Here is a 41382-nt window from a genome sequence, read left to right on the forward strand (position 1 = left end):
CCCCGATCTTCGACCTGGTCGACTACGGCGTCGTCGGCGACCTCTTCGACGTCGTCCCCGCCCTCACCGAAGAGGTCAACACCCGCAAGGGCTGAACCTGATCGGACCGTACGAGGCCTTCGCCACCGCACACAGCGGAGGCGAAGGCCTCGCCGCGTCACAGGGTCAGCGAGGCCTGCACCGGCAGATGGTCGCTCGGGAACTGCCCGCCGAGCGCGAAGGTGTTGATGGCCGCCGAGTGGACCCGCACCTCCGGTGTCGCCAGGATCCAGTCGATCCGGTCGCCGTCCGGCACCAGCGGCTTGTAGCCGTGAAAGGTGGCGTACGCCTTGCTGCGCTCGGCCGCCGCGTCCCACGTGTCGACGAGACCGGCGCCCAGCATCGTGTCGTAGACCTGGTTCTTGTGGGCCGCGACGTTGAAGTCACCCGTGACCAGGAGCGGCAGGGACGGGTCGAGGGCGGCGATCCGTTCGGAGATCAGACTCGCGGCGCGCGTGCGGGCGTACTGGCTCGCGTTGTCGAGGTGGGTGTTGAGGACGTACAGCTCGGTGTCCGTGCGCAGGTCGTGGAAGCGGACCCGGGTGACCATGCGGATGGAGCCGCCGCCCCAGGTGTTCGATCCGATGACGTCCGGGGTGTCGGAGAGCCAGAAGTGGTCGTACTCGATCGGCGCGAGTCTGCGGGTGTCGTAGAAGACGGTCATGAACTCGTCGCGGCTGCCGCCCGCCCGGCCGGTGCCGATCCAGTCGTAGTGCGGGCCCAGGTCCTCGGCGATGTCCCGGACCTGCTGGTAGAGGCCTTCCTGGGTGCCGATGACATGGGGGCGCGCGCGGCGAAGCAGTTCCCGGGTCACCGGGCGGCGGTCGGCCCAGGTGTTGGGCGGCGTGGTGCCCGCGTAACGGAGATTGAACGACATGACCTCCAGGCGGCGCCCCGCGCGCTCCACCGCGCGTGCGGGCGATGCGGCAAGGGCGGTGGTGACCATGGGCACTGCCACCGCGGCCAGCGCGGTCTGCAGACCGAAGCGGCGCGTTACTCGGGTGTCGTTCGGCACGCGATCTCCTTCAATGGGTGACGTCAGGATGAGGTGCGGGTACGCGAGTGCGGAAGCAGGATCTGAGACACGGGTGAACGGACGTGGTCCGGCAGACGAGAGGGTGTTGACCAGCGGGAAGGTCGACGGATAACTTCGCCATGCGGATTGTTGATTCCGTGAAGCGGAAATTCTTCGTGATTCTGAGTGGTCCTGAGTGTGTGGGTCCCGAGCGTGTGGAGGGTGCAGGAATGGGTCAGCAAGAGAAGGTGGCAACGAGTCTCGCGGGCGCGGTCAGCGAGGGCATCAGCGCTTCCCTCGCCCCGGTGGACGCGGAGCTCGAGCGCCGCTACCCCGGCGACCCGGGCACCCGCCAGCCGGTCCACACCGTGTACGTCCCCGGTGAGCTCTTCGGCGCCGACACCATCCGTACGTGGGGCGACCAGGCCCTGAAGGCCCTCGACGAGCACGCCCCGGACGCCGCCACCTTCGCGTCCGTCCTCGGTCTGGCCGACGACCTCGCCGCGCCGGTCTACGACCGCGTGCGCGCCAAGCTGGAGCGCGAGCCCGTCGAGGACCTGCGCATCGACTTCGAGGACGGCTACAAGGGCGCGGACGAGGACCAGGACGCCGCCCGCGCGGCCCGCCTGGTCGCCGAGGCCTACAAGAACGGCACGGCAGCCCCGTACATGGGCATCCGCATGAAGTGCTTCGAGGAGAACGTGCGTGACCGCGCCATCCGCACCCTCGACATTTTCCTGTCCGGCCTCATGGAGGCGGGCGGCCTGCCGGACGGCCTCGTCCTGACGCTGCCCAAGGTGACGTATCCCGAGCAGGTCACCGCGATGGTGCGCCTCCTGGAGGAGTTCGAGAAGGTGCGCGGTCTGGAGGCGGGCCGGATCGGCTTCGAGATCCAGATCGAGACCAGCCAGTCCATCCTCGCTGCCGACGGCACCGCCACCGTGGCCCGCATGATCGGCGCCGCCGAGGGCCGCGCCACAGGCCTGCACTACGGCACCTTCGACTACAGCGCCTGCCTTCACGTGAGCGCCGCCTACCAGACCAGCGACCACCCGGCCGCCGACCACGCCAAGGCGATCATGCAGGTCGCGGCGGCGGGCACCGGCGTACGCGTATCGGACGGCTCCACCAACGTCCTGCCCATCGGCACCACCGAGAAGGTGCACGACGCCTGGCGGCTGCACTACGGCCTCACGCGCCGCGCCCTGGCCCGCGCCTACTACCAGGGCTGGGACATGCACCCCGGCCACATCCCCACGCGCTACGCCGCCGTGTTCGCGTTCTACCGCGAGGGCTTCGAGCAGGCCGCCGCGCGCCTGTCCGCGTACGCCGCCCACCGCGAGGGCGGCGACGTGGCGGACGAGCCCGCGTCGGCCAAGGCGCTTGCCGGCTACCTGCTGCGCGGCCTGGACTGCGGCGCCCTCGACGCCGGCGAGGTCACCCGCCTCACCGGCCTGACGCTGGCCCGGCTGCAGAGCTTCTCGGGCCCGCGCCGCGGCGACCTCACGCCCTCCGCCAAGTAAGGCGAGTAAGGCGAGTAACTCCCCTTGCGCCGCCAACCGTCAGACCGCTGGCGGCAGTTCGCCCGACCCGCGCTTGATGAGCCGGGTCGGGAGTTCGATGCGCTCCGGTGCGTCGGACGCGCCGTCGAGCTGACGGAACAGGCGCTCCGCGGCGGTCCTGCCCAACTGTGCGGCGTCCTGGGCCACGACGGTCACGCCCGGCTGCAGCAGGTCCGCGAGCTCGATGTCGTCGAAGCCGACGAGGGCCACGGGGCGGTCGAGTCCGGCCAGGACACGGACGACCGTCACCGTCACACGGTTGTTGCCCGCGAAGATCGCCGTGACGGGGTCCTGGCCGCTCAGCATCGTCTTGGTGGCCTGCTCGACGCGGTCCGGGTTGGTGAGGCCCAGGGACATCCACTCGTCCTCGACGGGGATGCCCGCGTCCTCCATGGCCGCGCGGTAGCCGCGCAGGCGCTCTATGGCGGTGTGGATGCGCGGCTGGTCGCCGATGAAGCCGATGCGGCGGTGTCCGTGGGCGATGAGATGGGCGACGCCGTCGCGCGCGCCGCCGAAGCTGTCGGAGAGCACGACATCGGCGTCGATCTTCCCGGCGGGACGGTCGACGAAGACGGTGGCGACACCGGCGGCGATCTCCGGCTCCAGATAGCGGTGGTCGTCACCGGCCGGGATGACGACAAGACCGTCCACCCTGCGTGCGCACAGGGCGAGGACCAACTCCTGCTCGCGGTCCGGGTCTTCGGCACTCGAACCGTTGATGAGGAGTGCGCCGTGGGCGCGGGCCACTTCCTCCACGGCGCGGCTGAGCGGGCCGTAGAAGGGGTCGGCGAGGTCTTCGAGCACGAGGCCGATGCTGGCCGTGCGGCCCTTGCGCAGGACGCGCGCGCTGTCGTTGCGGCGGAACCCCAGGGCGTCGATGGCTTCCTGGACGCGGCGTTCGGTGTCCGGGGTGACGCCCGGCTCGCCGTTCACCACGCGGGAGACCGTCTTGAGGCCGACTCCGGCGCGGGCGGCGACGTCCTTCATGGTCGGACGGTTGCCGTAGCGGGGTTCGGGTCGTCGGCTGGCTGTCTCGGCCACGGTGCGCTGTCCTGTCGTCGACGGGGGTGAGCTGAAAGTGGTGCGTAAGTGATGTGGCGTCGAGCATAGAACCTGGACAACGTTGTCAGATGCAAGAGAGACTGTCCATCGCATTCTCCGGTCTGCCCTTTCACCAGAAGGGCGGCCTGCCCTTTCACCAGGAGATCTGACACTGATGCACACGGACCTCGTCGCCGCACTCGACATCGGCGGCACCAAGATCGCCGGCGCCCTGGTGGACGGCCGCGGCCGGATCCTGCTGCGCGCCCAGCGGCCCACGCCCGCGCGCGAGGACGGCGACACCGTGATGCGGGCGGTCGAAGAGGTCATCGGCGAGCTCACGCACTCCCCGCTGTGGAACAGGGCGCGCGCGGTCGGCATCGGCAGCGCGGGCCCCGTCGACGCGTCGGCGGGGACGGTCAGCCCCGTCAACGTGCCTGGTTGGCGCGGCTACCCGCTGGTCGAGCGGGTGCGCGCGGCCACCGGCGGCCTGCCGGTCGATCTTGTCGGGGACGGCGTCGCGATGACGGCGGCCGAGCACTGGCAGGGCGCGGCCCGCGGGCACGACAACGCGCTGTGCATGGTGGTGTCCACGGGAGTCGGGGGCGGGCTGATCCTCGGGGGCAAGCTGCACCCGGGCCCCTCGGGGAACGCGGGGCACATCGGGCACATCAGCGTCGATCTGGACGGCGACCCCTGCCCGTGCGGCGCGCGTGGCTGCGTGGAGCGCATAGCGAGCGGGCCGAACATCGCGCGGCGTGCGGTGGAGGGCGGATGGCGTCCGGGGCCCGACGGCGACACGTCCGCCGCGGCGGTGGCCCTCGCCGCACGCGCCGGGGACCCGGTCGCCGTCGCCTCCTTCGAGCGGGCGGCCAAGGCGCTCGCCGCGGGGATCGCCGCCACGGCGACGCTCGTCGAGATCGACATCGCCGTCATCGGGGGCGGGGTGGCGAAAGCGGGGAACGTACTCTTCGATCCGCTGCGCCGCTCCCTGCGGGACTACGCCACGCTCTCGTTCGTACGTCATCTGACCGTGGGCCCGGCCTTGATGGGGACGGACGCGGGGTTGGTGGGGGCCGCGGCGGCCGCGCTCAGCCAGGAGGCCAGTGCGGCGGACTTGCGTCCTGCTGTGGGGAGTTGACGGATTCCGGACCTTCCCCCTTCCGGGGAGGCGGCTGTCAACTGCGGCCCGGGCCGAACTGCCCTAGCCCGGACCGCAGTTGACGTTCCCCGCAGCTCAGGTCAGCAGCTGAGGACCGGCTCCGCCCAGTCCGCGTGGTCGGAGTCCCCGCCGTCGCCGCCGTCCGTGACGACGAGGCGTACGACCTGGGCGCCGGTCACATCGGCCGAAAGGCTCCGCGCGGCATCGGCGTTGGTGAGGACACCGGTCGACGCGGCCTTCTTGCCGTCCGCCCAGATCTCGAAGGTGACCGTTCCCTTGGGATCCTTCTCGTCGTCGACGCCCACCCGCGCGGCGACCTTCTCGCAGGCCCCTCCGGTGTAGTACTCGACGGCGCTGTCGGAGTGCACCCCGAGCCCCTTGGCGTGGACGACCCCGCCGATGGTGATCGGGTTTCCGTCGCCCGCCGCGCTCTCGCCGTTGCTGGTGTCCTTCTCGACGGGGCCCCAGCCGTTGACCGTCGACATCCACGGCAGGTCACTCACCGCCGAGTTGCCCGCGGGCGGGGCCACCACGACATGAGCCGTCAGCGGCAGCACGTTCTCGGCGCGGGTGCCGCCGGGGGAGCGGTAGGTGGTCTTGAGCGTCAGGTCGTACGCTCCCGGGGCCGCGCCCCGAGGTGCGGTCACCGCCCACGATGTGCCCAGCGACTTCCCCGTACGCAGGGAGTTCGCGGTCGAGGGCGAGGTCGCCTCGATCCGCCAGCCGGAAGGCCCCGTGAAGGTGGCGGACACCTTCTGTGCGGAGGTGCGGCCGAGGTTGGTGACCTTCGACGTCAGCTTCTCGGACTTGCCCGGCTCCACCAACGGGTCGCCGTCCAGGCCGAGTTCCACGGCGGGCGGGTTCTTGGCCCATTTGCCGTCCGCCGCGACGCGCAGCAGTACGGTGCCGTGCGCCGGGACGGTCGCCGAGATCTTGCCCGCCGTGTTGTAGCTCTTGTGCTGCCACAGGTCCCGCAGGGTGTAGCCGTCGGCGTCCGGGAGCCCGACGTCCTTCGCCGACGTGGCAATCGACCGGGCGGTGCCCGTCTCGTTGAAGAGCGCGACCGTCCGGCTGCCGTCCTTCATCTCCTTGGCGACGACCCAGCGGCCGCCGTCCGACGAAAGGACCTTGCCCTGCTTGCCCAGGGGGTCCTGGTCGACGGCGATGACTTCCTTGTTGCCGATGATCTCGAAGGTCTCGGGTGTGGCCTTGCGCAGGTCGGAGCCGATGAGCAGCGGGGATGCCATGATCGACCACATCGAGAAGTGCGTGCGGTACTCGGTGTCCGTCATGCCGCCGTTGCCGACCTCCAGCATGTCCGGGTCGTTCCAGCGGCCCGGGCCCGCGTGCTCGGCGAGCGGCAGGTTCTGCTTCATGATCGACAGCATCGAGCTCCAGTTGTCGCTGATGTCGCCGGTGGTGCGCCACAGATGCCCTACGTCGGCCGCCCACTCCCAGGGCTTGTTCTCGCCCCACTCGCAGAGGCTGTAGACGATGGGGCGGCCGGTGGCCTTCAGCGCGTCGCGCATCGCGATGTACCGCTTCTTGGCGTCGACGCCTTGGTTGTTGCAGTTGTCGTACTTGAGGTAGTCGACGCCCCAGTCGGCGAACTGCCGTGCGTCGCTTACCTCATGGCCCAGTGCGCCGGGGAAACCGATGTCGCTGCAGGTCTTGGTCCCGGCGCTGGTGTAGATGCCGAGCTTCAGCCCCTTGCCGTGCACATAGTCGGCAACTCCCTTGATCCCATTGGGGAATCGCTTGGGGTCGGGCACCAGCTTGCCGTTCGCGTCCCGCTCGGGCAGCGCCCAGCAGTCGTCGAGATTGACGTACTGATATCCGGCGTCCTTGAGGCCCTTCTCGACGAAGAGGTCCGCGATCCCCTTGACCATCGCCTCGTCGAACTCGGCCCTGCAATGGGTGGAGTTCCAGTTGTTGAAGCCCATGGGCGGGGTGAGGGCGAGATCGCCGGGGAGCTTCGCATCGAGGGCTGACAGTCTCTCGACCGCGCTCTGGACTCCTGTGCCGCTCGCCTCGCTCGTCTCGCTCGCGCCGCCCGCGTCACGTGCCGCCGCCGGTGCGGCGAGCCCTGCGGCGCACAGCAGTGCGGCGGCCAGCGACCCGACGACTCTTCGACGTGTTGCGAGGGGTGAGATATGACGCATCGTTACATTCCTCCGTACTCGCAGAAGTTGTGGGGCTGCATGTACGCGTCAGAGGTGCGCGCTTACGGTAGGCCGTGTTGGACTCTGTTGGAAGAGGGCCGTAACGGTTCGAGCATCTGGCGCCAAAACCCTTGACGGCATGGGCAGTTGAGAGTGGTATCCAACCCTTGCGTTCGGTTGTGTTCGGTTGCACCCCGAGGAGGGGGACATGGCACAGTCATCGTTCATGGGTCCTGCCACGCCTCAAAGCATGTCAGGACATCGGATGTCCCGGCGGAATGTCCTGCGTGGTGCGGCCGCCGGAGCCGGAGCGGTCACCCTTCCGGCCCTGCTCACGGCCTGTGGTGAAGGACCCGGTGGCGACAAGGACGAAGTCACGATGGGGTCCAACTCATCGGACGCGGTGCCCAAGAAGGCGTTCGCCACCGCCTTCGACGCCTACGAGAAGAAGTCGGGGAAGACCGTCAAGGTCAACACGACGGAGCACAACGAGTTCCAGCAGAACATCACGCGCTATCTGCAGGGCACGCCCGACGACGTCTTCATGTGGTTCGCGGGATACCGCATGCAGTACTTCGCCGAGAAGGGTCTGCTGATCGACATCAGCGACGTGTGGAAGGGCTTCAAGGGGTTCTCGGACGCGCTGCGGGAACAGTCCACACACGAGGGCAAACAGTACTTCGTGCCGTATTACTACTACCCATGGGCCGTCTTCCACCGCAGGAGCCTCTTCGAGAAGCGGGGCTACGAACAGGCCAAGACGTGGGACCAGTTCATCGCGCTCGCCAAGAAGACGAGCAAGGACGGCATTCCGGTCGCCTTCTGCGACAAGGACGGCTGGCCCGCCATGGGCACCTTCGACTACATCAACATGCGCTTGAACGGATACGAGTTCCACAAGAGCCTGATGGCCGGCGAGGAAGCCTGGACCGACAAGAAGGTCAAGAAGGTCTTCGACCTGTGGCGTGAGCTCATGCCGTACTACCAGAAGGGCGCGCTCGGCCGGACCTGGGAAGAGGCGGGCCAAGGGCTGCAGAAGCGCAAGACCAGCATGGCCGTCCTCGGGATGCCGCACCCCGGCCAGCAGTTCCCGGCGGACGAACGCGACGACATCGACTTCTTCGCCTTTCCCGAGATCGATCCGGCGCACGGCCAGGACGCCGTGGAGGCGCCGATCGACGGATTTCTGGTGGCGAAGAAGTCGAAGAACCTCGACGGCGCCAAGGAACTCCTGAAGTGGCTCGGGACCCCGAGGGCCGAGGACATCTATCTGGCCGGTGACCCCAACAACGTCGCGGTCAATGACGGCGCCGACACCAGCAAGTACAGCCCGCTGCAGAAGAAGTCGGCCGAACTCGTCGCCGGGGCCAAACAGATCTCGCAGTTCCTCGACCGGGACACCCGGCCCGACTTCGCGCAGACCGTCATGATCAAGGCGCTGCAGGACTTCATCGACAATCCCAAGGACGTCGACGGCCTGGTCAACAGCATCGAGCGCCAGAAGAAGGACATCTTCTCGTCGGACGTCAGCTGAGTAGCGAGGGATCGCGCCTCGTGCCGCAGAAAACCGTGCCGCAGCAATCCCTGTCGCAGAAGACCGCGCGGCGCGCCGGACGGCGGGGACCACGGCGCTTCACGCGCCGTGACATCGCCGTGCTCGGCGTGCTTCTGGGAATTCCCGTCCTCCTCGACATCTTCATCATCTGGGGCCCGACCCTGGCCTCCATCGGCCTGTCCTTCACGTCCTGGGACGGCATAGGCGACATCCGGTGGGTGGGCGGAAAGAACTACGAGAACCTGGTCGACAACTACCCGGCGTTCTGGCCCGCCGTCCGCCACAACCTGCTGTGGATCGCGTTTCTCGGCCTGGTCGCCACGCCGTTCGGCCTTCTCCTCGCGGTGGTCATCGACCGAGGAGTCCGGTTCAGCCGCTTCTACCAGTCGGTGCTCTATATGCCGGTGGTGCTCTCGCTCGCCGTGGTCGGCTTCATGGCCCAGCTGATCCTCGGCACCGACCAGGGCGTCATCAACACCATCCTCAACAACGAGAACGACCCGATCGACTGGCTCGGGAACTCCGACATCAACCTCTGGATGATGATGCTGGCCGCGAGCTGGCGGCACACGGGCTACGTCATGATCCTGTACCTGGCCGGACTGAAATCCGTGGACCCCTCCCTGAAAGAGGCCGCGCAGATAGACGGCGCGAACGCCCGCCAGACATTCTTCCGCGTCGTCTTCCCGACACTCCGCCCCGTGAATGTCATCGTCGGCGTCATCACGGTCATCGAGGCTCTGCGCGCCTTCGACATCGTCTACGCGGTCAACAAGGGCCGAAATGGCCTGGAACTGCTCTCCGTGCTCATCACCGACAACATCATCGGCGAGGCGAGCCGGATCGGATTCGGCTCCGCCATCGCGGTCGTACTCCTGACCGTCTCGCTCGGATTCATCGTGACGTTCCTGGTCCAAGAGCTGCGAGGTGCGCGCGACCGATGACCGCCGACATCCACACCACGCCGCGCCCCGCCACCCCCGCACCGTCCGCCGACGCACCCACCGGACGCAGCCGCCGCCCCGGCCGTTTCGGGGTGCACATCTTCCTCATGGCGGTGACCCTCGCCTTCCTCGCACCGCTCCTCCTTGCGGTCTACGCCTCCTTGCGTCCGTACGAAGAGACGGCGCGGGACGGCTATTTCTCGTTCCCCAAGAGCCTGTCGTTCGACTACTACCGTCAGGCCTACAGCGATTCCGGCATGGGCAAGTACTTCACCAATACGTTGCTCATCGCGGTACCGGCGGTCCTCGTCACGCTCTTCCTGGCTTCGTTCGTGGCGTTCGCCGTATCCCGCCTGAGGATCCGCGGGGGAATGGTCCTGCTGATGTTCTTCACGGCGGGAAACCTGCTGCCACCGCAGGTGCTCGTCACCCCTCTCTACGTCCTCTTCCTGAAGATCCCCCTGCCTTGGTGGATGTCCGACTCACTGACCCTGTACGACTCGTACTGGGCGATCATCATCGTCAACATCGGCTTCCAGGTCGGCTTCTGCGTTTTCGTGCTCGCGAATTTCATGCGGACGCTGCCGCAGGAGATCCTGGAGGCGGCGATCGTGGACGGCGCGGGCGTCTGGACCCAGTTCTGGCGCATCACCCTGCCTCTGTGCCGCCCCGCCCTCGCGGCGCTCGGCACACTGGAATTCACCTGGATCTACAACGACTTCCTCTGGGCCCTCATCTTCATCTCCAACCCCGACAAACTCCCGATCACGTCATCCCTGAACAACCTCCGGGGCCAGTTCTTCACCGACTACAACCTCTTGGCCGCGGGCTCGGTCCTGGTGGCCCTGCCCACGGTCCTGGTCTTCCTGCTCCTGCAGAGGCACTTCATCGCGGGGCTGACGTTGGGGTCGAGCAAAGGGTGACGGGTCCGTCCTGGGATTTCGGGTCCCAGGACGCCGCCTGCATCCCATCATCCGCCCCGAGAGGCGTTCTCCGGCGCCAGGGAGACCCTTTCTCGCGGGTCGGCGGGGCGGCGATCACCCCTGCTGTGACCAATGCCTTCTTCCAGTAGTGCTGATTGAAGGACCAGGCACGGACCGCCTCGCCGGCGATCGTCGTGACGAGGAGCCGATGGGTGCGCGGCGCCCGCTCCTGTGCTTCCTTCCGAGTCGTAGCGGGACGGGCGTCCTTCCAGGGCAGCGTCACCGTCGCCGCGGGGAACTGCTCCTGGTGCTCCTTGATGCGCTGCGCCGGATAGCGAACCCCGAGAGCGTCTACTGGACGCGCAACACCCCCGGAGTGATCCAGAACGGGGTCGTGAGTGAGGAAGCGGCTGCACCCTCCGTGAACATCTCGCACCGCGACCCTGTTGTGGCTACTCGCCCGGGTCGACCTCGCCGGCCGAGAACTGTCACAGCAGAGCGCCCTCAGGGACCCGGCGACGGACCAGAAGGACCTCGCCCTCGCGCGCCGCCACCGCAGCAACGATCAGTAGACCCACCCGAGAACCTCAACTCCCCCTCAGGACATGGTCTTTCGTCGCATGCGGCGACAGGGCGGCGGACATCATCTGCGGCATGGACACCATCTCAACCACTGCGCTCCTGGTTGCCGTCATCAGCGCATGCATCGCCGCCTACACCACACGAGGCAACAGCGCCCGGGCCGGCTTCGAACTCGCCCGCACCCTGTTCACCAACCTGACCACCGGAGACGCCGCCACAGCCCGAAGCAGTCTGGAACGCTACAAACGCGGAACGGGCAGCGATGACCCGGACAAGGTCCTCGACCACTACTTCACCCTGCTCTGGCAACTGGAGCAGATCCACGCCGGCCGCCAATCTCTCATACGGCAACAACGACTCAACGGCACACGTGCCGTCGTCCGTTACCTCGACGAGATGGTCAACTGGCACGTCATCGAATGGGCCAACCGATGGTTGGAGATCCGGACCAAACTCGAAGCCGACCGCCACGAGCAGATCGACGACGAACACGCCCTCCACGTCTTCTGCCAACTCCTCGAGTCCATCGACGCCGGACACTGGCGCCTACACGACCTGAAGGCTGTCGTCGCGGAACAAAAGGCCCGCCGCGTAGCACGAGAAAGGGCCGAACGGGAACGAGTGCAGCGCCAACAAGGCACGACAACGCCTCCGCCCACCAGGGCAGGGGTACGAGGGGCATGAAGTGCGCGGGCTACTCGTCGGGTGCCTAGGCCCCGGCGAGTAGCGGGGCTGCGGGAACGTTCTATGGCCTGGGTCTACAAGCAGTACATCCGCGTACTCGAAGGCGTCGTCGACGAGTAGGGGAACGAGACCGTCGACACTGATATGAGTCAGCGTCGACCTCTGGTCGCAACCCAGAAGACCAACAGGCCGCCCGGTACCGCGATGGCTGCGTATAACAGAGCCGCCTGAGTGACGCTTCCGTCATCAGTCATGAATTCGCTGCTGATCAGCAGAACAAAGAAGAAGACGAATGCGGCAACGAGCATACCTGTACGTTTTGAGGTAGGTGCGCGCATGCTCAACCCCTTTGCCTTTAGTGGCACTTGGCGTCCTTGAACTGAGCAAGGTAAGTAAACTTGAACTCGACGCTCTTCTTGCTCTTCTTGCGCTTGTTGATCTTATCAGCACCCATGGATACCACTGAGGCGTAGGCGCCTGCGGCGACGGCCCCACCGATTCCCCCAGTGATGGCGCCGATGAGACCAGCCACAGTGACCGCAGACCCAGCGTTGACAGCCTAGGCCTGCGACTTTTTGAGCTTCACGTAGACGTACCAGCCGAGGCTGACGCCACGCGGCTGAACCTCGGAAGTCTTCCCCTCTGGAATTTCGCCCCGCACCACAGTCGCAACGGGGGAATCCTTGAAGGCCTCGACAGCTTCTTCGTAGATGTACCCCTGTGAAGCGAGATCCACGTAAGCGCCATTATCGTCAATCCCGGCGACGGCGGCAGGCTTTACATCGCGCGACCCAGCAGTTGAGGCAGACGCTGCGGCTGCAACTGCAACCAGTAGTGCACCAGCCATGACGGCCGAGCAAGATGTTTCTTCGACCTCGCCGACATCATCATCATCACCGTCCGCAGCCTGATCCGACGCGCATGGACAACCTACCGATGGAACGAACGTCCGCACCGCCGCCCATGACCGCATACCGATTCTGCGCGACATCCAAGCCCTGCTCCCACAACGGTGGTCGTGGCGATGTCGGTGCCGGCCAGTAGTCTCGCTGCCCATGAACCTGAAAGGCCGTGAAATCGCGCTCTCCGGCAGTTTCGACACTCTCGGGCCGGGTGAGGCCGAGGGACGTCTGGAAGCCGCAGGCGCACACGTGACGGACGAGCTCACGCCTTCGACCTCCGCGATCTTCATAGGGCAGGAGACGTCGACGGACAAGGGCAACAAGGCGTACGTCCAGGGCATACCGAAATACGACGAGGCGGCGCTCCTCGCGGCGCTCGCGGTGCTCGAGGGCTCGGACAGCGGGGATGGTTCCCAGCCCGCTCCCTTGCCGGGCCTTTTCGCGGACCCCGCCGCCCTCGCCGCGGCCGGCCCGGCCGAGCTGGAGAACATGCTGACGGACGCGGACTGGACATCCTTCGTTTCCGCCCGCGACCTGCCCCCTTTGCGGGCCCGGCTGACCGCTCTTGAACGCGACCACGGCCTCACCCCGGCGCACCGGCTCGCCACAAGCAGGATCCGCGTGCGGGGCACGATGCTCAGCCGCCCCTACGGGCACCGCTCGAAGATCACCGCACTGGCTCTCAGCCCTTCCGGCACCCATCTGGCCACTGGGGACTGGGGGGATGGCGAGAGCGGCACCGCGCAGGTCTGGGAGGTCGCGACCGGGCGGTGCGTCAACGTCCTGAAGTGGATCGACGGCGGTGTTGGCTGGGACGGTTATGCGCGCACCATGCAGTGGTCGTCCGACGGCCTGCACCTGGGCATGGCCTTCCGCACCAACGCGATCGGCGTGTGGGACCCCTTCGGCGAGTCTTCCGAGCCACGCGCGGAAGCCCAAGTGACCAACGGCGCTTCCCGCCCGCCGGCCTGGGCGCTACACCCCGACGGCCGCAGCGCCTACGTCGCGACGGGCAGCAAGGACATGGTCGGTGTGCAGGGCTGCCTCGCCCCGTTGGAGCACGGCAAGCTGTTCTGGCTGGCCGAACACGCCGAGATACCGCACGAGCACATCCTGGCCAAGGGTCCCGTGCCAGCTGACATCCGTGAACCCTGCGGGGAGGAGCTGGAAGTCGACCGCTCGCCCCTCTGGTCCCCCGACGGAAACCGGCTGTACGTCCCCAACCGCTCCAAGGCTTTCGTCGTCGATGTCCCCACAGGCGCCCCGCTCTGGCTCACCCACAGGGTCGACTGGCTTGCCGAGTGGAGCCCGGACGGACGCTACCTCGCCCATGTCCACCGAAAGCGGCTGCACTTCCGTGACGCGGCCACCGGCAGCCCGGCCGCCGACCCCGCACCGACCATCGGGTCGCGCTGGGACCTGTCGCTGCACTGGGGCATGCGCGGTGACACGGCCCGCCTCGCCGCCGTGCTGAGCGAGAAGGCGGCCGAGCCCAGCGTGGAGGTCTACGACGACGGGCGGCTCAGCCACCGACTGGCCGTCACCCCTGCAGAGGCAGCCCTGGCCCGTGAGAACAAGGACTTCGCGGTATGGGCCTGGGCGCCGTCCGGAGACCAGGGAGCCGTCCTCACAGCAGCGGGAAACATCGAGATCTGGTCACTGGGCGACGGCGAGCCCAGGCGCCTGCGCACATTGGCCGCCCCGATCGATACGCAAGGCGTGCTGTGGGGCGCTGACGATGTGATCGTCGCGGTGGGTGAGAAGGTGCTGCGGTTCCTGAAGGCTGACAGGGGCGAAACCGTGGGTGACTACACGTTTCTTCGGGAAGCGGACGCTGAGCTGCCGCTCCACGGGGACTATGTCTACGACCACTTCGACGGCAGAATCCTCGCACTCGACGATCACACCTGGTGTCTACCCGTCGAACCGGACATGGCGATCGCACCACCCGAGCGCCGCACCGACATCGAAGCGCACTTGGCCTGGATCGTCGACAGGCGCTTCGCATGGCCGCTCCACTGGAGCCGGTTCGACATCTGGCCGGACGTGCAGACAGCGGTCGCCAACCTCCGGACGACGTCACTGGACACCGGGAAACTGCGGCAGGCCGTCAGGGAGACAGCCGGATAAGCGACTGTCGCCAGGTCAATCAGGCGGACACAACAGCCAAGCACCGGCACATCACCAGCTGTTGCAGGAGCTGCAGGAGCTTGTCGAGCATGATCCGAACGTTGGTACGCGGGGTGGCAGCGCAGGGGCGGTCTGGGTGGTAGACCGGCCGCACGGGCAGCAATGCCGAGAACTCGTCCCACAGTGATTCGGCCAGCCATAACAGCAGGGCAGGCACAGGTCTTCCCGGTACTCGCCCCGCTGATCACAGAGCGTGGCAGCTCCATGATCATCAGCACCTGCGCCTGTCTTGCTACCGGGGTACCGTCACCGCGCCAATTTGCGCGGCCCCTTAGTCATTCGCAACCTCAGTGTTCACAACGCGACAAAGGCCGCGAACTGCTCGGACTGAAGGGCCGTAACATGATCAAATTGGCGTGAACTGGACGCCCCGCCCGGAGGCGCCGAGAAGGACGTGAGGCGCTACGTGGGGCGGGCGCGTCCTCTCCGTGCATGGATCTGGAGCAGTTCAGAGGCTGACGCCCCGGCCGCCATCGGCGAAGGTCACTTCCGGCGGCGGAGGAACAACCAGATGCGGGCGGCCATCGAGCCGATGACCAGGACGCCGACCGCGATCTGCAGCCAGCGCGGAAGGGCGCCCGCTCCGGGGAGATACAGCGCGAGTGGCATCACGGGCGCCGACGCTCGCCGAGCCGTGGTGTGAGGTCATCCATCTGACGGCTCCCGCGTTGTGGGCTTGACGTGGAGGTCGGTACGCGCGCCCTCTGTCATCGTGGCACAGGCAGAGTCAATCGGCCGTGAACGCGCCTCGCCCCGTCGCCTCCCTGCGGGCCGGAGCCCGCTGCGAGCGGGCCGCTTCAGTCGCGAGCGGGGCCTACGCCGCCTCCACGATCTCCGCAGGCGTCGACTCCGCCTGCGAGACGGTCGTCCACTCGGCGATGAGTCCCTCGTACCTGGCCCGCGTCTGTCCGTACAGCCAGCCGCCCGTCTCGATGAGGAGCTCCCTGATCTCGTCGTTCACCACGGCCGCAGACCGTGCGGTACCCGGCGAGGGGGGATTGGGAAGCATGCCGATCAGTTTAGGCGCCGGGTTCGGTACGGCCGAGGATGTGGCGAAAACGGCATATGACGATCACGCGATCGCGGCTGAGGCGATTCGGTTCGGTTCGGTTCGGTTCGGTTCACGAAAGTTCTGGTGGCGGCTGCATCTCCGCGAGCACTTCGGAGCGAAGTTCCTTCAGAACACGCCGCGTCGTCATCTGGGGGATCCCGCATTCACCGCACACATCCACTACCGACGGCAGCCGCTCGCAGGGCGGGTGCGTGCCGTCGGCGATCCGTTCCGCCATTGCCGCGTACACCTGCCGCGACCTGGGCACATACCGGTTCTCACCTCATGATCGAACGCCGAGTCGGCTCGCTCCACCCGGCGAACCGAGTGTGCCCATCTCACCCAGCACCCCAATTTCACCTGTCGGGCCAGAGTGTGCCGACCGGCATGCAAAACCCCCGGAGCGTCCACATGCACCAGCCTACGGAGCACCGCCACATCAGCGGCGAAGAGCTGACCGCCCTCATCGACGAGTCGATGGCAGCCTGCCGAAAGCTGCCTCCTCGTGAGCGCCTCGCCATGCTGAACGAGCAGCTGCGGACCGAACTCGCCCGCCTCACGCCGACAGTGCAGGCCCAGGCCGACGGGATGAACCGCGGTACGACCGGCTGGTACGGCAGGCGGCGCGCCGTCGACGCGACCCGCAATGCGCTCGCCGACGATCTGAGCGGCAGTCCGCTCGCCGCGTCGATGGCCGTCGCCGAACTCGGACGACGCCTGCACGAGCTCAGCAACTACGTGACGGGCGGCCAGTCATGACCGGTGTGACGAGTGGGTGTGATGGCCGCCGTCCGCATGACCCGCTCCGTGTCATGGGCTGTCATATCCCGCACTGAACGGCGGGATTGAGATCGTCGGAGGGTGGACACCGACAACCCTCGGCAGACGGAGCGCTCCGCGTGAAACCCCCGAAGTACGTGCGTGACATTCCCGGCCTGTGCTGGGACGAGAGGCCTGGTGACGTCCTTCACTGCACCCTTGAGCAGGACCACGCCGGCGACCACTTCCACGCCTACACCAGAACCAGGTGGCCCAACCGTGCACGCGCTGCCCGGCCCGCGACGGAGCGACGGTGAGGGCGGGTCGGAAGAAGGGTTCCTGGAGGCGGGTTCACACGGGGTGCGAACGAAATGCATATATGCACCCGGCGCGCACACTCCCGACAGCGGCGCGTGCGGGGCACTCTCATGACACTGCCCGGACCCCGCAGTGCTACGGAGCCACCCCGGCGGACAGCGGCAGGACGTGCCCCTGCCGCTGGGCTCACTCCTCCTCCGGCTCCAGCGCTTTCGCCAGGGTGGAAACCGGTAACAGCGTGGGAGTGAGGCCCGTGAGGCGCAGGATGCGGAGCGTCAGGCGGTGGGTGCAGACCACGGAGAGGTGGGCGCCACGTGCCGTCGTACGACGGTGTGCGCGGGCCAGCATGGCGATTCCGGAGCAGTCGAAGAACGTGGTCCGGGTCAGGTCGATGACCACTGTCGCCGCGGTTCCACCGGTGATGGGGTCGAGGAGCGGGGCCATCCGCTGATAGGCCAGCAGGTCGATCTCACCGTGCAGTTCGATGACAACCGCACCGTTGTGGTCGTACACGTGCGGCTGCTGGTCGTCGGAGTCCTCGAAGGCGAATTCGTTCAATGCATCGAGTTGCACGTGTCCCCCCAGTGGCGACGTCGGCCGGATCCTCGCGGCAGCGGGGTGCATCGGGAGAGCCGGGTTCATGAGGTCACCAGGGGCTGGGGCGCCTGGCGGATCACGCTAGCGGGGGAGGGCGGGCCCTGGAGTGAGGGAACGATTCATGCGGGGCGACTGCCACCCGATGGGGTGAAGTCAAAGCGAATCGCTTGACATGGGGTGACTCCATGCGATTCGAACTTTGGCCGCCTGATCAGGTTCTGGTTTCCGTGGCAGGGTGTTCCGGGCAAGCCACAGGGGGCCGACGGAAGAGGGGGGAACCGTGATCGTTTGGATCAACGGCGCGTTCGGTGCGGGCAAGACCAGTGCCGCACGGGAACTGATCGAGCTGATCCCGAACAGCACGCTCTTCGACCCCGAGATCATCGGCGCCGGACTGCCGCACCTGCTGCCGCCCAAGCGCCTCGCCGAGGTGAGCGACTTCCAGGATCTGCCGATCTGGCGGCGTCTCGTCGTGGACACCGCGGCGGCCCTGCTCGCCGAGGTCGGCGGCGTCCTCGTGGTGCCCATGACCCTGCTGCGCCAGGACTACCGCGACGAGATCTTCGGCGGCCTCGCCTCGCGCAGAATCACCGTACGCCACGTCGTCCTGACCCCGGATGAAACGATCCTGCGCGAACGAATATCCGAACGCCCCGTTCCGGACCTCCCGGTCGGCGAGACGCGCGTACGACAGTGGTCGTTCGACCACATCGCGCCGTACCGCGCCGCACTCGCGGGCTGGCTCGGCACCGACGCCCACCGCATCGACACCGGAGTGCTGACCCCCTGCGAGACCGCCGAGCGCATCGCCGACGCCGTACGCACCGGGGCCGCATCCGTCTGCGACATCGTGCAGACCCCACAGCCCACCGCGGAGACGCTCGCGGCCGGGGTGCTGCTCTTCGACGAGCGGGACCGGGTCCTGCTCGTCGACCCGACGTACAAGGCCGGCTGGGAGTTCCCCGGCGGCGTCGTCGAACCGGGTGAGTCGCCCGCGTGCGCCGGCCTGCGCGAGGTGACCGAGGAGACCGGCATCCAACTCGCCGACGCCCCCCGGCTCCTCGTCGTCGACTGGGAGCCGCCCGCACCGCCCGGCTACGGAGGGATGCGGTTCCTCTTCGACGGCGGGAGCCTAGACAGCGGCGAGGCGCGGCAGATGCTGCTGCCAGGCCCCGAACTCCGCGACTGCCGCTTCGTCACCGAGGAGGAGGCGGCCGGGCTGCTGCCCTCCGTGCGCTACGAGCGGCTTCGCTGGGCGCTGCGCGCGCGAGAGCGCGGGGTCGCCCTGTACCTGGAGGCCGGGATCCCCATCGGCCGCCAGTGACCAGCTACCAGTGACCGTCGGAGGGCCTGCCCGCCCCGCCCGCCCGGTGGCTCAGCTCGCCGCGTACTTCTGGAGGAACAGCGCCTCCGCGACCGAGAGTCGCTCCAACTCCTGTGGCGACACGCTCTCGTCGACCGCGTGGATCTGCGCCTCGGGCTCGCTCAGGCCGATCAGCAGGATCTCCGCCCGGGGGTAGAGCGCGGCGAGGGTGTTGCACAGCGGGATCGAGCCGCCCTGCCCCGCGTACTGCATCTCCTCGCCCGGGTACGCCTCACCCATCGCCTCCGCCATCGCCGCGTACGCCGGGCTCGTGGTGTCCGCGCGGAACGGCTGGCCCTGTCCGATCTGCTCGGTGGTCACCTGCGCGCCCCACGGAGTGTGCGTCTCCAAGTGCGCCTGCAGGAGCTTGGTGGCCTCGGCCGCGTCCACGCCCGGCGGCACCCGCAGGCTGATCAGCGCCCGCGCGCCCGCCTGCACGGACGGCGTCGCGCCGACCACCGGCGGGCAGTCGATGCCGAGCACCGTGACCGCGGGGCGTGCCCAGATGCGGTCGGCGACTGTGCCCTTGCCGACCAGCTGGACACCGTCGAGGACCTTGGCGTCCTTGCGGAAGTCGGCCTCTTCGTACTGAAGTCCGTCCCAGACCTCGTCGCCCGTGAGCCCGTCGACCGTCGTCGAGCCGTCATCGGCGCGCAGCGAGTCGAGCACCCGCACCAGCGCCGCGAGCGCGTCAGGGGCCGCGCCGCCGAACTGTCCCGAGTGCAGGTTGCCCTCAAGAGTGTCGATGCGCACGCGAAGGAGAGTCATGCCGCGGAGCGTCGCGGTGACCGTCGGCAGGCCCACCCGGAAGTTGCCCGCGTCGCCGATGATGATCGTGTCGGCCGTCAGGAGGTCGGGGTGCTCCTCGGCGTACCGCTCTAGACCGCCCGTGCCCTGCTCCTCCGAACCCTCGGCGATCACCTTGACGCTCACCGGGACACCGCCGTTCGCCTTCAGGGCGCGCAGCGCGAGCAGGTGCATGAGGATGCCGCCCTTGCAGTCGGCGCTGCCGCGTCCGTACCAGCGGCCTCCGCGCTCCGTCAGCTCGAACGGCGGGGTGGTCCACGCCGCCTCGTCGAGCGGCGGCTGCACGTCGTAGTGCGCGTAGAGCAGCACGGTGGGAGCGCCCTCGGGGCCGGGAAGCAGGCCGTACACCGACTGCGTGCCGTCCGGGGTGTCGAGCAGGGCCACGTCCTGGAACCCCTCGGCGCGCAGCGCGTCCGCCACCCAGTTCGCGGCGGCGGCGCTCTCGCTCTTGGGGAACTGATCGAAGTCCGCCACCGACTTGAAGGCCACCAGTTCGGTGAGCTCCGCCTTCGCCTTCGGCATGAGCGAGGCGACGGTCTCGGTGATCGGATTCGGCGACATGGGCACGCTCCTCGTAGGTGCGACGTTATACGTATGTGGGTGTTGTGATCCTCCCACAGGAGGGTGCCGGAGGTGCCCGCCGTAGGATGCCTTGGAAAGCGCGGCCAACAGCTGGATCGGGAGCGGTAGACCAACGTGAGCAGCGAGAACTCAGCGGACGACGCGCAGGACGTGCCAGCGGACGACGCGCAGTACGTGTGGGACGTCGTCGTGGTGGGAGCAGGGCCCGCAGGGGCGTCGGCGGCGTATGCGGCAGCCGTCGCGGGACGCAGTGTCCTCGTCCTGGAGAAAGCCGAACTGCCCCGGTACAAGACGTGTGGCGGCGGCATCATCGGCCCCTCGCGTGACGCGCTCCCGCCCGGCTTCGAACTGCCCTTCAGGGACCGGGTGCACGCGGTGACGTTCTCCCTGGACGGCAAGTTCACCCGCACCCGCCGCTCGAAGCAGATGCTCTTCGGGCTGATCAACCGTCCCGAGTTCGACCAGCAACTGGTCGAGCACGCACAGAAGGCGGGCGCGGAGTTGCGTACGGGCGCCACCGTCGCGCGCGTGGAGCAGCACGGCTCCGCGGTGCCCGACCGGCGGACGGTCGCCGTGGTGCTACAGGGCGGCGAGACGGTGCTCGCCCGTGCGGTCGTCGGAGCCGACGGCAGTGCGAGCCGCATAGGGGCACATGTCGGCGTGAAGCTCGATCAGGTGGATCTCGGTCTGGAGGCCGAGATCCCGGTGCCGCAGAGCGTCGCCGAGGACTGGGCGGGCCGGGTGCTCATCGACTGGGGCCCGATGCCGGGCAGTTACGGATGGGTGTTCCCCAAGGGCGACACCCTCACCGTCGGGGTCATCTCCGCACGCGGCGAAGGCTCGGCCACCAAGCGGTACTTGGAGGACTTCATCGCCCGCCTCGGGCTCGCGGGCTTCGAGCCGAGCATCTCCTCCGGCCATCTGACGCGCTGCCGCAGCGACGATTCGCCGCTCTCGCGCGGTCGGGTCGTGGTGTGCGGTGACGCGGCGGGGCTCCTTGAGCCGTGGACCCGCGAGGGCATCTCCTTCGCGCTGCGCTCGGGGCGGCTCGCGGGGGAGTGGGCGGTGCGGATCGGCGAGGCGCACGACGCGGTCGACGCCCGCCGCCAGGCCCTGAACTACGCCTTCGCCATCAAGGCAGGGCTCGGCGTCGAGATGAGCGTCGGGCGGCGCATGCTCACGGCCTTCGAGCGCCGTCCGGGGGCGCTGCACGCGGTGATCACCGGGTTCAGGCCCGCGTGGAACGCGTTCGCGAGGATCACCCGTGGCTCGACGACGCTCGGCGAGCTGGTGCGCAACCACCCGCTGGCGGGACGGGCGCTGAACAAGATCGAGCGGTGAGGAACCGAGCGGTGAGGATCTGCCCGCGGGGGGTCGGCGGCCTCGGCGGCCTCACCCCGTGGCGGCCCCTCACTTCGTGACGGTGACGCGGAAGACGGGGTGGTCGCCCGCGGCCGCCTCGATCTCCGCGTCCGTGGACTTGGCGGTGACGCCCTTGAAGTACTGGTTGACCTCCCAGCCCCACTTCTCCAGGTAGCCGCGCAGCACCGGCAGCTTCTCGGCGTCCGGGACCTCCTCGACCGTGAACGCACGGACCTTCCGGCCGACGCGCAGCTCGCCGCCGCCCGCCACGCGCATATTGCGCACCCACTGCGAGTGCCCACGGGCCGAGACCAGGTACTGGGCACCTTCGTACGTGAACGGGTTGACCGGGACGCGCTGCATCTGGCCGCTCTTGCGTCCGCGTACGGAGAGCTCGGCCGACCCCATCAGGCTGATGCCGCGTCGCGCCAGCCAGCCGATCACGCTGTTGAGCCGCACGGCGAGAGGGCTGCCCTTGAGGTAGTAGGGAGTGGGCGAGGGGGTCGCGGAGGAGGACGAAGACATGGTGACCGCCAATGTCGGGAGAGTTTCCGAGAGCACTGCTCTCGCTTAGGAGCAGTGTGCACGAGAGCGGTGCCCCATTGCAAGAGCAGTGCTCTCGAAAGTGCTCGATGCTCTCGTTTTAGCGCACTGCTCCGAACTCATGGCACACTGCCTGTATGAGTAGCGCTACCAGCGGGGCCAGGGCCCGCGCCCGAGTCGAAGTCACCGCCGCCATCAAGGACGAGGCGCGCAGACAGTTGGCGGCCGACGGCGCCGCCAAGCTCTCGCTGCGCGCCGTGGCCCGCGAGCTCGGCATGGTGTCCTCCGCCCTCTACCGCTACTTCCCCAGCCGCGACGACCTCCTGACCGCGCTCATCATCGACGCCTACGACTCCCTCGGTGCCGCTGCCGAGGAGGCGCACGCCGAGGTCGCCGCGTCGGCCGAACCCGTGCGGCGCTGGACGGTCGTGTGCGAGGCCGTGCGGTCCTGGGCGCTCGCGCGCCCTCATGAGTACGCGCTCATCTACGGCTCGCCCGTCCCGGGATACAGCGCACCCGACTCCACGGTCGAAGCCGCGGCCCGGGTCGGGCGGCTGCTCATCGGGATCGTGCGCGATGCCCATCAGGAGCGTGGTGTCGCCGTGCAGCCGCTGCCGGGCGGGCTGCGTACCGAGGCCGAGCGGATCGCCGCGGATCTCGCGCCCGATCTGCCGCCGGCGGTGATCATGGCGATGGTCGCGGCGTGGGCCCAGCTGTTCGGGCTCGTGGGCTTCGAGGTGTTCGGGCAGTTCAACCGCGTCGTCGAGGACCGTTCGGCGTTCTTCTCGTACGCGGCCACGCAACTGGCCCACGGCGTGGGGCTGTTGGAGCAGAAGTAGGCCGTGCCGGCTGGCGGGCGTGGCGTCGCCTCAGGCCGCTGACGCCCGCGTCGCGAGGAGCGCCGGGTCCTGGCGCAGCATCCGCTCGTGCAGGGACCGCAGTGCGGGGCCCGGATCCGCGCCCATGGCGTCAGCGATCCGGCGCCGCGCCTCCTCGAAGGCGAGCAGCGCGTCCGAGGAACGGCCGGTGCGGTACAGGGCGTTCATCAGGAGCTCGACCGGGCGCTCGCGCAGGGGGTGCGCGGCGACGAGCCGGATCAGTTCATGGACGTACTCGAAGGAGCGGCCGAGTTCGATCTCCCCGGCGATCCTGGCCTCCAGGACGGTGAGCCGCTTCTCGCGCCACCGGAGCCGTTCCGCCGCCAGGTAAGGGGCGTTGAGACCCTCCGCGAAATCGCCGCGCCACAACGCCTCGGCCCGGTCGATGAGTTCGCCCGCGTGCCGCAGCTGCCCCGCGGCACGCGCCGCGAGCGCCGAGTCGACCAACTGCCGTCGCTCCCGCAGGTCGTCGGCCGCGGCGCCGGAGAGCCGGTAGCCGCTGCCGGTCCACGTCAGGTCCGGACCCGCATGTCCTGAGGGCCCCGCCGGCTCCGCCTGCCCCGCCGTGCCCGCGGAAGCGAAGGCGCGCCGCACTCCCGAGACGTACTTCTGCACGAGGTTGCGCACATGAACCGGGGGCTCGTCGCCCCACACCGCGTCGACCAGACCCTCGTACGAGAGAGGCCGCCCCTCCTGGAGGAGCAGTACCGCGAGAACCGCGCGCTGCTTCGGCGGCCCGAGCGGAATCACCTCGCCACCGTGCAACGCCCGTAGCGGACCGAGCAGTTCGAAACGTATCCCCGTGGGCATTCCCGCATCCCCCATGGGCCGAGCCTAACCCGGTCCCCGCCCACCGGAAGTCCCGCGTTCCAGTGGATCTTCCAGTGGCCCTTCCAGTGGCCCTTCCAGTGGCCCTTCCAGCGGGTCTTCCAGCGGGGACCGCGACCGTGGCGGCACCGGATCCCGCACGGGGACCCCGGGAGAGAGGCAGACAGCGATGCTGACCCGGCTCGGCCGTTTCGTGGTGCGGCACAGCCGCGCCGTACTGATCGGCGTGGTACTGGCCTTCCTGGGCCTCGGCGCTTACGGAGCCGGCGCCCAGGCCGACCTCGACCTCGCGCGCTGGGACGCGCCCGGCACCGAGTCCGTGCGCGCGGCGGACATCCTGCGCGAGGAGTACGGCACGGGGAACCCCAACCTCGCGCTCCTCGTCACGGCCCGCGACGGTGATGTCGACTCACCGCGTACGACGGCTGCCGCCCGTCAACTGGCCACCGAGGTACGGGACATACCCGGCGTCACGGATGTCAGCGCCTACTGGAGCGGGAAGAGCCGGGCCCTGCGCGCCTCCCATGGCCAAAGCGGCCTCATCCTCGCCCGCCTGGAGGGCAGCGCCACCGAAACCCGCGAGCGGCTCGCCACTCTCTCACCTCAACTCGACCGTGACACACCAGAGTTGACAGTCTCCGTCGGCGGTCAGGAGGAGATCTCCCGGCAGGTCGGCGAGCAGGCACGCACCGACTTCCTGCGCGCCGAGATGCTCGCCCTGCCCGCAGTCGTGCTCCTGCTGATCCTCGTCCACCGGCGGACGGTGGCGGCCCTGCTCACCGTCGGCGTCGGGCTGCTCTCGGTCGTCGGCACGCTCGCCGGGCTCCGGGCGATCGCGCAGATCACCGAGGTGTCGACGTTCGCGGCGAATCTCGCCCTCGTCCTGGGCCTCGGGCTCGGCATCGACTACAGCCTCTTCGTCATCAGCCGCTACCGAGAGGAACGGCACGCGGGCCACGCCCAGCCGGAAGCCGTGGTCCGCGCGACCGCCGCCGCCGGACGCACCGTGATCTTCAGCGGGGTCACCGTGGCCGTATCGCTCTGCGCGCTGCTCGTGTTCCCGTTCTTCTTCCTGAGCTCCTTCGCGTACGCGGGAGTCCTCGTCGTCGTGACCGCGGTGGCCGGAGCGCTGCTTCTGCTGCCCGCCGCGCTCGCCCGCTGGGGCCACCGCGTGGAGCGCCCGCAGCGCACGGCGAGCGGCTTCTGGCAGCGGATCGCGCGCGCCGCGATGGGCCGGCCGGTCGCCGCGGGCGCGGCCGTGGTCGGCGTACTGCTGCTCGCCGCGTCACCGCTGCTCGGCCTGCGGTTCGGGCTGCCGAACGAACGGACCCTGCCCACGGGCACGTCGTCCCGCACCACATCCGAGACCATCCACAAGGAGTTTCCCGCCGAACCCACCGACACCGTCCATGTCGTGCTCCGGGAAGCGGCGAGCACCCGGCAGACACAGCGGTACGCCGCCGAACTCTCCCGCATCCAGGGTGTGTTCCAGGTGGACGCCCCCACCGGCAGCTACCAGGACGGCCGCCGTACCGGCCCTTCGACGATCGCGCTCGGAACCCCTGGACGAGACGACGGCGGCTCCCGTCTCGCCGTCGTCCCGACCCAGGCGGCGATGCGGGGCGACGTACCGGCCTTCGTCGCGGAGGTCCGCGACATCCGAGCCCCCGCGACCGCCCTGGTCGGCGGCTATCCCGCCGAGACCACCGACTTCCGCGCCACCCTCCTGGACCGCCTCCCGTACGCCGTCGGCCTGATCCTCCTCGCCACCTTCGCCATCCTCTTCCTGATGACCGGCAGCCTGCTCCTGCCCGCCAAGGCGACCGTGCTCAATCTGCTCAGCCTGTCGGTGATGTTCGGATGCCTGGTGTGGGTCTTCCAGGAAGGACATCTGTCGGGGCTTCTCGGCTTCACGCCCACCGGGTCGATCGAGCCGAGCATCCCGGTGCTGATGTTCTGTGTCGCCTACGGCCTGTCGATGGACTACGAGGTGTTCATGCTGGCCAGGATCAAGGAGGAGTACGAGCGGGTGGGCGACACGGAAGCGGCGGTGGCCACCGGGATCCGGCGGAGCGCCCCGCTGATCACCGCGGCGGCCGGAATCCTCGCGCTCTCGTTCCTCACGTACGCGACCGGGGGCGTCGTCTTCCTCAAGGAACTCGGCGTCGGCACCGCCCTGACGATCCTTGTGGACGCCACCCTCATCCGCGTCGTCCTGCTGCCCGTCGCCATGCGGCTCGCGGGCCGCGCCAACTGGTGGGCGCCCGGTCCGCTGCGCCGACTGCACCGCCGCTTCGGCCTGCACGAAGGTCACGGAGGTCACGAAGGCGCGGAGAGTGACAAGGCCCCCGACGTACTCCAGCGGGAGTACGCGTGATCGCCACGTCCGGCTGACGCCCGCAGCCCACCGCGCGGTCTAGCGTTGCCGACATGGATGAGCAGCGCGAACACGGGCGCGGCGGTCCGTCCCTGCCCTGGGGCGGACCGCCGGCCTGGCGGCACGGGCCGCCCTGGTGGAACAGACAGGACGACGTGGCGGACATCAGAAGGCTGCCCTGGCTGACGACGCTCGCGATCACCTTGTTCGTGCAGATCGGCTCGAAGTACGCGGCCCACAGCCAGCTCGACCGGGTGGACCTGGACATCCCGGGCCGGCTGCTCCTGCTCGCGGGCACGGCCTCGCTCCTGCTGCGCCACCGCTTCCCGATCACCGTCGCGTACTTCACGGCCGGGACCGCGCTGCTCTATCTAGGGGCCGGGTACGCGTACGGCCCGGTCCTGATCACCGTCGCCATCGGCTGCTTCGCCGCGGTCGTCGCGGGGTATCGGCGCGCGGCGTGGGGTGCCGTCGCGATGCTGTGGGCGGGGCATCTGCTGGTCGCGCACTGGCTCTACCGGTGGCTGCCGCCGGACGGCGACGCGCCCAGGACCTGGGGCGAGGAAATCATCGTCGCCGTCTGGGTCGTCGCCATCATCGCCGTGTCCGAACTGGCGCGCGTAAAGCGTGAGCAGTGGATGAAGGAGCGTGCGGAGCGCGAGCAGGCCGCCAAACGGCGGGCCGACGAGGAGCGCCTGCGCATGGCGCGCGAGCTCCACGACGTCCTCGCGCACAGCATCTCCGTCATCAACGTCCAGGCGGGCGTCGGCCTCGCGCTGCTCGACTCCGACCCCGAGCAGGCCCGTACGGCGCTGACCACCATCAAGGCCGCGAGCAAGGAGGCGCTGGGGGAGGTCCGCCAGGTCCTGGACACCCTCCGTACGCCCGGTGACGCGCCCCGCGCCCCGGCCCCCGGACTCGACCGGCTGCCCGAGCTCGTGCAGCAGGCCGCGAGTACGGGACTCACCGTCGACGTCGACACCCGGGGCAGGTGCAAGAAGCTCGCGCCCGGCGTGGACCTCGCCGCTTTCCGCATCGTCCAGGAGGCCCTGACCAACGTCGTACGGCACTCCGGATCGCGCCACGCGCGCGTGCTCGTGCGGTACGAGGCCGCGGCGCTCACGCTGCGCGTGGACGACGACGGCCCTGCCACCGGCGCCGACGCGGGCGGCAGCGGCAACGGTCTTGCCGGGATGCGGGAGCGCGCCGCCGCCCTGAATGGCACGATCGAGGCGGGCTCGCGCCCGGACGGGGGATTCAGGGTCACCGCGGTACTGCCCACCCGCACGGCATCTCAGGAGGACCAGTGATCCGCGTACTGCTCGCCGACGACCAGTCGTTGGTGAGGGCCGGTTTCAAGGCGCTGCTCGGCGCCCAGCGGGACATCGAGGTCGCGGGCGAGGCGGCGGACGGCGAGGAGGCGGTGCGCATGGTGCGCGAACTGCGCCCCGACGTCGTCCTGATGGACATCCGCATGCCGCTGCTCGACGGGCTCGCCGCGACCCGCAGGATCACCGACCAGCCTGACCTCGGCGACGTCAAGGTGGTCATGCTGACCACCTTCGAGATGGACGAATATGTCTTCGAGGCGATCCGGTCCGGGGCTTCGGGCTTCCTCGTCAAGGACACCGAGCCCGAGGAACTGCTGCGGGCCGTCCGCGCGGTCGTCGACGGCGACGCGTTGCTCTCGCCCGGCGTGACGCGCCGCCTCATCGCCGAGTTCGCTGCCCGCTCCAAGGAGCCCGCGGACGCCGACACGCTGGGGGAGCTCACCGAGCGGGAGCGGGAGGTGATGGCGCTCGTCGGCATCGGCCTGTCGAACGAGGAGATCGCCCGCCGCCTGTTCGTCAGTCCGCTGACGGCGAAGACGCACGTCAGCCGGACCATGGTGAAACTGGGCGCCCGCGACCGCGCCCAACTGGTCGTCCTGGCCTACGAGTCGGGCCTGGTACGCCCCGGCTGGCTGGGCTGACGCGTCGGCTCGGCCGGTGGCGTACCGACGGTGAATGTGCATGCATTTAATGCAAATGCATTTAATGTCGATGCAATAAACAGGGCATTCTCTGCTACCGTGCCATGTCATGGCGGCGAAAAAGGCCGAGCAAGGGCTCGTGGATCAATGGCGCGACATCCTCGCGGTGCACGCGCGCACCCTGTGCGAACTCGACAACGCCCTGCGCGAACACGGGCTCGGGGCGAGCGACTTCGAAGTCCTCGACGTGCTGTCCGAGGGTGCCGCGGCGGACGGTGACTGCGCCTACCGCGTGCAGGACATCGCGGGCCGGGTTCATCTGAGCCAGAGCGCGCTGTCCCGTCTCATCGGCCGCCTTGAGAAGGACGGTCTGGTGGAGCGCGCGATGTGCAGCGAGGACCGGCGCGGGGTGCGGGTCGTGCTCACCGACAAGGGACGCCGACTGCACGCGCAGGTGCGGCCGCTCCAGCGCGCGGTCCTTGAGCGGATGCTCGTGGGGACCGGCTCCGAGTAGCAGACTGCTCCACGCGCCCGGCCGCCCTCACGCGCCCGGCCGCCCTCACACGCCTGACGTCTCGCTCCACAGCGCACTCAGCGTGGTGTCGCCGGTGACCTGTGGGAACGGTCCGCGGTTCCACAGCGCGAGGTAGAGGTGCTCCGCGGGACCCGAAAGATCGCAGTCGGCCCGCCCCTCGTCGCCCTCGTCGCCCCGCCGTGTGGCAGGCGGCTCCTGCGAGAGGCGTACGGTCCACACGGCGTCCGCGTCGGTCGCCCGCACGCGCAGAACCCGCGGCTCCTGCGTACGCACCCTGCTGCGCGAGCGCGCGTGGAACCCGCGCAGCAGCTCGTCGATCCCGTCCGCCGCGAACTCCGTACCGACCGGGGACGGCGCACCCCCGCGCGCGGACTCGGCGTCCACGCGGTGGATCGCCGTCTCGTTCGCCTGCCGCCGCGCCCAGAACGCGAGCGGGGACGGCGCGGGCAGGAACGCCCAGCACTGCACGTCCGGCGCGGCGGCACGCAGCGTGGCGACCAGGTCGCCGTGTGCCTGCCGGTACCAGTCGATCAACGCGGCGCCGTCCAGGTCCGGCGCGTCGCCCACCGGCCGCGGCGAGGTGTGCGCCTCGGCGACGAACGCCGCGGCCCACACATGCACCGCCCCCGTGTGCCGCAGCAGATCGCGGACGGTCCAGTCGGGACAGGTGACCACCTTGGCACCCGTCCCGGCCACCTCGGCGGCCCGGGCCAGCAACTGGCCTTCGGCGTCCAGGACTTCGATGTGCTCGGCAATCTCCATGCGGGAATTGTGCCGGATGGAGTGCGCTCGAATGCGCGTGGCCTCGGCTACTTGAGTGCGTACATGCGGATGACGGCCGTGTCCTCGTCCGCGCCCTCGGGGCGGGCCAGGCCGACGAAGACCGTCTCGGCGAGCCAGCGGTGAGCGGGTGCGTCGGTGCGGAAGACGGGGGCGGTGCGATAGTAGTGGCCTGCGTGGCTGACTTGCAGGTCGCCGTCGTGCTGTTCGGGACTGTGGGGCGCTGGGTGGTAGTAGCCGCGGTTCACGATGTCGATGACGGCGCCGTCATCGGCCCGGATCAGGTAGCGCGCGTCGAGCTGACAGACCTCGCCGCGCGTACTGCTCCAGTCGCCTCCGCCCGCCAGGACCTTCCCGCTCAGCAAGGGGCCCTCCACCGTGCCGCCGACGATCGGGGTGAATTCGGTGACCTCTCCGTCGCCGTGGCCGACGTGCAAGGACTTGGTGAGGTGGGCGCGGATCTCGAACGCGTAGGTCAGGGCGGGGGAGAAGGACATGGCGTGACTCCATTGAGCGGCGGATGGTGGTGGTCCGAGGCATCGGCGGGAACTCAGGGGGTGGTGTCGGCGCGTTTCGGGGTCCAGCCCCGGCGGGGCACCGAGCCGATCAGCTTGCGGGTGTACGGGGCCTCGGGCCGTTCGAGTACGGAGACCGTGCGGCCCCGTTCGACGACCCGGCCGCGGTGCATCACCACGATGTCCTCGCAGATGTGCTGGACGATGCCGAGGTCATGGGTGATGAACAGGTAGGCGATGCCGGACTGTTCGCGCAGTTCCCGCAGGAGGGTGACGATCTGGGCCTGTACGGACACGTCCAGGGCGGCGACCGCCTCGTCGAGCACCAGGACGCGGGGGCGGACGGCCACCGCGCGGGCGATGGCGACGCGTTGGCGCTGGCCGCCCGACAGCGCGCGCGGCAGCGAGCGCGCCTGCCGTGTGCCGAGCCCCACCTGGTCGAGGAGTTCGGCGGCCCGCCGGGTCAGCGCACTGCCGCGCAAGTCGGTGTGGTGCGAAAGGACTTCGCTGATGCTGTCGTCGACGCGTTGACGGCGGTCCAGGGAGGCGTAGGGGTCCTGGAAGACCATTTGAACGTCCTGGGCGAAGCTCCTGCGCACGGCGGTGCGGGCCCGGTGCCCCGGCAGGGACCGGCCGTTCCACCGGACGGCGCCGGCGGTCGGCACTTCGAGGCCCGCGACCATGCGGGCGGTGGTGGTCTTGCCCGACCCGGACTCGCCGACCACGGCCAGTGAGGCACCGGCGGCGAGTGACAGGTCGACGCCGTCGACCGCGACGAAGTCCCCGAACGTCTTGCGCAGGCCGACCGCCTCCAGGACCGGTGTCGGGGCGCTGGTGTCAGACGTGGTGGTGTCAGACATGTCGGTGTCAGACATGAGGCACTCTCCTGTCCGTGCCGGGCGCTCCGTCGTGCGCGAGGCGGGGGAAGTGGCAGGCGGTACGGCCGTCACCGGTCGGCTCCGGCAGCGGAAGCTCGGTCGAGCAGACGTCCTGGGCCGCCGGGCAGCGGGGCGCGAACGCACAGCCGGGACCGGCCTCGAACGCCGACAGGGGCCTCCCGTCGATCGCCCGCAACGCCCGGGCGCCCGCCCCCGGGTCGGGCCGGGAGGCCAGAAGGGCCCGGGTGTACGGGTGGCAGGACCCTTCGTGGAGGCGCGAGGCAGGCAGCTGCTCGACCACAGAACCCGCGTACATGACCGCGATGCTGTCGCAGACGGCCGAGGCCAGCGCCAGGTCGTGGGTGATGAACAGCATCGCGAGCCCCCGCTGGACCCGCGCCTCGTCGATGATGGCCATGACCTCGGCCTGCGTGGTGACGTCCAGTGCGGTGGTCGGCTCGTCCGCGAGCAGCAACCGGGGCTCCGTGATCAGGGCCGCCGCGATCATCACGCGTTGCAGCAACCCGCCGGACAGCTCGGCGGGGCGTTGCCGCAGCCGCCGCGTGGCGTCGGCGATTCCCACCTCGCGGAGCAGGTCCGTGGCCTTGGCCGCGGCGACGACGCGACGCTCCCCGCGCGTGGTGATCAGACCCTCGGTGAGGAAGTCGCCGATGGTGCGCAGCGGATTGATGTGCGCCCGCGGATCCTGGAAGACCATCGCCACCTCGTGGCTGCGCAGCGTGCGCAGCGCGCCCTGATCCATGGCGGCGATCGAGGCGCCCTCGAAACGGACGTCCCCGCTGACACGGGCACCGGGAGGAAGCAGCCGCAGCACGGAACGGGCGGTGAGTGACTTGCCCGAGCCGGACTCGCCCACCAGGCCCACGGCGGTGCCCGTCGGGACGGTGAGATCCACACGGTGGACGACCGTACGGTGTTCGCCCCGGACGGGCAGGGTGACGTGCAGGCCGTCGAACTCCAGCAGGGGAGTCGCAGGAGTCTCCATGCCGTTCATCGGTCCTCCCCGAGCAGCCGACGGGACAGGGCTCCGCCGAGCAGATTGCAGGCGATCACGAAGACGACGATGACCAGACCGGCGTACAGCGACTGTCCGGGCTGTCCGCCGATGATGCCGGGCGCGCCGTTCGCCACCATCAACCCCCATTCGGCGGTGGGTGGTTGGGTGCCCAGCCCGATGAAGGAGAACGCCGCCACGTCGAGCATCGTGTAGCCGAACGAGGTGGTCGCCTGTACGAGGATGAGCGGCAGCAGATTCGGCAGAAGGTGCCGCAGACAGATCCTCCGGCCGGAGAGGCCGAGCATGCCGAGCGCGGAGATGTACGGCAGTGAGCGCTCGCGCAGGGCCGCACCGCGCAGGATGCGGGCGATGTACGGCAGATAGGCGAGGGAGAGGGTGGCGACGGCGATGTCCAGACCCGCCCCGAAGACCGCCGCGCCGACGACGGCAAGGACGAGCCCGGGGAAGCCGAAGACGAGGTCGAGGAACCCGGAGACGACCCGGTCGTACCAGCCGCCGAGCCAGGCCGCCGAGACCGCGAGCGCCGTGCCGACCACGCCCGCCGTCAGGGTGATGAGGGCCGGCGCGAGCAGACTGGGTCGTGCCCCGTACAGGAGGCGGGACAGGATGTCGCGCCCCGTGTCGTCGGTGCCGAGCCAGTGCGCCGCCGAGCTGCCCTGCGAAACGGCCAGCGGATCAACGGCATTGGGATCGTACGGAGCGAGCAGCGGGGCGAACACCGCGGCGAGGACCACCAGAGCCACGACAGCTCCGGCGAGGATCGGTACCGCCTGGCCGCGTGCGAGGGCGCGGACACGGCCGAGCGGGAGCCGCCCGCCTGCCGCGGAGGCCAGCTGATAGGTGCTCACCGGCTTCCTCCCAGCGGGACGCGATGGTCGAGCGCCGCGCTCAGCACGTCGACGACGGTGTTGATCAGGGCGAACGCCACCACCGTGAGCAGTGCGAGTGCCTGCACCACGGCCAGGTCCTGCTTGGCGGCGCTCTGGATGAGGAGCGCCCCCATGCCGTTGAGACCGAAGGCCTGCTCCACGATCGACGACCCGGCGATCAGACCGGCCACGGCCACACCCGAGACGGAGACGATCGGCGCGGAGGCATTGCGCAGGATGTGCTTGCGGACGATGAAGCGCTCCTTGATGCCCCGGCTGCGGGCGGTCTGCACATGCTCGGAGACCAGTTCGGCGCGGATCGCCGCGCGGGACACCTGGGCGACGTAGGCGAGCCACGAGGCGGCCAGTGCCAGGGCGGGCAGCGTGAGGTGCTCCAGGCGGTCGGCGAGGCCCGCCCCTGACCCGTAGGCCGGGAACCAGCCGAGGCGCACGGCGAAGCCCCACGTCAGCAGGACCGCCATGACGAAGACGGGCACCGCCATGAGGGTCGTGGAGAGCACCGTCACCACCGTGTCGACCCACTTGCCGCGCAGGGCGGCCAGGGCACCGAGGGCGACGCCGAAGGCGACGATGAGGGCGGCGGCGTATCCGATCAGGAGAAGGGTGTTGCCGACCCGGGCGCCCAACAAGCGGGTGACGGAGTCCTGGTAGCTGAGGGACTGTCCCGCGTCGCCCCGCAGCATGCCCGTCAGCCAGCGCCAGTAGCTCTCCAGGAACGGATCGTCCAGGTGGTACTGGCGGTGAACCTCCTTCAGGAGACCGGGACTTGGCTCTTTGCCCCCGCCGGCAAGGAGGGTCGCCGGGTCGCCGGGGGACAGGAACAGCGCGCCGTAGATGGCGATGCTCGCGATCAGCAGCGTCACCACCAGGGCCGCCGCCCGGCGTGCGACGAAGCGGCCGATCACGAGGTGCCCTTGCCGGTGCCGCCGAGGTGGGCCGCCCACGGCATATTGATGTAGGCGAAGGACGAAGGGGCCCCGCTGAGACGCTTGTTGAGGAAGAGGCGCTCGTTCGGAGAGGCCATGGGCACCACGGGCAGATCGGTGCTGTAGCGCTTCTGGGCCTGAGTGAAGAGCTTGGCCGACTTCTCCGGCGACATGGAGGCCTGCGCCTGCCCGAGCAGTGAAGTGACCTTGCCATTACGGTAGTTTGTCCAGTTGAACAGCGACTTGGGATCCGTGAGGAGCTGCGCGTAAGAGATCGGGTCGGGGATCTCCACGTAACCGAGGACCATGGTCGCGTCCAGGCCCTTGCGGAGCGAGGCGTCGAAGAAGAGACCCGACATCTGCGTCGGCTGCAGCTGCTTGATGACGATCTTGATGCCGATCCGCTTGGCCCCCGCCTGGAGGAAGGTGAGGGTCTGCTGCGACTGCTGGTCTCCCGCGGCCATGGCGACCGTCAACGTGCGCTTCTCGGTGCGGGCCTGGCCCACCAGCTTCTTGGCCTTGTCCACGTCGACCTCGGGAACGGCGGGCAGCGCGTCGTGGCCCTTGGCGTAGAGGTCGGCCGCCTCGCCGTGCTGCCACACGAGGGACGGGATGAAGGTCTTGAGTTTCTGCGCCGCGCCTGCGTACACGTTCTTGATCAGATCGTCCCGGTCGAGGACGAGTGAGAGCGCCTCGGCGATCTTGTGGTCCGCCAGCGGTGAGCCGGGGCCGATCGCGGCGATGAAGTTCGTCTGCGCCGAAGGGCCGTGGTAAAGAGTGCCCACGTCGGACGACTTGAGGGCGCGGGCGCCGGCCGAACTGATCTCGTAACTGCCGTCGACCTCACCGGACAGCAGGGCGCTGGTGAGCGTGGAACCGTCGGTGATGAACTTGAACGTCAGCTTCTTGATCTTGGGCCGGAGGGAGGCGTCCCAGTAGTCCGCGTTGCGGGTGGCGGTGATGGACTCGCCGGACTTCCAGGACGTCAGCTCGAACGGCCCGGTGCACATCAGTCCGCCCTTGGTGCTCCCGTAGGCGCGTCCGGCCTTCTTCATGTAGGCGGCTTCGTTGACCGTGCCGAAGCTGGTCGCGAGTCCCTTCAGGAACATCTCGTCGGGGGTCTTGAACCGGACGGTCACCTGGTGCGCGCCCGTCGCGGCGATCGACTTCACGTGGGTGAGGAGATTCGCGTTGACGCTCTGCGTCGCGGGATCCCCCTGCCGCCGCAGGCTGGTGACGACGTCGTCCGCGGTCATGGGGTGCCCGTTCCAGAACTTCACGCCCTTGCGGAGGCTGAGGACCAGGGTGGTGTCGTCGGGCCGCTTCCAGGAGGAGGCGAGGCCGGGGGCGGTGGAGTAGTCGGGCTTCAGGCGCAGCAGGGAGTCACAGAGGTTGGCCTTGACGGTGCTCGGCGAATAGTCGGCGACCTTCGCCGAATCCAGCGTTCTCGGCTCGCCCATGGGCAGGTTCCATGTGACGTCGTCGAGGGTGCCCGCCGCGGCGGGCGTGGTCATGGTGAGCTTCTTGGGGACCGGCGCCGGATCGGCGGAGGTGCCCGGCGTACAGGCGGTCGCGGTGAGCAGGACGCACAGGGCGCCGGCGACCGGGGCGGTGATTCTGGGAGCCTTCATGAGGAGCCCCTCGGGGAGTCGGATCGCTGCGGAAGTGTTCTGGGGGAAGCGTTCTTTCAGCCGGGTGTGGGGGTGGTGGTGCGTCGGCGTGCGGGGACGACGCGGGGTGGTTCAGACGCCGGGCGAGGGCGAGGTCGTGGTCGCGGGCGCGAGGGTGACGGTCAGCCGGGACGGGCAGGTGCCGCCGGTGTGCAGGGTCTGGGTGCTGGGTTTCGTGGTGAGCGCCGTCCAGGGGTTCTCGCCGGTTCCGGGAGCGGGCAGGAACAGGGGATGGTCGCTGCCGGCCAGGATCAGCGCGAGGCGGTGCCCGGTACGCAGCCGGTAGCCGGTGTGCCCGAGATCGAGATGGATCTCGTCGGCCGCCTCGGCAGCGCGCACCGAAACCTGGCCCCGCGTGATCTGATGCGCCCGCCCGTCCGGGTGGAGGTCGACGACCTTGGCGAAGACGTCGAACTCCGGTGCGGTGCTGGTGACATGGAGGTCCACGCCGATCGGCCCTGCCAGATCCAGGGGCTCGGTGACCACGGGAGTGGAGAACGCGAGTACGTCGTCACGGGCGGCGACCGGCGCGAGGTCCGGGTAGCCGTGCAGATAGGCGAACGAGTCCTCGATCAGCGAAGGCACAGGGGCGTCCGGATCGTGCGCCCACTGCGTGTCCTGCTCGTCCCCGACGGGCGCGTCGGCCAGCGAGGCGCCCGGCAGCGGTCCTGTCGCACGGGACAAGTCCGTGAGCCAGAAAGTCCGTTCGGTGCTGTGGGGCGGCGGCCAGGTACTGGAGGTGCGCCAGTCGGCATGGCCGAGCTCCCATCTCACCTTGGGCAGCGAGGACACCGGACGGATGCCCTTGAGGAATACGTCGAAGAAGTCGATGGCCGGATGCGCGTAGTCGGGCAGCATCCGGGCGAGGGCGTCCTCATTGGTGTTGTGGTCGTCCTCGTCGCGGACCGGCGCCTGCGCGAGGCGGTAGTTCTCGTGGTCGACCGCGCCGGCCCAGAGGTACTGGACGGCGTCCCAGCCGGGCCGCGAGGCCAGTTCCACGTAGTCGCGCATGTGCGCCGCGACGATGTTGTCGAACCACCCCACGCAGTGCAGCACCGGCACCGGCCGTGCGTCGAAGGGATGCAGACCGGGCTGCGTCGACAGACCGGCATGCCGGGGCGCAAGGAGATCGAACCAGAAGGAGCGGGCGCCGATGGCGCGGAACGCCTCTTCATACTGATCGATGACGGGGCGTCCGGAGCGGTCGATCCGGTACTCGTAGGAGTCGTTGTCCACCCAGTGGTGGGCGAAGTACTCGATGCCCTCGAGCCACACCGGCGCGCTCTGCCCCTCGGGCTGCCAGATCGTGTTGAAGTCCGCCGTGGTCATCCGGGGCACGATCGCTCGCAGGGCCGGGTGCTGGGCGGCGACGGCGGCCCACTGGGTGAACCCGTAATAGGAGTCGCCGAACATTCCCACGCGGCCGTCCGACCAGTCCTGGTGGATGATCCAGTCGATGGCTCCGTAGCCGTCCTGCGACTCCCGCAGGAAGGGCACCGTGCTGCCGCCCGAGCGGAACTTGCCGCGCACGTCCTGCACCACCACCGCGTAGCCGCGGTCGGTGAACAGGCGCGCGATCCGGTCGAAGTACACGTAGCGACTGTTCTTGTCGTACGGCAGGCGCACGAGCACCGCCGGGTACGCCGCGTCGCCGCTCTGCCGGGCCGCGGGGAGGTCGTCCTGCCGGGCCGCGGGGAGGTAGACGTCGGTGGCGAGGCGCACGCCGTCGCGCATGCGGACCAAGTACTGCCGGGCGTTCTCGGCGAGGGGCGCCGCGCCGATCCGCTCGAAGGAGAAAGGCATGGGAGCGTCTCCAGCCACATGAGATACAACGACGTTGTGTAACGGCGTTGTATGACAACATTGCAGCAGTTCTCCACCGCGTCAACACTCCGTATCGAGGTCGATTTGAGGTCGATGACATGCCGATCGAGGTAGACACAGCCCAGCGGCTCGACGAGATCGCCGCCGCCACCATCCGGGTGGCCCGTGAGCGGGGGGTGCGCGCCGTGACCATCCGCGCCGTCGCCGAGCAGCTCGGCGGCTCGACGGCCATGGTCACCAATTACGTTCCGAGCCGCTCCGATCTGATGGTCAACGCCATGCGGCACGCGGAGGAGGAGTGGGGACGCGAGACGGAGGAGGCTCTTGAAGGCACTCAAGGGGCCGAGCGCCTCGCGGCGTTCGCGCGGTGGATGTGCACCACCGCGGATGACGACGAGGTGATGCGCAGGCTCCTGATGGAGATCGTCGGGGCCGGGTCGGGCGCCGGGCGCGAGGTCGATCGGGTCAGGACGGTGGCGCGCGCCCAGCGTGACGAGTTGGAGGAGGTGACCGTCGCCGCGGGCACGCCCGCCCCGGAGTTGGCGGCGGACATCTTGCATCTGCTGTTCCGTGGGTACTGGCTGTCCACGCTGGAGGACCCCGAGGGGTGGTCGGACGAGCGGGGGACGCGGGCCGTCCTTGCGGCGGTCGATCTGCTCCAGGGTGGGGCACGCGAGGGCGTCGACGGAAAGCAGAGCCGTCGAGGTCGCGGATCAGGTCTTGACAAGCCGGGTGGGGAACATGAGTCTGGGCTTCAATAAAACGTCGTTGTATGACGATGTTTGATTTCTGCGTGGAGCGGTCCCCCGCCGCGCTGAACGCACGACCGGGCTATCTCCCGAGTCTCCCGGGTGCGGGCGCCGTGCGGGCACCCCCTTCTTCAGAGGTTCTTCAGAGGTTCGTCAGAGGCGAGAGGCGATCATGGAAACCCGGAATCCGGCTGCCGAGCTGTGGCAGCGCAGCGCCACCGACCTGGCCGATGCCATCCGCAGGCGCGAGGTCTCCTCCGTAGAGGTCGTGCAGGCTTGTCTGGCGCGCATCGAAGAGACCAACCCATGGCTCGGGGCGCTGGTCGACATCCGCCCCGACAATGCGCTCGCCGATGCGCGCCGCGCCGACCGGGCCGTCGCTGCGGGCGTCGAACTCGGCCCGCTGCACGGCGTACCGGTGTCCACCAAGATCAATACAGATCAGCGGGGCTTTGCCACGAGCCACGGCGTGGCGGCCCTCGCACGGCATCCGGCACAAGAGGACGCGGCCTGCGTCACGGCCCTGCGGGAGGCAGGCGCCGTCCTGCTCGGCCGGAGCAACGCCCCCGCCTTCTCCTACCGTTGGTTCTCCACCAACGGCCTGCACGGCCGCACCCTGAACCCCTGGGACCCCGCCCGCACCCCCGGTGGCTCCAGCGGCGGCGCGTCCAGCAGTCTCGCCGCGGGCATGACGCCGATCGCGCAGGGCAACGACATCGGCGGTTCGATCCGCTATCCGGCCGCCTGCTGTGGCGTGGTCGGCATCCGCCCCACGGTCGGCCGAGTCTCCGGCTGGATGCCGCCCGCCTACGCCGACACCCCCGCGGGCAAGAAGCAGATCGACTTCCCTCCCACGGTGCAGGCGTGCGCCGTCGAGGGGCCGTTGGCCAGGACAGTGGCCGACGCCCGCCTCGCGCTCACCGTCATGACCACCCCTGATCTGCGCGACCCGTACGGCATCCCGACCGCGCCCGCCCGGTTCCCGGACGGCGTGAAGGCCAAGGTCTCGGTGGTCCGCGGCATCGGCACCGTCAAGAACCACGAGGGCGTCGACCAGGCCGTCACCGACGCCGTCGCCCGGCTCGTCGACGCCGGGCACGAGGTCGAGGAACTCGACGACCTGCCGCTGCTCGCCGAGGCCGCACGCATCTGGGCGCTGCTGGTCTACGAGGACTTCCGCCCGATGCTCCCGCTGGTGAACGAGGTCGGAGACGACGACATCCGTACGTCGCTGCAGTACTCCTTCGCCGCCGCGGGGGCGATCTGGGGCGAGCGTCCGTCCCTCGACGCGTACATCAAGGGCTGGGCGCGCCGCGCCTCCCTCATCACCGAGCTGCAGCAACTCCTGGGCAACGACCGGATCCTGCTCACCCCCGTCTGCGCTGAGCCGGCGTTCGAGCAGGACGCGGACATCGCCGGCCCCGAGCGCGCCGCCGAACTCGTCGCCGCCATGTGGCCGATGACGGCCGTGCCCGTCCTGGGCTTCCCTGCCGTCACCGTGCCGTCGTCGCTGAGTCAGGGCCTGCCGGTCAGCGTCCAGCTCATCGGCGGGCGGTACGCGGAGGAGCGCATCCTCGACGCGGCGCAGGCCGTCGAGGACCGAACTCCCCGCTTCCTGCCGCCTCTTGTGGTCCGCTAGGCACTTTGGCGCGCCGGTCGGGAAGCGCTCATTGCTAGGGTGGCGAGCAGAGACCGTTTCCGATGCCCTTGGTCAGGCCGCGGTAGCGGCGGGTGACATGGCGTCAACGGCTCTGACGGGAGGGGTAGGTGCATCGCATCTGCCGGATGGTCCGCGATGGTGCGCGGAAGTTGGCGCACGAGCTCATCGGCCCGGGCGGTGGCGTGTGACCCGCCGGCCGGAGCCCCCGGTGCTGCCCCCGGCGCCGCGCGCGTGGCTCGGCCTTATCGCGGTCCTCGCCACGCTGATGGTCGTCGTGCTCGGCGTCATGTACGCCGGCCACAGCCGGCCCGGCACGGTGGACAGCTGGATCGTCGATCCGACGGCGGACAGTGTGCGGCCGCCGTGGCGGCGTGTCGCTCTGGCCACGGACTTCCTGGGGGAGCCCGCCGGGGCGGCGGCGCTGATCGTGGTCGCCGTGACGGTCTGCCTGCTGCTTCGGCGACCTCGCGCGGCGGTGTTCGTTCTCGCCGGGGTCGGTATCGCCGTGGTGACGGCAACGCTGCTCAAGTCCCTGGTGGGACGCACGATCCACGGCGCCGACAACCTGTCCTACCCGAGCGGGCACACCGCCTTCCTCACCGCGCTCGCCCTCACGGTGGCGCTGCTCGCGACCGGCGGGCTCGGCCTCGGCAGGACGGCCGGCACGCTACTCGTGCTCGCCGCGGCGCTGGTTGCCGGCGCCGCCATGGGCTGGGCGCAGGTCGCCTTGAGCGCGCACTACGCGACCGACGTCCTCGGCGGCTGGTGCACCGCCCTTGCGGTGGTACCGGCGACAGGGTGGCTGGTCGACCGGACGGCTGAACGGCTGGCCGACCGGTCGGCCGACGTGGGTCAGCGAGAGCGCCGCTGACATCACGTCACGTCAGGTCAGGTCACGTCAGGTCGCTTCACGCCAAGCGCCGGAACACGGGCTTCACCGGTCGCCCGGCCAGCCAAGGGGTGGGGTCGGCTGCGTCAAGTGCCTTTCGGTACACCGCACATGCCTGTGCCACCACGTCGACGGTGTGGTCGATGTCGGCGTCGTCGAGCGCGCTGCTCACCACGAAGGACGGGGCGAGCACCCCGCCCGCGAGGAGTTGGCGCAGGAACAGGGTGCGGTACTGCTGCGACGGCTGCCGGTTCTCGTCGAGGGTGGCGAAGACCAGGTTGCTGGCCCGGCCCCGGACGACGATGTGGTCACCGACGCCCATGCCGGCCGCGGCCTCGCGGACACCGGCGGCCAGCCGCTCGCCGATGGCGTGCAGCCGCGCGGTGATGCCCTCCTCTACGTAGGTGGTCTGCACGGCCATCGCTGCCGCCAGGGAGTGTGTCTCCGCACCGTGTGTCGTGGACAGCAGGAACACCCGGTCGCCGGAGTGACGAAGACCGCCCCACTCCATCAGGTCGCGGCGCCCGGCAAGCGCGGAGACGGCGAACCCGTTGCCCAGCGCCTTGCCGAACGTGGAGAGGTCGGGGACGACGCCGTACAGGCCCTGGGCGCCCGCCTCGGACCAGCGGAGGCCCGTGATCATCTCGTCGAAGATCAGAACGCAGCCGTGCCGGTCGGCGAGATCGCGCAGCCCGGTGAGATAGCCGGGCGGCGGCTCGGTGTGAGTGGTGGCCGGTTCGAGGATCAGGCAGGCGACCTCGCCCTGGTACCGGCTGAGCAGCTCCTCCGTGGCGGCCAGATCCCCGTAAGGGAACGCCACCGTGAGCTC

Annotated in this window: 38 protein-coding genes and 1 pseudogene; 19 read left to right on the plus strand and 20 right to left on the minus strand. The window is 69.3% G+C overall.

All coding sequences use genetic code 11. The annotated features are described in order from the left end of the window. Positions 1-157: 157 nt before the first annotated feature. On the minus strand, positions 158-1054 hold the full coding sequence (locus tag ACFQ7F_RS27795; RefSeq protein ID WP_383275644.1) for an endonuclease/exonuclease/phosphatase family protein: 897 nt from the start codon (positions 1052-1054) through the stop codon (positions 158-160). A gap of 230 nt (positions 1055-1284) precedes the next feature. On the opposite strand from ACFQ7F_RS27795, the gene ACFQ7F_RS27800 reads away from it, so the two are divergent. Next, positions 1285-2577, plus strand: coding sequence for a DUF6986 family protein (locus ACFQ7F_RS27800; protein WP_383275647.1), 1293 nt, complete (start codon positions 1285-1287; stop codon positions 2575-2577). A 39-nt stretch (positions 2578-2616) separates the two neighbouring features. Here the strand turns inward: ACFQ7F_RS27800 and ACFQ7F_RS27805 are convergent, their stop codons facing one another. Then, entirely contained in the window at positions 2617-3657 is a 1041-nt protein-coding gene (locus ACFQ7F_RS27805) for a LacI family DNA-binding transcriptional regulator (RefSeq protein ID WP_383275650.1), read from the minus strand. 175 nt (positions 3658-3832) lie between these two features. On the opposite strand from ACFQ7F_RS27805, the gene ACFQ7F_RS27810 reads away from it, so the two are divergent. Next, a complete protein-coding gene (locus ACFQ7F_RS27810) occupies positions 3833-4798 on the plus strand; it encodes an ROK family protein (protein WP_383275653.1) in 966 nt (321 codons plus the stop codon). A gap of 101 nt (positions 4799-4899) precedes the next feature. Here the strand turns inward: ACFQ7F_RS27810 and ACFQ7F_RS27815 are convergent, their stop codons facing one another. Next, a complete protein-coding gene (locus ACFQ7F_RS27815) occupies positions 4900-6981 on the minus strand; it encodes an NPCBM/NEW2 domain-containing protein (RefSeq protein WP_383275656.1) in 2082 nt (693 codons plus the stop codon). A gap of 265 nt (positions 6982-7246) precedes the next feature. On the opposite strand from ACFQ7F_RS27815, the gene ACFQ7F_RS27820 reads away from it, so the two are divergent. The 4 genes from ACFQ7F_RS27820 to ACFQ7F_RS27835 all read left to right on the plus strand — a co-directional run bounded on the left by ACFQ7F_RS27820 (position 7247) and on the right by ACFQ7F_RS27835 (position 11669). After that, positions 7247-8515, plus strand: a complete 1269-nt coding sequence (locus ACFQ7F_RS27820) for an ABC transporter substrate-binding protein (RefSeq protein WP_383275659.1) — start codon at positions 7247-7249, stop codon at positions 8513-8515. A 20-nt stretch (positions 8516-8535) separates the two neighbouring features. Beyond that, entirely contained in the window at positions 8536-9480 is a 945-nt protein-coding gene (locus ACFQ7F_RS27825) for a carbohydrate ABC transporter permease (RefSeq protein WP_383275662.1), read from the plus strand. After that, positions 9477-10403: a carbohydrate ABC transporter permease gene (locus tag ACFQ7F_RS27830; protein WP_383275665.1), complete on the plus strand. Its 927-nt coding sequence runs from the start codon at positions 9477-9479 to the stop codon at positions 10401-10403. Before ACFQ7F_RS27825 ends, ACFQ7F_RS27830 begins: the two co-directional genes overlap by 4 nt. A gap of 654 nt (positions 10404-11057) precedes the next feature. Further along, positions 11058-11669 carry a hypothetical protein gene (locus ACFQ7F_RS27835; protein WP_383275668.1) on the plus strand — a complete coding sequence of 204 codons (612 nt, stop codon included), beginning with the start codon at positions 11058-11060 and terminating at the stop codon, positions 11667-11669. Positions 11670-11818: 149 nt separating this feature from the next. Here ACFQ7F_RS27835 and ACFQ7F_RS27840 read toward each other — a convergent pair whose 3' ends face one another. Then, entirely contained in the window at positions 11819-12007 is a 189-nt protein-coding gene (locus ACFQ7F_RS27840; RefSeq protein WP_383275671.1) for a hypothetical protein, read from the minus strand. Positions 12008-12534: 527 nt separating this feature from the next. Here ACFQ7F_RS27840 and ACFQ7F_RS27845 point away from each other — a divergent pair. Both ACFQ7F_RS27845 and ACFQ7F_RS27850 read left to right on the plus strand, forming a co-directional pair. Next, positions 12535-12636: pseudogene (locus ACFQ7F_RS27845) on the plus strand (IS5/IS1182 family transposase); the annotation flags it as partial. 88 nt (positions 12637-12724) lie between these two features. Beyond that, the gene (locus tag ACFQ7F_RS27850) at positions 12725-14701 is read left to right on the plus strand and encodes a hypothetical protein (protein ID WP_383275674.1); all 1977 of its coding nucleotides are present in this window, start codon (positions 12725-12727) and stop codon (positions 14699-14701) included. 543 nt (positions 14702-15244) lie between these two features. Here ACFQ7F_RS27850 and ACFQ7F_RS27855 read toward each other — a convergent pair. The 3 genes from ACFQ7F_RS27855 to ACFQ7F_RS27865 all read right to left on the minus strand — a co-directional run bounded on the left by ACFQ7F_RS27855 (position 15245) and on the right by ACFQ7F_RS27865 (position 16050). Beyond that, positions 15245-15370, minus strand: coding sequence for a hypothetical protein (locus ACFQ7F_RS27855; protein WP_383275677.1), 126 nt, complete (start codon positions 15368-15370; stop codon positions 15245-15247). A 205-nt stretch (positions 15371-15575) separates the two neighbouring features. Continuing rightward, entirely contained in the window at positions 15576-15770 is a 195-nt protein-coding gene (locus ACFQ7F_RS27860) for a hypothetical protein (RefSeq protein WP_383275680.1), read from the minus strand. 112 nt (positions 15771-15882) lie between these two features. Continuing rightward, positions 15883-16050, minus strand: a complete 168-nt coding sequence (locus tag ACFQ7F_RS27865; protein ID WP_383275683.1) for a hypothetical protein — start codon at positions 16048-16050, stop codon at positions 15883-15885. Positions 16051-16223: 173 nt separating this feature from the next. On the opposite strand from ACFQ7F_RS27865, the gene ACFQ7F_RS27870 reads away from it, so the two are divergent. Next, entirely contained in the window at positions 16224-16571 is a 348-nt protein-coding gene (locus tag ACFQ7F_RS27870) for a DUF6415 family natural product biosynthesis protein (protein ID WP_383275686.1), read from the plus strand. Positions 16572-17075: 504 nt separating this feature from the next. Here ACFQ7F_RS27870 and ACFQ7F_RS27875 read toward each other — a convergent pair. Then, positions 17076-17462, minus strand: coding sequence for an STAS domain-containing protein (locus ACFQ7F_RS27875; protein ID WP_383275689.1), 387 nt, complete (start codon positions 17460-17462; stop codon positions 17076-17078). Between the two features lie 304 nt (positions 17463-17766). Between ACFQ7F_RS27875 and ACFQ7F_RS27880 the strand changes: the two genes are divergently transcribed. Beyond that, positions 17767-18810 (plus strand): NUDIX domain-containing protein, encoded by a 1044-nt coding sequence (locus tag ACFQ7F_RS27880; protein ID WP_383275692.1) that lies wholly within the window; start codon positions 17767-17769, stop codon positions 18808-18810. Between the two features lie 51 nt (positions 18811-18861). Here ACFQ7F_RS27880 and ACFQ7F_RS27885 read toward each other — a convergent pair whose 3' ends face one another. Further along, entirely contained in the window at positions 18862-20217 is a 1356-nt protein-coding gene (locus ACFQ7F_RS27885; RefSeq protein WP_383275695.1) for a dipeptidase, read from the minus strand. 135 nt (positions 20218-20352) lie between these two features. Here ACFQ7F_RS27885 and ACFQ7F_RS27890 point away from each other — a divergent pair, with 135 nt between their 5' ends. Further along, positions 20353-21579 carry a geranylgeranyl reductase family protein gene (locus ACFQ7F_RS27890; protein ID WP_383275698.1) on the plus strand — a complete coding sequence of 409 codons (1227 nt, stop codon included), beginning with the start codon at positions 20353-20355 and terminating at the stop codon, positions 21577-21579. Between the two features lie 69 nt (positions 21580-21648). Here ACFQ7F_RS27890 and ACFQ7F_RS27895 read toward each other — a convergent pair whose 3' ends face one another. Then, a complete protein-coding gene (locus tag ACFQ7F_RS27895; protein ID WP_383275700.1) occupies positions 21649-22125 on the minus strand; it encodes a nitroreductase family deazaflavin-dependent oxidoreductase in 477 nt (158 codons plus the stop codon). Between the two features lie 155 nt (positions 22126-22280). Between ACFQ7F_RS27895 and ACFQ7F_RS27900 the strand changes: the two genes are divergently transcribed. Further along, a complete protein-coding gene (locus ACFQ7F_RS27900) occupies positions 22281-22982 on the plus strand; it encodes a TetR/AcrR family transcriptional regulator (RefSeq protein ID WP_383275703.1) in 702 nt (233 codons plus the stop codon). Between the two features lie 30 nt (positions 22983-23012). Here the strand turns inward: ACFQ7F_RS27900 and ACFQ7F_RS27905 are convergent, their stop codons facing one another. Continuing rightward, positions 23013-23846 (minus strand): BTAD domain-containing putative transcriptional regulator, encoded by an 834-nt coding sequence (locus ACFQ7F_RS27905; protein ID WP_383275707.1) that lies wholly within the window; start codon positions 23844-23846, stop codon positions 23013-23015. A 172-nt stretch (positions 23847-24018) separates the two neighbouring features. Between ACFQ7F_RS27905 and ACFQ7F_RS27910 the strand changes: the two genes are divergently transcribed. The 4 genes from ACFQ7F_RS27910 (at position 24019) to ACFQ7F_RS27925 (ending at position 28712) form a co-directional block, all read left to right on the plus strand. Beyond that, on the plus strand, positions 24019-26226 hold the full coding sequence (locus ACFQ7F_RS27910) for an MMPL family transporter (RefSeq protein WP_383275710.1): 2208 nt from the start codon (positions 24019-24021) through the stop codon (positions 26224-26226). 53 nt (positions 26227-26279) lie between these two features. Beyond that, positions 26280-27536 (plus strand): sensor histidine kinase, encoded by a 1257-nt coding sequence (locus ACFQ7F_RS27915; RefSeq protein WP_383275713.1) that lies wholly within the window; start codon positions 26280-26282, stop codon positions 27534-27536. Further along, the gene (locus ACFQ7F_RS27920) at positions 27533-28198 is read left to right on the plus strand and encodes a response regulator (protein WP_383275716.1); all 666 of its coding nucleotides are present in this window, start codon (positions 27533-27535) and stop codon (positions 28196-28198) included. The genes ACFQ7F_RS27915 and ACFQ7F_RS27920 overlap by 4 nt, the downstream gene beginning before the upstream one ends. 109 nt (positions 28199-28307) lie before the next feature. After that, complete coding sequence (locus tag ACFQ7F_RS27925) at positions 28308-28712, plus strand: MarR family winged helix-turn-helix transcriptional regulator (RefSeq protein WP_383275719.1); 405 nt, start codon at positions 28308-28310, stop codon at positions 28710-28712. A 45-nt stretch (positions 28713-28757) separates the two neighbouring features. Here ACFQ7F_RS27925 and ACFQ7F_RS27930 read toward each other — a convergent pair whose 3' ends face one another. From ACFQ7F_RS27930 to ACFQ7F_RS27965, 8 genes are all read right to left on the minus strand, one after another. Then, positions 28758-29495 (minus strand): maleylpyruvate isomerase family mycothiol-dependent enzyme, encoded by a 738-nt coding sequence (locus ACFQ7F_RS27930; RefSeq protein WP_383275722.1) that lies wholly within the window; start codon positions 29493-29495, stop codon positions 28758-28760. Between the two features lie 47 nt (positions 29496-29542). Beyond that, the gene (locus ACFQ7F_RS27935; RefSeq protein ID WP_383275725.1) at positions 29543-30010 is read right to left on the minus strand and encodes a DUF3237 domain-containing protein; all 468 of its coding nucleotides are present in this window, start codon (positions 30008-30010) and stop codon (positions 29543-29545) included. A gap of 53 nt (positions 30011-30063) precedes the next feature. Then, the gene (locus ACFQ7F_RS27940; RefSeq protein WP_383275728.1) at positions 30064-30903 is read right to left on the minus strand and encodes an ABC transporter ATP-binding protein; all 840 of its coding nucleotides are present in this window, start codon (positions 30901-30903) and stop codon (positions 30064-30066) included. Continuing rightward, positions 30896-31921, minus strand: a complete 1026-nt coding sequence (locus ACFQ7F_RS27945; RefSeq protein WP_383275731.1) for an ABC transporter ATP-binding protein — start codon at positions 31919-31921, stop codon at positions 30896-30898. The genes ACFQ7F_RS27940 and ACFQ7F_RS27945 overlap by 8 nt, the downstream gene beginning before the upstream one ends. Next, entirely contained in the window at positions 31918-32793 is an 876-nt protein-coding gene (locus ACFQ7F_RS27950; RefSeq protein ID WP_383275734.1) for an ABC transporter permease, read from the minus strand. Before ACFQ7F_RS27950 ends, ACFQ7F_RS27945 begins: the two co-directional genes overlap by 4 nt. Continuing rightward, positions 32790-33740 carry an ABC transporter permease gene (locus tag ACFQ7F_RS27955; RefSeq protein ID WP_383275736.1) on the minus strand — a complete coding sequence of 317 codons (951 nt, stop codon included), beginning with the start codon at positions 33738-33740 and terminating at the stop codon, positions 32790-32792. Before ACFQ7F_RS27955 ends, ACFQ7F_RS27950 begins: the two co-directional genes overlap by 4 nt. Further along, a complete protein-coding gene (locus ACFQ7F_RS27960) occupies positions 33737-35392 on the minus strand; it encodes an ABC transporter substrate-binding protein (protein WP_383275739.1) in 1656 nt (551 codons plus the stop codon). Before ACFQ7F_RS27960 ends, ACFQ7F_RS27955 begins: the two co-directional genes overlap by 4 nt. Before the next feature lie 111 nt (positions 35393-35503). Further along, the gene (locus tag ACFQ7F_RS27965) at positions 35504-37234 is read right to left on the minus strand and encodes a CocE/NonD family hydrolase (protein ID WP_383275742.1); all 1731 of its coding nucleotides are present in this window, start codon (positions 37232-37234) and stop codon (positions 35504-35506) included. Between the two features lie 119 nt (positions 37235-37353). Here ACFQ7F_RS27965 and ACFQ7F_RS27970 point away from each other — a divergent pair, with 119 nt between their 5' ends. From ACFQ7F_RS27970 to ACFQ7F_RS27980, 3 genes are all read left to right on the plus strand, one after another. Then, positions 37354-38016: a TetR/AcrR family transcriptional regulator gene (locus ACFQ7F_RS27970; protein ID WP_383275745.1), complete on the plus strand. Its 663-nt coding sequence runs from the start codon at positions 37354-37356 to the stop codon at positions 38014-38016. Between the two features lie 160 nt (positions 38017-38176). Beyond that, a complete protein-coding gene (locus ACFQ7F_RS27975; protein ID WP_383275748.1) occupies positions 38177-39643 on the plus strand; it encodes an amidase in 1467 nt (488 codons plus the stop codon). 205 nt (positions 39644-39848) lie between these two features. Further along, the gene (locus tag ACFQ7F_RS27980) at positions 39849-40535 is read left to right on the plus strand and encodes a phosphatase PAP2 family protein (RefSeq protein WP_383275751.1); all 687 of its coding nucleotides are present in this window, start codon (positions 39849-39851) and stop codon (positions 40533-40535) included. Between the two features lie 37 nt (positions 40536-40572). Here the strand turns inward: ACFQ7F_RS27980 and ACFQ7F_RS27985 are convergent. After that, a partial coding sequence (locus ACFQ7F_RS27985) for an aminotransferase class III-fold pyridoxal phosphate-dependent enzyme (RefSeq protein ID WP_383275754.1) occupies positions 40573-41382 on the minus strand: 810 nt, incomplete at its 5' end.

Origin of the sequence: Streptomyces sp. NPDC056486, from assembly GCF_042795295.1 — a bacterium.
In the GTDB taxonomy this organism is placed as follows: Bacteria; Actinomycetota; Actinomycetes; order Streptomycetales; family Streptomycetaceae; genus Streptomyces.

Coding starts and splice junctions, on each gene's coding strand:
- ACFQ7F_RS27870 (WP_383275686.1), top strand. CDS start 16,224: ATGCACCAGCCTACGGAGCACCGCCACATCAGCGGCGAAGAGCTGACC.
- ACFQ7F_RS27910 (WP_383275710.1), top strand. CDS start 24,019: ATGCTGACCCGGCTCGGCCGTTTCGTGGTGCGGCACAGCCGCGCCGTA.
- ACFQ7F_RS27835 (WP_383275668.1), top strand. CDS start 11,058: ATGGACACCATCTCAACCACTGCGCTCCTGGTTGCCGTCATCAGCGCA.
- ACFQ7F_RS27800 (WP_383275647.1), top strand. CDS start 1,285: ATGGGTCAGCAAGAGAAGGTGGCAACGAGTCTCGCGGGCGCGGTCAGC.
- ACFQ7F_RS27945 (WP_383275731.1), bottom strand. CDS start 31,921: ATGAACGGCATGGAGACTCCTGCGACTCCCCTGCTGGAGTTCGACGGC.
- ACFQ7F_RS27815 (WP_383275656.1), bottom strand. CDS start 6,981: ATGCGTCATATCTCACCCCTCGCAACACGTCGAAGAGTCGTCGGGTCG.
- ACFQ7F_RS27855 (WP_383275677.1), bottom strand. CDS start 15,370: ATGCCACTCGCGCTGTATCTCCCCGGAGCGGGCGCCCTTCCGCGCTGG.
- ACFQ7F_RS27930 (WP_383275722.1), bottom strand. CDS start 29,495: ATGGAGATTGCCGAGCACATCGAAGTCCTGGACGCCGAAGGCCAGTTG.
- ACFQ7F_RS27925 (WP_383275719.1), top strand. CDS start 28,308: ATGGCGGCGAAAAAGGCCGAGCAAGGGCTCGTGGATCAATGGCGCGAC.
- ACFQ7F_RS27820 (WP_383275659.1), top strand. CDS start 7,247: ATGTCCCGGCGGAATGTCCTGCGTGGTGCGGCCGCCGGAGCCGGAGCG.
- ACFQ7F_RS27905 (WP_383275707.1), bottom strand. CDS start 23,846: ATGGGGGATGCGGGAATGCCCACGGGGATACGTTTCGAACTGCTCGGT.
- ACFQ7F_RS27850 (WP_383275674.1), top strand. CDS start 12,725: ATGAACCTGAAAGGCCGTGAAATCGCGCTCTCCGGCAGTTTCGACACT.
- ACFQ7F_RS27885 (WP_383275695.1), bottom strand. CDS start 20,217: ATGTCGCCGAATCCGATCACCGAGACCGTCGCCTCGCTCATGCCGAAG.
- ACFQ7F_RS27860 (WP_383275680.1), bottom strand. CDS start 15,770: ATGCTTCCCAATCCCCCCTCGCCGGGTACCGCACGGTCTGCGGCCGTG.
- ACFQ7F_RS27865 (WP_383275683.1), bottom strand. CDS start 16,050: ATGGCGGAACGGATCGCCGACGGCACGCACCCGCCCTGCGAGCGGCTG.
- ACFQ7F_RS27935 (WP_383275725.1), bottom strand. CDS start 30,010: ATGTCCTTCTCCCCCGCCCTGACCTACGCGTTCGAGATCCGCGCCCAC.
- ACFQ7F_RS27965 (WP_383275742.1), bottom strand. CDS start 37,234: ATGCCTTTCTCCTTCGAGCGGATCGGCGCGGCGCCCCTCGCCGAGAAC.
- ACFQ7F_RS27940 (WP_383275728.1), bottom strand. CDS start 30,903: ATGTCTGACACCGACATGTCTGACACCACCACGTCTGACACCAGCGCC.
- ACFQ7F_RS27915 (WP_383275713.1), top strand. CDS start 26,280: ATGGATGAGCAGCGCGAACACGGGCGCGGCGGTCCGTCCCTGCCCTGG.
- ACFQ7F_RS27840 (WP_383275671.1), bottom strand. CDS start 12,007: ATGCGCGCACCTACCTCAAAACGTACAGGTATGCTCGTTGCCGCATTC.
- ACFQ7F_RS27900 (WP_383275703.1), top strand. CDS start 22,281: ATGAGTAGCGCTACCAGCGGGGCCAGGGCCCGCGCCCGAGTCGAAGTC.
- ACFQ7F_RS27810 (WP_383275653.1), top strand. CDS start 3,833: ATGCACACGGACCTCGTCGCCGCACTCGACATCGGCGGCACCAAGATC.
- ACFQ7F_RS27830 (WP_383275665.1), top strand. CDS start 9,477: ATGACCGCCGACATCCACACCACGCCGCGCCCCGCCACCCCCGCACCG.
- ACFQ7F_RS27975 (WP_383275748.1), top strand. CDS start 38,177: ATGGAAACCCGGAATCCGGCTGCCGAGCTGTGGCAGCGCAGCGCCACC.
- ACFQ7F_RS27970 (WP_383275745.1), top strand. CDS start 37,354: ATGCCGATCGAGGTAGACACAGCCCAGCGGCTCGACGAGATCGCCGCC.
- ACFQ7F_RS27895 (WP_383275700.1), bottom strand. CDS start 22,125: ATGTCTTCGTCCTCCTCCGCGACCCCCTCGCCCACTCCCTACTACCTC.
- ACFQ7F_RS27960 (WP_383275739.1), bottom strand. CDS start 35,392: ATGAAGGCTCCCAGAATCACCGCCCCGGTCGCCGGCGCCCTGTGCGTC.